Origin of the sequence: Pseudomonas sp. A-R-19 (assembly GCF_019956575.1) — a bacterium.
Classification (GTDB): domain Bacteria; phylum Pseudomonadota; class Gammaproteobacteria; order Pseudomonadales; family Pseudomonadaceae; genus Aquipseudomonas.
This window is the reverse complement of sequence record NZ_JAHBDR010000055.1, coordinates 1-57,671: the sequence shown is the minus strand read 5'-3', so window position 1 is coordinate 57,671 and position 57,671 is coordinate 1. Positions and strand designations below refer to the sequence as shown.

Here is a 57,671-nt window from a genome sequence, read left to right as displayed (position 1 = left end):
CTGGTGCTGGCCATTGCCGCGTCGGTGAATTTCCCGGTGCTGTTCCTTTCGATGTACTGGAAAGGCCTGACCACTCGCGGCGCCGTGCTCGGCAGCCTGTCCGGACTGGTCTCGGCGATTGTGTTGCTGGTGCTGAGCCCGGCGGTGTGGGTCAACGTGATGCATCACGACAAGGCGCTGTTCCCGTACTCCAACCCGGCGCTGTTTTCCATGAGCCTGGCGTTCTTCAGTGCCTGGCTGTTTTCCGTCACCGACACCTCGCCCCGTGCAGCCCTTGAGCGCGGCCGTTATCTGGCGCAGTTCATCCGTTCGATGACCGGCATCGGTGCCTCCGGCGCCAGCAAACACTAATAACGACCGATCAGTTGGCAGGGAATAAAAATAATGAAACCCGCTCGTACTGCACCTTATGAATCACTGTTTTCGCTGGCCGCCGCATTGAGTCTGCCCATGATCGCCCCTTGCGCCATGGCCGACTTCATCGGCGACAGCAAGGCCCGTATCGAAATGCGCAACCACTACATCAACCGCGATTTCCGTCAGGACAACGCCCCGCAATCCAAGGCCGAAGAATGGGCCCAGGGCTTCACTGCGCGCGTCGAATCCGGGTTCACCGACGGCACCTTCGGTTTTGGTCTCGACGCGCTGGGCGAACTGGGGCTCAAGCTCGACTCCAGCCCGGATCGCCGTGGTACCGGGCTGCTGCCGTTTGGCCCGCAGAGCCATGAGCCCGATGACGACTACAGCGAACTGGGCGTGACCGGCAAAGTGCGGGTGTCCAAGAGCGTGTTGAAACTCGGCACCCTGCAACCCTTGTTGCCGGTGGCGACTTACAACGACACACGCCTGCTGGATTCGACCTTTGAAGGTGGCTTGCTGACCAGCCAGGAGATCGACGGCCTGACGGTGAATGCCGGACGCCTGACCAAGGCCAACCTGCGCGACTCGTCCAGCAACGATGACATCGGCTACGCCGCCGCCAGCAGCGATCACTTCGACTTCGGTGGCGGCAGCTACGCGTTCAGTCCGCAACTGAACCTGAGCTACTACTACGGCAAGCTCGACCAGATCTATCGCCAGCAATTCGCCGGACTGGTGCATACGCAACCACTGGGCAACGGCTTCAACCTGCGCAGCGACCTGCGTTATTTCGACAGTCGCGGTGACGGCGCGGAAAAGGCCGGGCGCATCGACAACCGCAACTTCAACAGCATGTTCACCCTGTCCCACGGTGCCCACAAGGTCAGTGCCGCCTACCAGCAACTGTCCGGCGACAGCGCCTTTCCGTTCCTCAACGGCGGCGATCCGTACGTGGTCAACCTGGTGACGTTCAACACCTTTACCCGCGCCGACGAGGATTCCTGGCAGCTGCGTTACGACTATGACTTCGCGGCGCAAGGCATTCCCGGCCTGACCTTCATGACCCGCTACACCGACGGCAGCCACGTCAAGGCAGGCAGCGTCGACAACGGAAGCGAATGGGAGCGCGACACCGATATCAGCTACGTCATCCAGAGCGGCGTGTTGAAGAACGTCAGCCTGCGCTGGCGCAACGTGACCTTCCGTTCCGGCGATGGCTTGACGACCGCCCTCGATGAAAACCGGCTGATCGTCGGTTACACCCTGGCGCTTTGGTAATTCCCTGAATGGCGTGGCTGTGGCCGCGCCAACACCTTTCACAACCAGGAGCATTCGTGATGTCCCACGCCCCTACTCTGCAAAGTTTCATCGCCGGCCGCTGGATCGGCCAACACGGCGCACAAGTGCTGCGCAGCGCCATCGACGGCCATGAAATCGCCCGCACCCATGAGGAGCGCCCGGACTTCGCCGAGGCCATCGAGCATGGTCGTCGCCAGGGTATCAGCGGCCTGATGGCACTGGACTTCCAGCAGCGCGCCCAGCGTCTCAAGGCACTGGCCCTGTACCTGAGCGAGCGCAAGGAACAGCTCTACGCGATTTCCCATCACAGCGGCGCCACCCGTGCCGACAGCTGGATCGATATCGAAGGCGGCAACAGCACCCTGTTCACCTACGCCAGCCTCGGTTCGCGGGAACTGCCGTCGGGCAACGTCGTCCACGAAGGCCCGGCCATGCAGCTGAGCAAAATGGGCACCTTCGCCGGCACCCACATCCTGGTGCCTCGCGGCGGCCTGGCGGTGCACATCAACGCCTTCAACTTCCCGATCTGGGGCATGCTGGAAAAATTCGCGCCGAGCTTCCTCGCCGGCATGCCGTGCATCGTCAAACCAGCCAGTGCCACCAGCTACCTGACCGAAGCCGTGGTGCGCCTGATGGACGAATCGGGACTGCTGCCAGCGGGCAGCCTGCAACTGATCATCGGCGGCACCGGCGACCTGCTCGACCGCCTGCAAGGCCAGGACGTCGTGACCTTCACCGGTTCCGCCGACACCGCGGCCAAGCTGCGGGTCAACCCGAACCTGATCCGCAATTCGGTACCGTTCAACGCCGAAGCCGACTCGCTGAACTGCGCCATTCTCGCTCCGGACGTGACCCCGGATGACGAAGAATTCGAGCTATTCATCAAGGAAGTCGCCCGGGAAATGACCACCAAGGCCGGGCAGAAATGCACCGCCATCCGCCGCGCCATCGTCCCGGCCAAGCACATCGATGCAGTCGCCACGCGCCTGCGTGATCGCCTGGCCAAGGTGGTGGTCGGTGACCCGTCGGTGGAAGGCGTGCGCATGGGCGCACTGGCTTCCCACGACCAGCAGAAAGACGTGGCCGAGCGTCTGGAATCCCTGTTACAGAGCAGCGACATGCTGTTCGGCGCCCGCGACGGTTTCGAACCACGCGGCGAAAATGTCGACAAAGGTGCGTTCTTCGCCCCGACCCTGTTGCAAGCCCGCGACCCGCATGCCGAAGGCGGCGCCCACGACATCGAAGCGTTCGGCCCGGTCAGCACCTTGATGGCCTACGACGATCTGGACGAAGCCCTGGCCCTGGCCGCTCGCGGCAAAGGCAGCCTGGTAGCCAGCCTGGTGACCAAGGATCCGCAAATCGCCGCCAAGGCGATTCCGGTGGCGGCAGCCCTGCACGGACGCCTGCTGGTACTGGATCGCAACTGCGCCGGCGAATCCACCGGTCACGGCTCGCCGCTGCCACAGCTCAAGCACGGTGGCCCGGGTCGTGCCGGTGGCGGTGAGGAACTCGGTGGCCTGCGCGCAGTGAAGCACTACCTGCAACGCGCGGCGGTGCAAGGTTCGCCGACCATGCTGGCGGCGGTCACCGGCGAGTTCGTGCGCGGCGCCAAGGTCATCGAAACCGACGTGCATCCATTCCGTCGCCATTTCCAGGACCTGCAGATCGGCGAATCGCTGCTGACTCACCGCCGCACCGTCACCGAGGCGGACCTGGTGAACTTCGGCTGCCTGTCGGGCGACCACTTCTACATGCACTTCGACGACATCGCTGCCAAGGAATCGCAGTTCGGCAAGCGCATCGCCCACGGTTACTTCGTGCTGTCGGCAGCAGCCGGTCTGTTTGTATCCCCTGGCGTCGGCCCGGTGCTGGCCAACTACGGCCTGGACACCCTGCGCTTCATCAACCCGGTGGGCATCGGCGACACCATCCAGGCGCGCCTGACCTGCAAGCGCAAAATCGACCAGGGCAAGAAGAGCCCGCAGGGCATCCCGCAAGGGGTGGTGGCGTGGGATGTGGAAGTGACCAACCAGCTGGGTGAGCTGGTGGCGAGCTATGACATTTTGACTTTGGTCGTGAAGCGCGAAGACTGATTTTCATCCGGAATCTCTGTGGGCTGTGCTGGCCTCTTCGCGGGCAAGCCCGCTCCCACAGGGTTCTCTGCTGGATAAAAAATCTGCGGCATCCACAAATCACTGTAGGAGCAAGCTTGCTCGCGATGGTCGTGAACGATGGCACGCGTTTTCTGGATGAACGCGGTGCTCTCGGGTTTTTCGCGAGCAGGCTCGCTCCTACAGGGTTATCGGTAACCCTGAAAAGTCAGTGCTTGCGCAACCACTCGATAAACAGCGCAAACAGTTCCGACTGCGAGCCCACTTCCTCAATGTGATGATGCCGGAATCAACATCGTTCCCCACAGTCCAGCCGCAACCGCTCCGCCACTGTAGATGAATTGCGGCCCGGCACCGCGCCGAATCGCCTGCGTCCCGGCAGCGACGGCCAGCCAAGGCGAAGCGCAGCCCGGATAACCCAACATTGCATCAAGGTCCCGCAATCCCGGCTTATTGCTTGACAGGGGATTTTCTACCAACACCTCTGCAATGGCACCCGCTCCTCGCACATCAAGACCTGCCCGCCAAACCTGCTCGATTGATCTCGATTCAAGCGGCACCCATTCATGCGCCTGACGCGTAGCGTAAAGCAGGTCCTCCGAGGTTGGCTTGAGCGCCTGCTCCGGGCGGTGAAGGTAGGCGATCGGCGCTAACGTGGCCTGCGTCAAACGGTTGCCAAACAACAACCCGACCGCGACTTCCGCCGTGCCTTCGAGCCGCTGTGGCGCAAACTGCACGGCCAAAACCAACAACAACTCCCGGTCAGCAATACGCTTGTCCAGCCACTGGTCCAATGCAGTCAGCCCGCGACCATCGACGGGGCTTATGGGTTGGCGAATGCCGGATTCGCGCCATGCCTGTTGCCACACCCGGTGCCATTGCTGCTCTGGCAAACCGGTATCAACATCCAACAACAGGGCCAGTGGTTGATCATCGGGCAATTGCGCCAAAGTTGGCGCCAGGTCGGCGAGTGTCTGCGCCCATATGCAAAGCAAGATGGCTTCCGGATTTTCATCTGCATCGCAAGACAAAGCACTATGGCGAACAGTTGCTCCACTCATCCTCGACGCTTGAGACTTCAGCACCGTCGCGCCACTCAACAGAGCATCCAGTTGTACTTCCGGATCACCCGCAGGTTCTCCTACAGCCGTTTGCACGCTCACGCCCAGCACCTGTTGCGAGCGACGTCCCTGACGCATCTTTCCGTGCAAATCTTTTTCGCGAGCGCCATCCCAGCCATCGGCGACGCCTTGTTGACCGACGTAAATCAGCACGCGTCCGAATCCCAGCACGCACCACACAAGGAAAGGGATGCCCAAGGCCAGGGGCCAGAAATCCGAAGGTCGCTCAGGTAATGATTCGTCACCGAACAACAGCGTCCCTCCGATGCCCAGCAGGCAAAAGAGCAACAACGTGCCAAGCCAAAGTAAAAATCGAGGGCGCTGGGGGCGCGGTGCGAGAGGAGGCATTTTATCCAGTCTGATTGGCATGACTTCACCTAACTCGCCGAAAAATTTATCGACTTACACTGAGCCCATTTCGTAATCATCTTTATCTTTGCTTGGTAGGAAAGCTTGCACCATCCGGCAGTCGAATCCGTCACCAAAACTCTGTCGCCCTCGATTAAATACATCTTGGTTTTACTCTGCTGTATCGGCTCAGAGCCCCCATCAAAAAGAAATGTTTTCTCTAAAATGGTACCGGTGATTTCTTTGTCAGCAACAATGGAGTAAAACAAGGGTGAACCAACTACCGCTTCAACACTTTTTTTGTCTTTGTACGGATATGTATACGCTGATCGTCCTTGTTCATCGACAGAATCCCCACCCAGATCAAAAAAACGTGTCCGCTTTCGATCAAGAAGTAAAGTTTTGCCCTCCAGTCTAATAACACTTACGTCGTAAATATCACTTACCGGATCCCACGCTCTTGGCGTTTCCATGCGATGGATAACGAACAGCATTTCTTCGCCCAGCCCACCAACTTGAAGAAAAAAAGCATCGGCGATTGTTCCCTCCGTACCCGCGTATGGAAATTCATAAACAAGCTTTGGGCTTTCAGATGGAGCAACCGAGTATAGGGATATTTCATCAGGATCACGGGACAACTGCCCCTCGGTTTGCACCTCTGCTTCTGTGTAGACGAAACATGCTTTCACCCCATGTACATCCATATCGCCATAAGCTGCCCGAAGGCCAATAGCGCTGCACCCTTCATCACTTGCTATTGCCGTCGCCCCAAGCAAATAACCAAAAAATATAATTAACTTAATCACTTCCTTTACACCTACTATCAAAGTGAGCATTGAATACTTTAGTAATCTCCCGCTTGTATTTTTGGCGATCAGGCAAACCTGCCAATCCGGTATTTATGGGGCGAGTCACCGCGGTAACGCCGACGTCCCCACTTAGGGACGGATCTTCCGCAATCGCTGCTATACGCCTTACCTTCCAGAACCACAGTGCTGTTTCTATAGCAACGGCAAAATCTTTCTCCAAAAGCTCTGGGTTAGAGTCAATCGGCAGCCCTGTATCTCTGGCGCATTTCTTATAGGTTTCATAATGCGTGAGATGGATCAACCCTCGTCCTCTAAAATCTTTTCCTGGCTGCTCAGCATTGCCATAACAATGCAAGCCGTAAGCTGCATCGTTTCCTATAAGATATTCATCTATCCAATTCAGTTTTTCTTCATCACTTGCGAAGGAAAGCGCTTTTCTAGAAAACCCCGCATTAATTACAGTCGGAGATAATCTATAAAGTTTGACGGCAGTGTATGTTCGCCTAGAGTAGTTCAATGACTCTCGAAAATGTAAAAACCCGCCAGTCTCCTTCTTTGCTTGCGCTAGCAGATGCGTGATTTGCTCACAGCTATCTAATCCGTATTTCTTGAACAGGTTTTTAGATGCTTCAACCATTGCGCTGATGAAAAGCGGGTTCACTTCGCTGCCGCATATTTCGCTCAAAAAACCTTTCGTTAATTCGAGCGCAATGCCGCATATTTTGCAACTCAGCATTCCGTTTACAGTGTTCGAAAAGTGACCAAACATCCCAATCGGATGAAAGTGATATGCGCTCCCCCACGACGGCAACCCCACCTTTTCCGCAACCTCCCTCCACCACCCCATCTGCGCAATCCGCTGCTTCTCCGCCAGCCAATTCAAGTGCGGCGTCGAGCCGCTATGGCCGAGCAATTCATCCAGTGCGTCCCATATCTTCGGCTGCTGAAACCATTCGCTTTCCTTGTACAGGATCATCTGCGAAATCGCCTGCGCATGGGCCGGTCGCTGAAGGGCCGCTTTCAGTTCCGTGGCCGTTAGCGTGCCGTCGGGGTTGCGTCCGATGATTTCGTACAACCGGCGTTTCATCGGGCCCTTGTCGTCTTTTTCGGCAATGGAACGATAGCGCTCGCGTTCCTCCTCGCTTAAGCGGCCCATCGCGCTGAGAAAAGATGCGAGCATGTGCTTGGGTCTGCTGTAGTCGACGATGACGCCGTAGCCGTCCCAAGCCCATGGACTGACCCAAGACGTTACGTCTGGCTCTTCGCACACCCAGCCATCGAGAAGATTGTTGTCGGCGTCGTGAAGCAATTGTTTCAGGTGATACCAGGTGCGAGCGTTGCGCGTCGAAGTCGCGGGCACCTGGATTTTTTGATCTGCCGGCAGTCCATCCAGCAACTTTTTGGGGACCAGCAAATCGGCAGCACTGCGCGGGCTGGATATACTCGACGCCTGCAATAGCGCAGCCGTGTTATTTCTTTCAGGGGGAACGACGGGCGTGCCAATGGGGAGTTTCAGCCAGGTTCTGTCTTTCTCCAGCAGGCGCTCGGCCCACTCCCGACTGGCGTCGATGAACGCCTCGACGTCATCACCACTGAAGGTTTCCAGGTGCAGTTTCTCATCGGGATGATTCACACCTGCGTCCTGATACAGACCGAGGTGGCCGATCAAATCACCTGCCTTGATTGCGACAGGCTGGTCAAGCACCACGATCTGATCTGTCGCTACCGGCTCAATGGCGCCTTCCAGCGAGTCAAAAAGCACGTACTGGTTGATGCGTTCGAGCTTGCGAAACTCGCCAGCGCCACTGACCGTGACTTCCGATTCAACCGGCAACTCGAAAATGACGTTGTCCGCATCGGAAATCACCGGTTCGGACCGGACGTTGACTGCCCCCCTCGACGAACTGATGCGGGTTTCTTTGGCGTTCGGGTGAAAGAGCAACCGGGCGGCGATATAACCGTTGATCGAGCCGTCAGGGCTGAGCAAACGGCTCGGTCCCAGGCTGCTTTCCAACCTGCGGAACTCGCCGGTGCCACTGATAGCCACTTCGGCTCCTCGCGGCAGAAAGTCGATGACCTTGCCATGCCGCTTGTTGTAAACATTCAACCCAAGCTGCTCGGGCTGACCGGGGCGAGCGTCTTTCGCCGTCTGTGAGACGCGAAAAGTCGCACGCTCGGGCCAGAATATCGGGCGAGCGAGGGTGGCATCCTTCTGGTACTGCGCCCAATCCTGCAGATGCATGTAGAGGCTATAAAAAATCAGGCTTGGTGGCGTGTCCTGGCTGCCTTCGATCTTCGGAGGTTGTAGGTGATGGCGAACCAATACGAAGTTGCGCGAAAAGGGTTTCTCGATTGCTCTGTCTTTGTCGAAGTAAGCGGTTGTCGGCGAATCGGTATCGATGCGGTAGGCCACCACTTCGCCGTCGGCCAGGCAAAACACGCTGGATTGCTTCAGGGTACCGACGGTGCCTTTGTCGAAGTGCACACCGCCGTGCCACATGCCGCCGTTTCCAAGGGGGTAGTAGCCGGCCACTGCCTTGGCCAGGTGGGTCAGTTGGCTCAGGGGATCGCGCGTGTCCTTGAATGGATGGCACCAGTTTTCCACGGGGCGCAGTGTAGAGGTGGCGGGCTCTGCGGCCGGCGTTGTGGGAAGAGATCGGGTATCAGGCTCCGGCAAGTTTGAAACCTGCGGCGCATCGGATCGCAAAGTAGTGTCGTACTTGTGAAGTCCGAAAAGTCGATAAAGAACGCTGGCCATATTGCGTGTCGCTCCTTGTTTTACAAAAGGGGTCAACCAGAGAGATGCCCACGTCCCAGGGCATCAGATTTATGCTCGGCCAATTGAGAACAATGGCCGGCCAGCAGCTTTCTGGAAGCTGGAAATCGTTGAAATAGGAAGGGTCCCGAAAGTACGTAGGATGGTTCCGGAATGGCTGTGCGCCTGATCGGTCAGAATGTGTACGGTCTTGTCGACGGGATGTGGCGAGAGGGGTTTTCGGCTTTTATTTGCAGTGCTTTTTACGAGTGAGCAGGTACTTGTTTAAACGACTTCAAAGTTCTTTCACGAAAGCCACACCACCTTGCGTCGTTGCCTACGGTTACCCCAGAATCCGCCGGCTTGTGCGCCCTGAGGCCGCTCGGTAACTTGATTCGCGTCACTGATGGTCAGTGATCGGGTTTAGTAGCCCGGGCAAGGTTAATGCGGTCGCATGAGCATCATCAGTCAGGTATCTGCCTGCACTTGATGGTAGCTGTGCGCATGGCGTCCTCGGGCGCGCCGGTTTTTGCTTACCCTTGCCGGTCTACTAACTTGCGCACAGCTGCCACCCTCTCGTGTAGTAGCGAGATGGTGCGGCCCTATTACAAAGGGAAGCATTTATGATCAAACCAACACCGAATCCGCCGAACGACAATCCGGCAACAAAAGCCGACCGCATCCCCTCCGCAGCCGATATCCAAGCCACTCCGCGCAAACTGTCCTCGATGTTTTTCGTCAATCCTGAACTCGATGCCGAAAGCCTCCTGGCCCATGCCTGCGAATCGCTGGCCTCGGCCAATGTCATGACGATGGATCTGGCGGACCGCACGCAGGGATCAGGTCGCAATGCGCTGTTGGGTATTGCACAGGTCATCATGCTGGGGGAGTTGGCGGTAAACCGGGCGCTGGACCGGGTCGATCCGCCTGAGTAGAAGCGTAAAAGATCGCAGCCTGCGGCAGCTCCTACATGAGTCGTGTACAACCGCCATTTTGCGGGAGTACGCAGGACCTGTAGGAGCGAGCCTGCTCGCGATGGACGTGAATGATGGCACGCGCTTTCTGGATGAACGCGGTGCTCTTGGTTTTTTCGCGAGCAGGCTCGCTCCTACAGTTGATCTGCGTTGTCTGCTAATGCTTGCGCAACCACTCGATAAACAGCGCAAACAGTTCCGACTGCGAGCCCACTTCCAGTTTCAGGTACAGGTTCTTGCGGTGCATGCGCACGGTTTCCGGTGAGATGCTCATCTGGCTGGCCGTGGATTTCACCGAATGCCCGCGCAACACCATGTGCGCCACTTGCCGCTCGCGTTCGGTGAGCAAGTCGCTGCCAAAATGCTCGAACGCCGACTGCACCCGGTGCTTGAGATCATCGCGCAGGCCCTGGTCTTTTTCGCACTGGATCTCGTGACTGCGCAGCATCCCGCGCTGGCTGAATTCGCTGATAAACTCACGCACCAGCGGTTCCACGGCGCGCAACAGATTCAACTGTTCGACGCTGAGGCATTCACCACCGAAACCTTGATAAAGACTGACGGAAATCTTCGTGTCATTGCCGGTATCGACAATGTAGTAGCTGTCTTCCGAACAGCCCGCCTTCAGGTAATAGGTCTTGTAGTAATCACTGTCGAAGAAGTTGTCCGGGGCAATTTCCTCCAGGTGATAGAAGCCTTGCGCCAGCCCCTGCTCCACCGCCAGGCAGAACGGATCAAGCAAATAGCCCCCGGCAAAATAGCGCTCAAGAATCGAGACCTGATACTCCTGGGCAATCCCGCGCTGATGCAGCAACTGGGGCGCGCGGTCCTTGCGTTCCAGGCTGATCATCATCGACTCGACGGACACCAACTGCGCCAACGCTGACGCCAGGTATTGCAGGGCGTCAGGCTCATCGATATGGGCGAATGCCTCGCGCATTCCCCCATGCCATTTGTGCAATGCCCCGAAGGGCATCGCGATCAGCGTATCGTCGTCTGGTTTGTTCATGCCCCGCAGTCTAGCGGGAGTACAGCCCCTTGGTAACAGCCTGTGTGGCGAATTCATTGGCCGCCATACTGACCGCTGGCCTGAAGCTCCGCTGCCACTTCGACAATGCATTCGCGCAGGGTCTCGACGATTTCGTCGACCTGGGCAAACGTCAGGATCAGCGGCGGCGACATCACGTTCAGGTGCATGATCGGCCGTACCAGCAAGCCTCGGGTCTGCGCTCGGGAGTGAATCATCTCGCCAATGTTGATCTCGTCGGCAAACAATTCCTTGGTGCGCTTGTCCGCGACGAATTCAACGCAGGCCATCAGCTTCAGGCAGCGCACATCCCCCACCAGCGGCAAGTCGCGCAGGGTCGCCAGGCGCTCTTCCAGATAGGCGCCCACCGTGTCGACATGGGCCAGCAGGTTTTCCCGCTCGATGATCTCGATGTTCTTCAGCGCCGCCGTGCAGCACACCGGGTGACCGCTGTAGGTAAAGCCGTGGGTGAAACAGCGGCCCTTGCCCGGCTCGGCGATGACTTTCCAGATGCGGTCGGAAAAGATACACGCGCCCAGCGGCAGGTAGGCCGAGGTCAGGCCCTTGGCGGTGGTGATGATGTCCGGCTGCACGTCGAACACATCATAGGAGGCGAAGAACTTGCCCAGGCGCCCGAACGAGGTCACCACTTCGTCGGCGACGAACAGGATGTCGTAGCGCTGGCACACGTCCCACATGCGCTTGAGGTAACCCCGGGGCGGAATGATCACCCCGCCCGAGCCCATGATCGGCTCGGCGAAGAAGCCGGCGACCTTGTCCGCGCCGATCGAGAGGATCTTGTCTTCGAATTCCTTGACCAGGAACTCGAGGAACTGTGCCTCGTCCATGCCATCGGGCGCGCGGTACGGGTTCGGGTTGGAAACGTGGTGGATCAGCGAGTTGGCGTAATCGAACTCCGGCACGCGGTCGGCGGCCTTGTTGCCGATCGACATGGTCAGGGTGGTGGAGCCGTGATAAGCGTTGAACCGGGCGATGACGTGCTTCTTCTCGGGTTTGCCCCGGCAGTTCTGGTAGTACTGGATCAGCCGGTAGGCGGTATCCACGGCGGTGGAGCCGCCGGTGGTGAGGAACACATGGTCGAGGTCGCCGGGGGCCAGGCTGGCGAGTTTTTCGCACAGCTGGATCGCCACGTTGTTGGACATGTCGGAGAACGGATTGGAGTAGGCCAGCTGACGCACCTGATCAGCGATGGCCTCGGCCATTTCCTCGCGGCCCAGGCCGATGTTGGTGCACCACATGCCGCCCACCGCATCAAGGAAGCGGTTGCCCTGGGTGTCGTAGATGTAGGCGCCATCGCCTGCGACGATGTTCAACGAGCCCTGCTCGGCGTGTTCGTCGAACACGTGATAGCCGTGCATATGGTGAGCCTTGTCGGCCTTGACCAGCCGGGACTCGTCCGCTGGGGAAAAAACGCTGCGTGTTGGCGTCGCCATAAATAAACCTCTAACCGAAATTGACTAACGATCGAAACAAATCAGATGCCGCTTTTCACGGTGCTCCAGACCCGGGTGATCGCCCGCATGTCCTTGGCGTCCTGGGTCTTCTGCGGGAACAGGCGCTCGCGGGTCTGTGCATCGGGGTAGATCGCCGGGTTGTCGCGCACATCGGCGTTCAACAACGGCGTGGCCGCCGCGTTGCTGTTGGCGTAATTGATGTAATCGCTCACATCGGCCATCACCTGCGGCTGCATCAGGTATTCGAGGAATTTGTGAGCATTGGCGACGTGTGTCGCATCGGCCGGGATGTACATGTTGTCGAACCAGATCAGCGAGCCTTCCTTGGGAATGAAGTACGCCAGGTCGATCTTCTTCTTGGCTTCGGCGGCGCGGGCCATGGCGGTGGCGTAGTCGCCGGACCAGGTCATGGCCATGCACACGTCGCCGTTGGGCAGGCTGGTCAGGTAGTTGACCGAGTCGAATTTGCGGATGTAGGGCCGCACCGACAGCAGCAATTCCTGGGCGGCTTTCAGGTCCTCCGGTGCGGCGCTTCTCGGGTCGCGTCCCAGGTAGGTCAAGGCCATGGGAATGACTTCGGTCGGGGCGTCGAGCAGGGTCACGCCGCAGTCGGCGAAGCGCGAGACGATTTTCGGGTCGAAGATCATCGCGAGCGAGCCGATCGGCGCGTCCGGCATGCGTTCCTTGATCTTGTCGACGTTGTAGGTGACGCCGTTGCTGCCCCAGGTATACGGCGCCGAGTACTGGGTGCCCGGGTCATAGCCCTGCAGGTCCTCGAGGATCTGCGGATCGAGGTTGGTCCAGCCCGGCAACTGTTTTTTATCCAGCGGCTGGAACACCTTGGCCTTGATCAGCGGTGGCGCCAGGGAGGCATTCAACACGATCAGGTCATAACCGGAATGGCCGGTGAGCAATTTGGCCTGCACCGTTTCATAGGAATCGAAGGTGTCGTAGACCACCTTGATACCGGTGGCCTTTTCGAAATCGGCGATGGTTTTTTCACCGATGTAGTCCGCCCAGTTGTACAGCCGCAGCGTATTGCCATCGTCCACTTGAGCGGCGTAGGCATTCAAGGTCAGCGGTACAACAAACAGACTGGAAATCACCTTAAGCAGTGTCTTGCCCATAGCAAATGCACCTTATAGCGAGTTCGGCTCTGGATGAGCGGATGCCCTCACTATTGGTCGATTCACCCGGCGGGACCATACCCCGAATGGGTGTGTGTCGTTTTTGGCACACCGGCATGGCAAAAAGCGGCAGCGCAGTTGAACCGTTTTGCCATAGATCGGGGTGGGTCCGGCGCTTAAAGTGGCAGCCTGAACCGACCCTGCGGAGCCTGCGATGACAGATTTGATCAAACACGAGCAACGCGACGGCGTGTTGACGCTGACCATCGACCGCCCGGACAAGCTCAACGCGCTGAACAACGCCATGTACACCCGACTGGCCGACCTGCTGCAGGCCGCCGACGAAGACGAGCAGACCGGCGTGATCATCATCACTGGCGGCCCGACCTGCTTCACCAGCGGCAATGACCTGGTGGACTTCCTGCAGAATCCGCCGACTCATCTGGACGCCCCGGCGTTCCACTTGATGAAAGTCGTCACGCGCCTGCAAAAGCCGCTGATCGCGGCAGTCTGCGGGGCGGCCATCGGCATCGGCACCACGCTGCTGTTGCATTGCGATCAGGTGCTGGTCACCCGCAACGCCAAGCTGCGCATGCCGTTCGTCAACATCGGTCTGTGCCCCGAATTCGGCGCCAGCCTGTTGCTGCCACGCCGCCTCGGCCATGCCCGCGCTGCGAGCCTGCTGCTGTTGGGCAACGGCCTGGACGGCAACGAAGCGGTCAATTGGGGCATTGCCAACGAAGCGTTCGACGACGGCGAGCAATGCCTGGCGGCGGCCCTCAAGATCGCCCAGCGCTTCCTGGCCATGCCCCAGCAAGCCTTGCGCCAGTCCCGGCAGCTGATAAAGCAGGCTTCCCTGGCTGAACTGGAAGCCACCCTGCGCGAAGAAAACACGCTGTTCATCCAGCGCCTGAATACCGACGAGGCGAAAACCGCCTTGAACGCCCTGCTCAATCGCAGTACAGATAAGAATCCACCGAAAGGAAACCAGCCATGAACACTCCAGAAATCTACGTCGTCAGCGCCGCCCGTACCGCCATCGGTACCTTCGGCGGTTCGCTCAAGGACGTGCCACTGGCCGACCTCGCGACCACGGCCGTGAAAGCCGCCCTGGAGCGAGCCGCCGTGGACCCGGCGCTCGTTGGCCACCTGGTGATGGGCAACGTGATCCCGACCGAAACCCGTGATGCCTACATCTCCCGCGTCGCTGCAATGAACGCCGGCATTCCGAAGGAAACCCCGGCCTACAACGTCAACCGTCTTTGCGGTTCGGGCCTGCAAGCGATCATCAACGCCGCCCAGACCCTGATGCTTGGCGATGCCGACATCGTCGTCGGTGCCGGTGCCGAATCCATGAGCCGTGGCCCGTACATGATGCCGAGCGCCCGCTGGGGTTCGCGCATGGGCAACGCCCAGGTCATCGACTACATGCTCGGTATCCTGCATGACCCGTTCCATGGCATCCACATGGGTATCACCGCCGAAAACGTCGCCGCGCGCAACGGCATCACCCGCGAAATGCAGGACGCCCTGGCCCTGGAAGACCAGAAACGCGCGGCCCATGCGATTGCCAACGGCTACTTCAGCGAGCAGATCGCGACCGTGGAAATCCAGGATCGCAAAGGCGTCAAACTGTTCAGCGTCGACGAACATCCGCGCGCCACTTCCCTGGAACAGCTGGCAGCCATGAAGCCTGCGTTCAAGAAGGACGGCTCGGTCACCGCCGGCAACGCCTCGGGCCTCAACGACGGCGCCGCCGCACTGGTCATGGCCAGCGGCAATGCGGTCCAGGCCAATAACCTGAAACCCCTCGCCCGCCTGGTCAGCTACGCCCACGCCGGCGTCGAACCGGAGTTCATGGGCCTGGGCCCGATCCCGGCCACCCGCCTGGCGCTCAAGCGCGCCGGCCTGACCGTCGCCGACCTGGACGTGATCGAAGCCAACATCGCCTTCGCCGCCCAGGCCTGCGCCGTCAGTCAGGAACTTGATCTTGATCCGGCCAAGGTCAACCCGAACGGTTCGGGCATCGCCCTGGGTCATCCGGTGGGCGCCACCGGCGCAATCATCGCCACCAAGGCCATCCACGAACTGCATCGCACCGGTGGCCGTTACGCGCTGGTGACCATGTGCATCGGTGGTGGCCAGGGGATTGCGGCGATTTTCGAGCGGGTCTAACTCCCGAACATTTGCTGAACACCTGTGGCGAGGGAGCTTGCTCCCGCTGGACTGCGCAGCAGGCCCCCGCTTTTTTAAGAGTCGGGGCCGCTGCGCGGCCCAACGGGAGCAAGCTCCCTCGCCACATTTGACCGCGTAACGCCCGCCGGAGAAGCAACCGGCGCTTGATGGATTCCCCCGGCAACTGGTCGCAATCGATCAATACCGCCCCCGCCCCGCACCCTAGATTACCCCTCAGAACACGAAGCCGTTTCGCGCGGCCAGTCACTGAGGAGATCGCCCCCATGCACAGTTTCCACAACCGCAAGCAGCAGAGCCCGATCGATGGCTGGGACCATCAGGACCCGGAAGAGGCCTTCACCCTGCCCTCGCGTTACTTCTATGACGAAACCCTGTTCAAGGCCGAGCGCGATAACATTTTCATGCACGCCTGGCACGTCGCCGGGCACGTCAGTGAGTTCGCCGAGCCGGGTCAGTACGTGGTCACTGACCTGTTCGACCAGAGCGTGGTGGTGGCGAAAAACCGTCAGGGCCAAATCCACGCCTTCCACAACGTTTGCCAGCATCGCGGCAATCGCCTGCTCGAAGAACGGCGCGGCACCACCGGCGGCGTGGTGCGTTGCGCCTATCACTCGTGGTGCTACGAAATGGACGGCAGCCTGCGCAGCGCACCCCGCTGCGAGAAGATGAAAAACTTCGAGTTGCAGCAGTTCAACATCCCGCAGGTGCGCACCGAAGAAATGGGCGGCTTCATTTACTTCAACCTCGACCCGAACGCGCCGTCCCTGCGGGATTTGTTCCCCGGTGCCGACGAGGAAATGCGCCGGGTGTTTCCGGACCTGGTCGACATGCGCCTGATCGAGGAGCAGGACGTGATCGTGCCGGCCAACTGGAAGGTGATCATGGACAACTCCATCGAGGGTTATCACTTCAAGCTGTCGGGGCCGTGCCATATCGACCTGGCGAAGCTGATCGATTTCAAAGGCTATCAGTTGAGCAAACGCGACAACTGGTGGACCTACATCGCCCCGGCCAACCTCTCAGTGACCGAAGCCTACGGCGTGCCCCTGCGCAAGGACCTCAACCCCGACGAGTGCTTCTTCAACATCGGCATGTGGCCGAACAACACCTTCTATACCTTCCCGTTCTCGGAGTTCCTGGGCTCGTTCATCATGATCCCGCTGGACGCCGAACGCTCGCTGCTGCGCTTCGGCTACTACTCCAGCAATGCCGAGACGGCCGAGGTGAGCAAGTCCTGCATGAAGTGGATGAACGACGATCTGGGGCCGGAAGACATCGCGCTGAACATCTCGGTGCAGAAAGGCCTGCGCTCCCTCGGTTACGACCAGGGGCGCTACATGATCGATGCCCAGCGCAGCAATGAAAGCGAGCACCTGGTGCATCACTTTCATCGGTTGGTGTTTAACGGGATTCATGGCTCAACGTCGATCTGACTGGATAAATGCAGTCCCTGTGGGAGCGGGCTTGCTCGCGAAGAGGGAGTGTCAGTCGACATTTTTATTGCCTGATACACCGCCTTCGCGAGCAAGCCCGCTCCCACAGGGGGTATGTGTTCTGACCTTTCATTGATGGAGCGTCCCAAGCCATGACCGACCATGCATTTGACTACCTGATCGTGGGCGCCGGGTCCGCCGGCTGTGTGCTGGCCAACCGTCTGGGCGCGGACCCGGCGGTGCGGATTCTGCTGCTGGAAGCCGGGCCGGCGGACCAGAGCTGGACCATCGACATGCCCTCCGCCGTGGGCCTGGTGGTCGGCGGCACACGCTACAACTGGAGCTACAGCTCGGAACCGGAACCGTATCTGGACGGGCGCAGGATCGGCACGCCGCGCGGCCGCACGCTTGGCGGCTCGTCGTCGATCAATGGCATGGTCTATATCCGTGGCCATGCCCGGGACTACGACGGCTGGGCCGCTCAGGGCTGCGCCGGCTGGGGTTATCAGGACGTGTTGCCGTACTTCAAACGCGCCCAGACCCATGCCGATGGCGCGGATGAATATCGGGGGGCGAGCGGGCATCTGCACGTCACCCCCGGCGATACGACGACGCCATTATGTGCGGCGTTTCTGGCGGCCGGCGCGCAGGCCGGGTACGGCCTGAGCGATGATTTGAACGGTTATCGCCAGGAAGCCTTCGGCCCGGTTGATCGCACCACCCGCGCCGGTCGGCGCTGGAGCACCTCCCGTGGTTATCTGCGTGAAGCGCTGGAACGCGGCAATGTGCAGGTGCGCACTGAAGCCCTGGCACTGCGCATTCTGTTCGACGGCAAACGCGCCGCCGGCATCGAGTACGAGCACAACGGCGAGGTCCACCAGGCCTTCGCCCGCCGCGAAGTGTTGCTGACCGCCGGGGCCATCAACTCGCCGCAATTGCTGCTGTTGTCCGGCATTGGCCCGGCGGCGGAACTGCGGGACCTGGGCATCGAGGTCAAACACGACCTGCCCGGCGTCGGCCGGCGGCTCAACGACCATCCGGACACGGTGGTGCAATACCTGTGCAAGCAGCCCGTGTCGCTCTACCCGTGGACCACCGCGCCGGGCAAGTGGTGGATCGGCGCACGCTGGTTTGCCACCCACGACGGATTGGCTGCGAGCAATCACTTCGAAGCCGGGGCGTTTATCCGTTCCCGGGCCGGGGTCGAGTTTCCCGATCTGCAACTGACCTTCATGCCCCTGGCGGTCAAACCCGGCAGCGTCGACCTGGTGCCGGGTCATGCGTTCCAGATCCACATTGACCTGATGCGCCCCACCAGCCTGGGCAGCGTCACGCTCAACAGTGCCGACCCCAGGCAGCCGCCGCGCATCCTGTTCAATTACCTGAAAACCGAGCAGGATCGAGCCGACATGCGCGCCGGTGCGCGGCTGGTGCGCGAGATCATTGCGCAACCGGCCATGGCCGCTTACCGGGGTGAAGAGCTGGTGCCCGGCCCGCTGGCGCAAAGTGATGAAGCGCTGGACGCCTGGGCCAGGCAAGTCACGGAAACCGGCTACCATGCCAGCGGCACCTGCAAGATGGGACCGGTGGGCGACACCGAAGCCGTGGTCGATCCGCAACTGCGGGTGCATGGCCTCGACGGATTGCGGGTGGTGGACGCCTCGACCATGCCGGTGATCGTCAGCGGCAACACCAATGCGCCAACGGTGATGATCGCGGAAAAGGCCAGCGACCTGATTCGCGGCTTGCCGCCACTGCCGCCCGTCGATGTCCCGGTATGGATTCATCCACAATGGCAAACGCAGCAACGATAGAGATCACTCATGAGTAATCAGTCGTCCAATGGCACCGATGCACGTTTCACCTGGCGGCGTGGCGAGGTCGCGCCGCTGCGGGTTGCGGTGCTGATGCTGCCGTCGTTTTCCAACTTCGGTCTGGCGGCCGTGCTGGAACCGCTGGCCATCGCCAATTGGCTGACTCAACGCCCCTTGTTCGAGTGGTCGCTGTTGTCCCTGGATGGTCAGCCGGTACAGGCCAGCAATGGCCTGACCACGGTCGCCAATGACGGTTTGAAGGCCGATCAGGATTTCGATGTGTGCGTGGTGCTCGCCAGTTTCGATGTGCACAAACACAGCCGCAACCTCGCGCTCAAAAGCTGGCTGCGCAAACAGGCGCTGTTCGGCGCGGTGCTGATGGGCGTGGAAACCGGCACCGAACTGCTGGCCGCCGCCGGCGTGCTCGACGGCTACGAAGCCGCCGTGCATTGGGACAACCTGCAGGGGTTTCAGGAAAGTTATCCACGGGTCCACGCCAAACCGCAGCTCTACACCCTGGAACGCCAGCGCATGACCTGCGCTGGCGCCACCACGACCCTGGACATGCTGCTGGGCTGGATCGGCCAACGCCTGGACAGCGAACTGGCCCGGGAAATCGGCATGCACCTGTTGATGGGCCAGGTGCGCGCACCGGCCGACAATCAACTGGACGGCGGCCTGACCAACACCGGGCTGTACGGCAACAAGATCCGCCGCGCCATCGGCTTGATGGAGCAGGCCCTGGAAGAACCGCTGGATTGCGAAGCGATTGCCGCCCAGGTCGGCCTGTCACGGCGGCAACTGGAGCGACAATTCAAGCATCAGACCGGCCTGTCGCCGCTCAAGTACTACATCACCCTGCGCCTGGCCAAGGCTCACAGTTTGCTGCAACAGACACGCCTGAGCGTCGCCCAGGTGGCGGCCTGCTCGGGCTTCGGCTCGCTGGAGCACTTCTCCCGCACCTATCGCGCCCGCTTCGGCTGCCCGCCCAGCGAAGACCGCAACCAGGTCTGGACCGCACCGGTGATGCGCCAGCCACTGCGCAAGGAGCACCGGCCAGCCGAGGCCGACTGACTCTTTTGCTCTTCGTAGGAGCCGGCTTGCCGGCGATGGCGTCATCAAATGTGCCATCGCCAGCAAGCCGGGCTCCTACAGACTCCGATACTCAGGCTCTTCCTCGTCGAGAATGCCCATCAGCGCATCGAAATGCTTGTCGGCAAAGCCCGGATAGTCGAGCCATTGCCGACAGGTCTTGCGCGCTATTTCATCACTGGCGATACGCAGCTCACGGCCGGTGGATAGCGCGGTGATGTAGGTCTCGCAGGCGCGTTCGAAGTAGTACAGGTCATCGAACGCCTGGGCGATGCTCGGCGCCGCCACCAGCACCCCATGGTTGCCCATCAACAGAATCGGCTTATCCCCCAGCAGGTGGCTGACCCGCTCCGCCTCGTCTCCCAGGCCCATGCCGTCGAAGCCTTCGTCGATCACCACCCGTTCGAAAAAACGCATGCAGTTCTGCTCGATCGGCGGCAGCCGTGAATCCGCCAGACAGGCCAGGGCCGTCGCGTATTTCGAGTGGGTATGCAGGATGCAGCGGGCGTGTGGCTGGTTGCGGTGCAAGGCACTGTGCAAGGCCCAGGCGGTGATGTCCGGCGCGTCCGGGCGATCGAGGCTGGCGGGGTCATCGGCGTTGACCAGCAGCAAGTCGCTGGCCTTGATCCGCGAGAAGTGCCTGCCGTAAGGGTTGATCAGGAACTCCCGACCGTCCCCCGACACTGCGACGCTGAAGTGATTGGCGATGGACTCGTGCAGGTTCAGCCGCGCCGCCCAGCGGAACGCACAGGCCAGGCGGATACGCAGTTGCTCGACAGGTTGATTCATCCCGTGCTCCACAGCGGTTGATCGATTGCCTGCCAGTGTATGGGCGCAACGGGCGTGCACTTGACGGGAAACGACAGGGATTGCCGTTATCCACCAGCGTTGCGATTGCGCGAAAGCGGCATGGTTTTGCCGCGATTGATCAAGGGCCCCGCGATGCTCACGACCATAGTGAGTGCCGTCAACGCGTTAAAGCAGGTTGTGCTCCACCTCTAACAAGAAAAAGACCGCTTCACAAACCGCTGCCGACGTTTACCCTCGAGGAGTTGATCCATGAAAGCCTTGTTCTTGCTTGCGTCGCCCTTGTTTGCATGTCTGTATCTGCCGTTGCCGGCCCAGGCAGTGGAACCGGAATCCTGCGCCACGGTGCATTTCTCCGATGTCGGCTGGACCGATATCAGCGTCACCACCGCCGTCGCCAGCGAAGTGCTGGAATCCCTCGGCTACAAGACCAAGACCACCTTGCTGTCGATCCCCGTGACCTACCGCGCCTTGTCTTCAGGCAAAGAACTGGACGTGTTCCTCGGCAACTGGATGCCCACCACCGAAAACGACATCAAGCCCTTCCGTGACGCCGGCACCGTGGAGACCGTGCGCGCCAACCTGCATGGCGCCAAATACACCCTGGCAGTGCCCGACTATGTCTACGACGCAGGGCTGCGCGATTTCGCCGACATCGCCAGGTTCAAGGACAAACTCAACGGCCACCTGTACGGCATTGAACCTGGCAACGACGGTAACCGCCTGATCCAGAGCATGATCGACAAGGACGCCTTCGGCCTGAAGGATTTCAAGATGGTGGAATCCAGCGAAGCCGGCATGCTCTCGCAACTCAAACGCGCCACGCGCAAGAATGAATGGATGGTGTTTCTCGGCTGGGAACCGCACCCGATGAACACCCGCAACAAGATGAAGTACCTCAGTGGCGGCGATGACTACTTCGGGCCGAACTACGGCCAGGCCACGGTCTACACCAACGTACGCAAGGGCTACCTCCAGGAATGCAGCAACGTCGGCCAACTGCTGCAGAACATGGAGTTCAGCCTGGCGATGGAGAACCAGTTGATGGACGCGGTGCTGAACCAGAACCAGAAACCGCGGGCGGCGGCCAAGGCGTGGTTGAAGGCCCATCCCGAGGTATTGCAGGCGTGGCTGGTTGGAGTCAGCAGTCGCGACGGGAAAGATGGATTGGCGGTGGCCGGAGCCAGCCTGGCCGGACAATGACATTTGAAGTCTGTCGCCTGACAGGCCATCCGGGAAAACCGGCGAAGCAGAATGTCAGGCGACGGCTTCACCGGCCCTGGATGACCAAGTCTTTTGTGGCTTGATCCACGCCAATATCCAGGCCACTACCGCACATACCATCAAGGTCCCGCCCAATGCCTGCCCCCAGGCCGCCAGCATCAGTCCGCCACCGATCAACAGGTAATACAGCAAACCAAACAGCGCGCCGGCCGTACCCAGTCGATCACCGTAGTTGACCAAGGCCGAGCCGAGGATGTTCGGGATCGCCATGCCAAAGGCCAGTACCACCAACAACATCGCCAGCACGAACAGAGCGCTGTCCTCCATCAGCCAGACGAAACCGGCACCCACCAACATCAGCAATCCCGACACCCGGATCAGTTGCGCGCCACTCGACCCTCGTTGCAGCAGCCGTTTATTGAGCGCGGCCCCAAGGCCGGAACCCAGGGCCAGGATGACGCCACTGTAGCCAAACATCTGCGCACTCAGCCCCAGCCGCTCAAACATGAAGGGACCCAGGCTGTAGTAGCTGAACAGGCCGATGTTGAAGACTGCCACCAATAATGTCGAACGCCAGATATCGCGATCCCGGAGCATTTGCCACAGCGTCTCGAACAGCGCGGGCGAAGCCACAGGCTGTGGTCGGGTTTCCGGTAAAACCCGCAGGCACCACATCCACAGTCCAACCGATAGCACCAGAAGCCCTCCCGGCACGCCTGGAAAACCGAAGCCTTGTACCAGGCTTGCTCCGGCGAACAGCCCGATGGCCGGGCTGGCGGCCAGTGCGATGCCCATGAGCGAAAACACCTGGGCCAGTGCCCCCCCCTTGAAGCGGTCGCGCAACAAGGTTTGCGTAACGACCGAGCCCACCGCTGCGCCAAACGCGGCCAGGCCTTGGGCCGCCAACAGCGCATCGAAGGTGCTGACACTGAGCGCCATCAACGAAGCCGCGGCGTACAGGGCGAACCCGGCAAGCATCGTCGGGCGACGCCCGATCAGGTCGCACATCCGGCCCCACACCACCACGCCGAACGCGAATGCCAGGAAATAGATGGAAAGCATTTGCGCCGCCGCCTGCGGCCCGACGGCAAAGGCCCGTCCGATGTCCGCCAGCGCCGGGCTGTAAATCGATTGCGCCAACTGCGGGAACATCAGCAGCGCGACGGCCAATACCACGATTTTCTTGTCATTCACCACGACTTCACTCTTAAAGGAAACTGTCGTGCAGATTAAGAAATCGTGACTGTCGTACTATCAGAACCCTGCCAATTTATCGCTGAAATCGGACAACCCATGGCCTGGCTCGACGCCCACGCACATTTCGATCCCGACAGCTTCACCGCACCGGTCATCGGCATCGCCGCAACCCTCGGTGATCACGATTCGGGCCTGCATCAACATCAACGCGGGCAACTGCTGTTTACCCGCCAGGGCTGTACGCGCATTACCCTGGCGCAGCAGCTGTGCCTGTTGCCACCCTCGCGCGCGGCGTGGATTCCTTGCGGTGTGGCCCATCGCGCCGTGATGCAACAGAGCGTCGATTACCGCTCCATCTACCTGAGCCCCGAGCTATGCGCAGACCTGCCGCAACAGGTCTGCGTGATCGAAGTCAGCCCGTTGCTGCGGGCTGTACTGGAGTCGATAGCCCACGCCAGCTTCGACACCGCCTGGCGGCAGGGAAAATACGTCCATCTGCTGGGGCTGTGCCTGAGCGAAATTCGCGACGCGACCCGCCAGCCCATGCTGCTGCCGCTGCCGTCGGACAAACGCCTGGCACCGCTGCTCGCGACCGTCGACAAGCTGCCGCCGAAACTTCAGGCACTGCAGGCACGCCTGGGCGCCAGCGGCCGCACCATTGGCCGGATCTTCCAGCGTGAGACCGGCATGAGTTATCAGCAATGGCGGCAACAGTGGCGGCTGATGCGCGCCATCGAACTGCTCGCGACCGGACGAAACATCGGCTACAGCGCTTTTGAACTGGGCTTTGCCAGTGACAGTGCCTTCATCGCCTTCTTCAAGGACATGACCGGCATCACCCCCGGCGACTGGCTGAAATAGGACCTGACGACCGGCAGCAAAAAGCATTTGCCACAAAATATTACATACGTCATATTACACCCGTCATAATTAAACAGCGCCCCTGACAGGTATCCCTCCATGACCAGCATGTCCACCGTAGAACCCGACCTGGACGCCCCGGTGAAACCGGCAAAACGTCCCCTGCTCAAACGCCTGCTGCTGCCGACAATGGGCATCGCAGCGTTGGTATTGGCCGGGATGTATGGCGCGCATTGGTGGACTGCCGGCCGTTTCATCGAAGAAACCGACGACGCCTACATCGGTGGCGATGTCACAGTGATCGGGTCGAAAGTGGCGGGTTACATAGACGAAGTGCTAGTGACCGACAACCAGAAGGTCAAGGCCGGTGACGTGTTGATTCGTCTCGATTCGCGCGACTATCGGGCCAACCTGGCCAAGGCCGAAGGCGCAGTGGCCGCCCAGGAGGCCCTGTTGGCCAACCTTGATGCGACCGAACAGCTGCAACAGGCCGTCATCGGCCAGGCCCGCGCCGGCATCGACGCCGCCGGTGCCGAAACCGCCCGCTCCCGGGACGACGATAGCCGCTACAAAAAACTGGTGAGCACCAACGCCGTCTCGGTGGAAAGCGCGCAGCGCGCCAATGCCACGTTCAAGACGGCCCAGGCCCAAAGCAATCGCGCCCAGGCTGAATTGCTGGCCGCGCAACGCCAGCTGAATGTGATCGACACCCAGAAACAACAGGCCCGCGCCGCCCTGATCCAGGCCAGGGCCGAGCGCGACCTGGCGCAATTGAATGTCGGTTATACCGAATTGAAGGCACCGGTTGACGGGGTGATCGGCAATCGCCGGGCCCGGGTCGGCGCCTATGCCCAGGCCGGCTCGCAATTGCTCTCGGTGGTGCCGGCCAGTGGTCTGTGGGTCGATGCCAACTTCAAGGAAGACCAACTGGCCCGCATGGTGCCGGGGCAACGGGTGGTGATTCATGCGGACGTGCTGTCGGGTCAGGAATTCCACGGTCACCTCGACAGCCTGGCCCCCGCCAGCGGCTCGCAGTTCAGTGTGTTGCCGCCGGAAAACGCCACCGGCAACTTCACCAAGATCGTGCAGCGGGTGCCGGTGCGGATTCACCTCGACCCGGCCGACAGCGTGCTCGGCCACCTGCGTCCCGGGTTGTCGGTGACCGCTGAAGTCGACACGCGCAAGGAGCCTGAAGCGCCAGCTGTTGCGAGCGCGCCATGAGCCGCGCCCTCGCCGCTCCGGCGCAGCCGTTCAATGCCGCGAACATGGCCACGGCGACCAAGGTCTTCGCCTTTGCCAGCATGTGCATCGGCATGTTCATTGCGCTGCTGGATATCCAGATCGTCTCGGCTTCGTTGCGTGACATCGGCGGCGGACTCTCCGCCGGTACCGACGAAACCGCGTGGGTGCAAACCAGTTACCTGATCGCCGAAATCATCGTGATCCCGCTGTCGGGCTGGCTGTCGCGGGTGTTCTCGACGCGATGGTTGTTTTGCGCATCGGCGGTGGGTTTCACCCTGACCAGCCTGCTGTGCGGCGTGGCCTGGAACATCCAGAGCATGATCGCCTTCCGCGCCCTGCAAGGGTTTCTGGGCGGATCGATGATTCCGTTGGTGTTCACCACGGCCTTCATATTCTTCACCGGCAAGCAACGGGTGATCGCCGCCGCGACCATCGGCGCGGTGGCCTCGTTGGCCCCGACCCTGGGGCCGGTGATCGGTGGCTGGATCACCGACATTTCGTCCTGGCACTGGCTGTTCTACATCAACCTGGTCCCCGGCATCTTTGTCGCCGTGGCCGTGCCGATGCTGGTGAAAATCGACCAGCCGGAACTGTCGCTGCTCAAAGGCGCGGACTACTTGAGCATGGTGTTTCTGGCGCTGTTCCTCGGCTGCCTGGAATACACCCTGGAAGAAGGCCCGCGCTGGAACTGGTTCAGCGACCGCACCATCCTGACCACTGCGTGGATCAGCGGCCTGGCCGGCCTGGCGTTCATCGGCCGAACCTTGCACGTGGCCAATCCGATTGTCGATTTGCGCGCCTTGAAGGACCGCAACTTTGCCCTCGGCTGTTTCTTCTCGTTCGTCACCGGCATCGGCCTGTTCGCCACCATTTACCTGACGCCGCTGTTCCTCGGCCGGGTACGTGGCTACGGCGCGCTGGACATTGGTCTGGCGGTTTTCTCCACCGGGGTGTTCCAGATCATGGCGATTCCGCTGTATGCCTTTCTGGCCAACCGCGTCGACCTGCGCTGGATCATGATGACCGGCCTCGGGCTGTTCGCCTTGTCGATGTGGGATTTCAGCCCGATCACCCATGACTGGGGGGCCCAGGAATTGATGCTGCCGCAAGCCCTGCGCGGGATTGCCCAGCAACTGGCGGTGCCGCCGACCGTGACCTTGACCCTTGGTGGCCTGGCGCCCGCAAGGCTCAAACATGCGTCGGGGTTGTTCAATCTGATGCGTAACCTGGGCGGCGCCATCGGCATCGCCGCATGCGCGACGATTCTCAACGACCGCACCAACCTGCATTTCACCCGGCTGGCAGAGAACCTCAACAGCACCAACGAGGCCCTCAACCAATGGCTGTCCCAGGTCGGCAACAACTTCGCCGCCCTCGGCCAGAGCGGTGACGCCGGGGTCACCGCCAGCCTGCATCAACTATGGTTGCTGACCTACCGCGAAGCCCAGACACAAACCTACGGCGACGCGTTTCTGATGATCGGGGTGTGCTTCGTCATCGCCACGGCGATGGTGCCCTTGATGCGCAAGGTACAACCACCGGCCGCACCGAGTGCGGATGCGCATTGAGGATCCTTGTCAGGAATCGACCGTTTCCCTTGGCCAGTAACTTGCCAGATTCAAGGAATCTGGAGAAAACCTGATTTGAGCGTGCTGTACATGCCCCACCGGAGTCTCGGCCTGGCTATAATTATCTTTAATTCGGCAACGTGTGGGTTCTCTATGCATAACACTCACCACCATATTGGAGAAAAGTGGGAAATGAACACTTTCTGCTGTCACCGGAGCATTACCTCGAAGTTCTCGAACATAAACAGGCTCACCTGTCGCCGACGTCAGCACAACTGATAAATATACCGAGGAAAAGTACTCATGAGCAGCGGAGTTAGCAAAAAACGTTATTTCTACCAAACGCGCATATAAATTTATGCGTATCCGCCCTATATCACGGCCGCCATTCCCCCGTAAGAACCAAGTAAAATCCAAACCAGAAACAACCACATCAATTTTAGGCCTGACAAACTCTACCGTGCGATGCTTCTCGAAAAGAAAAACGCGATCAGCCCCACCAAAAGTATTAATTGCGCGCCGCATATCTTGCTTCAATGGAAAGTCATCATTCAGCCTCAGGTGCGGATTCTTTTCAAACTCCTTTGCACATTTATCAATTTCAGCCATCAAATTAAGACCTACCTGAGTGCCGAGACTTAAATTCACCAGCCCTCGTTCAGTCACTTTCAGCCTATTCACTTGTGCATTCGAATCAATCACTGCCGATACCGTCGCATTAGACACCTCTATACGCGATGGCTCCTTATGCATTATCTCAATAGTAAATTCTTTAGAGATTAAAACCGTCCCAGAGAACAATTCGGTCTTATCACCCATCATCTCTCGACGAAAAACAATACTACCCTGGGCATTCATCACCACTACTTCCGCATATACCTGCCCCGAATAATAACTGTGTGGACTTTGACTCACAATATCGACCAACAGGCGCCCCTGTGAAACCTCCACAGCAAGCTTGCAAAAAACGCCATCCAATCCGCTTAGATTGATAGTTTGATCCGCCAGACCGCTCGCAGACTTTCTGACATACAAGCAATCTACTTCATTAACTCCGTCTTTAACCACCACATAGACACTGAGATTCTGATACTCCCCATCCCCCACAGAGGGCATTTGTAATGCATACGTCCCCAGGGGTAATTTATCTACTACAATCACTGCGCTTTGGATCTTTACAACTCTAGCCGCCCCAGTCCCGTCCCGTAACAAAAGAAATTTTCCTCGCAACCCAGCCAATAACGCCTCATCAAACTTAATCGTGACACTGCTGGTTAAACCGCTAATTTTCAAATCAGCGCTACTGACAAGTGCCAAGGGACTTCTCAACCCAAGTTGAGCTTGGATTTGTTTCAAACTACTTTGCTGAACGAGTGCAAAAAGAGGGTATACCGGAACGGCATTGCTAAAAGAATTTTTCATTGCCTGCGTTGACGTCAATGACGCACCCGCAAATAACATGAATGCAGAAACATCTATATTAGCTACATCGATGGTGACATGACTCAGAAAATCCATCGTCGGATAGTTTTCAGCATAAAACTCCGACTCATTGCTGATGCGACGATAGCGCTGGTGAAATTCGATAATGCTCTGATCACTGGCACGTTGAAACATTAGCACCAGGAAAAATAATGTGAGCTGCACATCCTGGCCAACCGTCCCACTGTCGAATGCTGCCATAGCTCTTGTATAAAGCTGCTCCTCACCACCGCTGTATAACCATCCTTTCAGAAAAACCTCATCGCCCAACACCTTACTCTGGTAACTTGCAGCAAACACATTATTCCAGACCTCTCCAAGATTGATAGTACTGTGACTCATGAATGAGCCCTCATACCCATGGCCTATTTCATGAATACTTCCCCAATTGGTCCCCTTAGTGTCCAGCCAAAAGGCCGCAACGGAATCATTCGACTCGGCTATCCACCCTCCGCCATAGTAGGCAACACCACCTCCTGATTTGTCAGCCTTCATGAAGTAACGATTAGGAATATTTTTATCGGTGGGCACAGTCGGGGAAAATGAAAGACCGGCAAGATAATTGAAGTGCTCAAAAACACCATCATAGTACGCAGCCAGGCTTTGCAAGCCAGATGTTTCATGCAGCCTGCGAAGGACTTCTTTATCCTTAGCGGGAATTAAAATCATTGCATAATCAGAAATATACAATGCATAGGGCGCTACCAAGCGGTCCCACTCATTAAAAAAGTTCTCTGCATTCAAACCTGCCTGCCAGGTTGGTAAACTTGCCCCGCCGCTTACAAACTCCACCTCAATATTAACCTGCTGGCCAGCGGTATCGGTATAAGGAGTCGTCAAAAATATGGCAGAGGCATGCGCGGCGACAACTACGCTCCACTGAGTGGTCACGACGTGATGGCTCTCTTTTGCGCTGTCATCATTCAGCAAATTCAGAGTAATCCCCATGCTCGCTTCTGGGAAAGATTGCCGAAAACGTATTGCCTTGCCTGCCGGGACAATTAAAGAAGTTGATTTTCTGTCATGAAAAACTCCTTTGCTGAGTCCCGCGTCATGCAACCAATCAGGTCGCTCAAGACTGTAAATTTGCTGCGTGTATCTCCTAGTCTCTTCGTTAGCCATTTCAACTTCTCCCATAGAAAAGCGCTGGATTTCGAAAAGACCTTAGGATCAAGACAATATTTATATAACTGTCATAAATTACAGTTCGTTAGACCGTAAATCCATAACCCCGCCATTACGCAGAGAAAAATTGACTGAGAAGAGCTAATCCGCAAACAGAAACGCCTCCAAAGTGGAGGCGTCCGCTATAAATAAGCAAGTTGGGTGACTCAAAAACCAACGGTCCTTAGCATACCCATCCCCGCCCGATGACAAAAATGTCAGGCCTGAGGCATTTTGCGGAAGCCGATGGCCAGGCGATTCCAGGCGTTGATGGTGGTGATGGCAACCGTCAGGTCGACCATTTCCTTGGCATCGAACTGCGCGGTGGCCAGTTCATAGTCTTCGTCCGGGGCGTGGGTCTGGCTGATCAGGGTCAGGGATTCGGTCCAGGCCAGTGCGGCGCGTTCACGTTCGGTAAAGAACGGCGTTTCGCGCCAGGCCGACAACGTGGCCAGACGCCGCTCGGATTCACCGCCCTTGCGCGCGTCGGCACTGTGCATGTCCAGGCAGAAGGCGCAGCCGTTGATTTGCGAGGTGCGCAGCTTGACCAGTTCGATCAGGTTTTTTTCCAGTGGCAGTTTCGAAACGGCTGTTTCAAAGGCGATCATCGCCTTGAGGGCATCTGGGGAAGCGGTGTAGAAATCGATACGGGTTTTCATGGCGTGCTCCAGGGCAAGTGGGTGTGGCACTACGTTAGTCCCACGACCGGTCTACACAAATAGCCAATCTTGCAGAAGTCGAGGAGGCCATTGGCTGTGCTTTCCTGGTTATCGGTGGAGGCGCGGGTGTGGGGTTCACCATTCATTTCTGGTGAACTCACTGCCGCCTTCGCGAGCAAGCCCGCTCCCACATTTGAGCGCATTCCCCCTGTGGAAGCGAGGTTGCTCCGCGCAGTGGCCATTCACACCCGATTGCGCAACCACTGCAAAAAGCCCTTTTTCGCCTCCGGCACTGGCAGGTCCTGTGTCAGGGTTTTCGCTTTGTGCAGCCGGTAATCGAGCAAGGTTTTCATCGCTTCATTGATGTCGTGACGGGCATCCAGGCACGGTTTCAGGTACGCCTTTTCAATCCGGTACAAAGAGCAAAAGGTCTTCGCGGCAAATTTTGCAGGCACCGAACTGTCAGTAAGAATGCCGGCCTCACCGATCACTTCACCCGGCCCCATGCGCCCGGATTCGAAAGGCACGCCGTGGCGGGTCAGCGTCACCGTGACCACTCCGGACTCGATGATGAACAGGTGATCACTGACCTCTCCCGCCTCCAGGATCGTTTCCCCGGCGCGGAACGATTGCAGGGTCATGTTCTGGCTGAAGGTGTCTTTCTCTTCCTGGCGCAAGGTGGAGAAAATCGGCGAACTGTCGAGCAGCGCCCGAGGCCGCGACAGATTGCCCGGCGGATTGGGCTCCACACTCGACAGCAGGTTGACGCCGGACGCCTGCAAGTGCCGGTAGGCCAGGTCGTACAGCTGATTGCGCACCGAGCGTTTCTCATCCATCGACGCGACAAAGCCGCTGATTTCGTAGACCGCTCCGGTATTGCTGGCCGTTTTCAGGCCGACGCTTGGCGACGGTGTATCCAGCAGCGCACGGCAACCTTGCATGGCCCGCTCCAACGCATCGATTACCGTGTTCGGCCTCGCGTGGGGGCTCACTTCCAGGGATACGGAAATCCCGAACATGTCGTTCGGCCGGCTGAAATTGATGATCTTGGCCTTGGCCGCCAGCGAGTTGGGGATCACCGCCATGCAGCCCTGGGAGGTCTGCAGGCGCGTGGCGCGCCAGTCGATGTCGGTGACCTTGCCCTCCATGCCGTCGATGGAGATGTAGTCATCGAGTTGATAGGGTTTGGTGGTGTTGAGGACGATCCCGGAGAACACGTCACTGAGGGTACTTTGCAAGGCCAGACCGACAATGATCGCCAACGCACCGGACGTCGCCAGCACGCCTTTGACCGGTAGATCGAGTACATACGCCAGGGCGGCAATCACCGCGATCAGGAAAATCACCGCACCGAGCAAATCCTGGAGCAAGCGTCCGGTATGCCCGACCCGTTGCATCATCACCGCGCCGATCAGCACGGTCAGGGTCCGCGCGCCGAACAACCACCAGCCAATCTGCAAGCCGGTGGCGGCCAGATGCAACGGCACGTTGTCGGCCCAGGGCGGCGGTTCCATCGGGTTCAGGCCTTCGTTGAACAGCAGGAGGCTGAACAACGAAAAAATCACCACCCGCACCATCAGCCGCCAGGCGCTGCCAACGGCGCTGAGCAAGTACCACAAACCAAGATCGATCAGGATCAGCGCCATTGCGCAGATCAACGGGTGTTCAGTGAGCAATGACAGCATCAAGCAACTCCAGCCAGGGCCAAGAACGCGAAGATCGCATGGATTGGCCATAGTGTAGGAGCAATTGATTTGGCGGGATGAACCCCCTCCCAAAAACACCACAAAACCAATGTGGGAGCGGGCTTGCTCGCGAATGCAGAGTGTCAGGCAACGTATATGTTGTTTGACACACCGCCTTCGCGAGCAAGCCCGCTCCCACAGGGGGGATGCGTGATGCCGAAGTTATTTGCTGTTGGTCAGCGTGCTGTAGCTGGTCATCAGGTTGCGGTAATCCGGAATATGGTTGGAGAACAGCGTGCCCAACCCTTCGATATCGTTGCGCCAGTCGCGGTGCAGCTCACAGGCCAGGCCGAACCAGGTCATCAATTGCGCACCCTGGGCGGTCATGCGGCTCCACGCCGATTCGCGGGTCAACTCATTGAAGGTGCCGGACGCATCGGTGACCACGAACACATCAAAGCCTTCGGCCAGCGCCGAGAGGGCCGGGAACGCCACGCACACCTCAGTCACCACACCGGCGATGATCAGTTGTTTCTTGCCGGTGGCCTTGATCGCCTTGACGAAATCTTCGTTGTCCCAGGCGTTGATCTGGCCCGGGCGGGCGATGTACGGCGCGTCCGGGAACTGCGCCTTGAGCTCGGGCACCAGCGGGCCGTTGGGACCGGTTTCGAAACTGGTGGTGAGGATGGTCGGCAGCTTGAAGTACTTGGCCAGGTCAGCCAGGGCCAGCACGTTGTTCTTGAATCGATCCGGATCGATGTCGCGTACCAGTGACAGCAGGCCGGTCTGATGATCCACCAACAGAACGGCGGCGTTGTCCTTGTCCAGACGCTTGTAGGAAGTAGTCATTGCAGTAGTCCTCGCAGGTTATCGATGCCGAGAGAAAATCGGCGTGGGGTCACCGGTCAGCGCTGGGAGTCCAGCACCTCGTGTTCGTTCGCCACTTGCTGGGCCTTGAGGTAACTCTCGATCAGCAATTGATAATGTGGCATGGCCTGGGCGTAGACAGCGGCCCACTGCTCGGCATCCGGGCGGTTCCACGAGCCTTGCAGCTCAGAGAGCGTAGCCATGATGTCGATCGGCACCACTCCGGCCTGGGCCAGGCGGGCGACGGTCAGATCAGTGGCCAGTTTCGAGTGGTTGCCGGAGGCGTCGACCACCGCAAACACCTTGTAGCCTTCATGCACGGCGGCGATGGACGGGAACGCCAGGCACACGCTGGTCAGGGTGCCGGCGATCACCAGGGTTTTCTTGCCGGTGGCCTTGACCGCCGCGTGAAACTCCGGGTTGTCCCAGGCGTTGATTTCACCTTTGCGCGCCACGTATTGCGCATGGGGTGCGGCTTCGTGGATTTCCGGGATCAACGGCCCGTTCGGTCCTTGCGGAACCGAGGCAGTGGTAATCACCGGCATTTTCAGCAGGGTCGCGGCCTTGGCCAGGGCAATGGCGTTGGCGCGCAGTTGGGGCACGTCCATGTCCTTGACGATCTGGAACAGTCCGCTCTGGTGATCGATCAACAGCATGGCGCTGTCGTTGGGGTCGATGGTCGGTTTCTGGCCGTTGAAGTTGGCCGCGTAGACAGTGTTCATGAGCGTTTCCTCTTGCTTTTGGGCAACAGCCATCCCTGGCCTGAAAACCGGCCTACTCATCCTGTGCAGAGTCGGGTGTTTAAGCGCTGCGAGTTAAGCGTGCATCCGGCCGAAGTGCCCGGACTGGAAGTCGGCGAAGGCCTGGTGGATTTCCTGCTCGGTGTTCATCACGAACGGCCCGTGACCGACGATCGGCTCGTCGATCGGCTCGCCGCTGAGCAACAGCACCACCGCGTCTTCGCTGGCTTCGAGAGTCATGCGATCGCCCTTGCGATCGAACAGGGCCAGTTGCCCCTGGCGCACCGATTCCAGGCCATTGACCTGAACCGCGCCGCGCAAGACCACCAGCGCGGTGTTGCGCCCTTCATGCAGATCCAGGGTGAGCAACTTGCCGGCATTCAAACGAATGTCCCACACGTCGACCGGGGTAAAGGTGCGCGCCGCGCCCTTGTGACCGTCGAACTCACCGGCGATCAGGCGCAGGCTGCCGGCGTTGTCCTTCAAGGCGATGCTCGGGATGTCACCGTCGAGAATCGTCTGGTAGCCGGGGTCGGCCATCTTGTCCCTGGCCGGCAGGTTGACCCACAGCTGCACCATCTCCAGGGTGCCGCCGCTCTTGGCGAAGCCCTCGGAGTGAAACTCTTCATGCAGGATCCCCGAGGCCGCGGTCATCCATTGCACATCGCCGGGGCCGATCTTGCCGCCACTGCCGGTGGAGTCCCGGTGCTCCAGTTCGCCCTTGTAAACGATAGTCACGGTTTCGAAGCCACGATGAGGATGCTGACCAACGCCACGTCGCTCGCTGGTCGGGGTGAATTCAGCGGGGCCGGCGTGATCCAGCAGCAGGAACGGGCTGATGTGTTTGCCCAGGTTGTCGTAGGAAAACAGCGTGCGAACCGGAAAGCCGTCGCCAACCCAATGGGTCCGTGGACTGGTGTAGATACCGATGATGTTTTTCATGGTGTCTCCTGATGAGGTGAGTGAAGCCATGGACAAAGCTTAAAACCGTGACCTTTGCTGCGCTAGACTGCAAAAATCAGCTTTAGCGTTCTATCTGGAGAACGATGGTGGAAGACCTCAACACCCTCTACTACTTCACCCAAGTGGTGGAACATCACGGTTTCGCCGCGGCCGGCCGGGCGCTGGACATGCCCAAGTCCAAGCTCAGCCGACGCATTGCCGAACTTGAAGAACGCCTCGGCGTGCGCCTGCTGCACCGCAGCAGCCGGCATTGTTCATTGACGGAAATCGGCCAGGCCTACTACCAGCGCTGCCTGGCCATGCGCGTGGAAGCGGAAAGCGCCGCCGAACTGATCGAGCGCAACCGCTCCGAGCCCCAGGGCATGGTGCGCGTCAGTTGCCCGACAGCGCTGCTCAATTCCTGGGTCGGGCCGATGCTGACCCGCTACATGCTCAAGTACCCGCTGGTGGAATTGTTCATCGAGAGCACCAATCGCCGGGTCGACCTGATTCACGAAGGTTTCGACGTTGCCCTGCGGGTACGTTTTCCGCCGCTGGAAAACACCGACATGGTCATGAAGGTGCTGGGCAATAGCACCCAGAGCGTGGTTGGTAGCCCAAGCTTTTTATCGCGTCTGTCGACACCGGCCTCCCCGGCCGACCTCAGTGGTTTGCCGAGCCTGCACTGGGGCGCGGCACAGCGCGAATATCATTGGGAACTGTTCGGTGCCGATGGCAGCACGGCAATGATCCGGCATGCGCCGCGCATGGTCACCGATGACCTGCTGGCCCTGCGCCACGCGGCGGTCGCCGGGATCGGCATCGTGCACCTGCCCAGTGTGGTGGTGCGTGATGAGATTGCTGCCGGGCAACTGGTGGAACTGGTGCCGGGTTGGGTACCGAAGAGCGGCGTGATTCATGCGATCTTCCCTTCGCGCCGGGGCTTGCTGCCGTCGGTGCGCACGTTGATCGATTTTCTCGGGGAGGAATTCAGTCGTAGTGATATTGCCTGAAGGCAGCTGCAAGCTTTGAGCGGCTAGTTGATGGGTAAGGCTTCATACCGAGTCGCGGCCTTCGCGAGCAAGCCCGCTCCCACATTTGGAATGCATTCCCCTGTGGGAGCGGGCTTGCTCGCGAAGGCGCCAGATCAGACACTCTCACGAAACCGGACTGCTACCGATTCATGACTTTCGGTAAACATTGCTTTGCCGCTCCAGCGGTTTTTCTCACGGATACAGGCGCGGATACTGCCGCCCATTCCTACTGCAACCCCTGGAGTCATCAATGTCTATTCCCGCCTTCGGTCTGGGTACGTTTCGCTTGCAAGGCCAGGTGGTCATCGACTCGGTGAGCACCGCCCTGGCGCTCGGCTACCGGGTGATCGATACCGCGCAAATCTACGAGAACGAAGCCGACGTCGGCGAAGCCATCGCAGCCAGCGGCATCGCCCGGGAAGAACTGTTCATCACCAGCAAGATCTGGGTCGCCAACCTGGCGGGTGACCGTCTGATCGAGAGCCTGAAGGAAAGCCTGCGCAGACTGCAAATCGATTACCTGGACCTGACCCTGATCCACTGGCCGTCGCCGGACGATCAAGTGCCCGTCGCGCAATTCATGGGCGCTCTGCTCGAAGCCAAGCGCCTGGGCCTGACCCGACAGATCGGCGTGTCCAACTTCACCATCGACCTGATGCAGCAAGCGATTGCAGCCATCGGTGCCGAGCACATCGCCACGAACCAGATCGAACTGCACCCGTACCTGCAAAACCGCAACGTCGTCGCGTTCGCGCAGAGCCAGGGTATCGGCATCACGTCGTACATGACCCTGGCTTACGGTGAAGTCCTCAAGGACCCGCTCATCCAGCAAATCGCCGAACGTCTGCAAGTGACCCCGGCTCAGGTCACCCTAGCCTGGGCCATGCAATCGGGTTACGCGGTGATCCCGTCTTCCACTCGCCGGGGCAACCTCGAAAGCAACTTGAAGGCTCGCGAGCTGACCTTGAGTGAGAGCGACATGGCCTTGATCGCAACGCTGGATCGCGGCCACCGCTTGACCAGCCCAAAAGGCATCGCACCGAACTGGGATTGAGCCTCAATCCTGCCCCAGACGCTGTTCCAAACGGGTCATGGCTTGCTGCAACTGGTCGACGGCATCGTCGATCAGTGCCGCGCGGCCGTCATTGCACGCCTGCTCCAGTTGTTCGCAACACTCGACCAGGGCAAGTGCTCGCACCATCAGCGCGCCACCCTTGATCCGGTGTGCCAGCGCCTGCAATTCCGGGCGATTGCCGCTGGCGTGCAACGCCAGCAAATGCACGCGGTCCTCGCGGTTGGTCAACGCCAGATCGAGCATCAGTTGATCGATCAGCTCACGGTCCGAATCCGCATAGCGTTCCAGCTCGCTCAAATCAAACTCGGCGAAGCCAGGATCGTCGATTGCCACCAAAGGAGCGCTGGAGAACCGCTGGGCCAGCCAGGCCTGCAAATCCACCAGGCGAATGGGTTTGAACAGGCAATCGTCCATGCCCGCCGCCCGACACCGGGCTTTCTCCTCGGCCTGCGCGTTGGCGGTAAAACCCAGAATCAGCATCGGTGACAGTCCCTGCAGCCGCTCCTGCTCACGCATCGCGCCCGCCAGTTCGTAACCACTGAGCACCGGCATGTTGCAGTCGGTAATGACCAGGTCGAACCCGTGCCCGCGCCACTGTTCCAGCCCCTGCGCGCCGTCTTCAGCCATCACCACATGGTGGCCCAGGTAACTCAGCTGCCGTGAGAGCAACAGGCGATTGGCCGGATAATCGTCGACCACCAGAATCGACAACGCCCGGGTGGTGAGCTGCGCCGAGTCCTGGAGCATCTCTCCCTCGGGCAACGCTTGCAGGGCCGGCAGCACCAGGCTGATGTCCACCCGCGTCCCGCGTCCAAGCTCACTGTTGAGTTGCAACTGGCCGCCCATCGTTTCGCACAGGGTTCGACTGATCACCAGGCCCAGGCCGGAGCCTTGCCGGGCGGTCTGCTGACTGTTACCCGCCTGCACGAACGGGCTGAACAGGCGTTGCTGGTCGAAAGCGCTGATACCGATGCCGCTGTCTTCAATCTGTACGCTGACAGCGAGGTGCGCCGGGGCTTGAGGCCGTGCTCGCAATGCCAGGCTCACCTGACCTTCACGGGTGAACTTGATCGCATTGCTCAGCAGATTGGACAGCACCTGTTTGAAGCGCGTGGGATCGAGCATCACGTCGCAGTCACTGTGTTCGTCCAGCTCGACCCGCCATTGCAGATTCTTCTGCATCGCCAGCCCCTCGAAAACCCGGCAGACCGATGTCACCAGCGCGTGCAGGTTGACCCGTTCCGGCGCCAGCGACAAATGCCCGGACTCGATCCGCGCGACGTCCAGAATGTCGCCGATCAAATCCAGCAGTTGCTGCCCGGCATTGGACGCCACCTCGATGGCGGCGCGGTCGGTCTCCCCTTCATCGGCCCGTTTCAGCGCCAGTTCGAGCATGCCGATCAACGCGTTCATCGGCGTGCGGATTTCATGGCTCATGGTGGCCAGGAACGTCGTCTTGGCCCGGTTGGCGTCGTCCGCCGCATCCTTGGCTTCCTGCAATTGCCCGAGCAAAAGCTGACGCTGGCGAATCTGCCGGCGCTGCCAGACGATCCCGGCCAACGCGAGCAACAGCAAGACACCCGCCACCGCGAACGCCTGCACGATCGCCTGCCGGTGTCGCAGCCAGTAACTCTGCTCGACCATCGAGTCATAGCGCCAGGGTTGGGTCAGTTCGTCAATTTCCTCGGGAGGGATACTCAACAGCGCCTTGTCCAGAATCGAATGCAGTTCAGTCGCCTCGCGACTGGTTGCCAGGGTGCTTCGGGCAGGATCGGTGCCCACGGTACTGGTCACTTGCAGACGATCGCGATACTGCCGGGAAATCAGGTAACGGGCGCTGATCAACGAGTTGATGCTGCCATGGACCTTGCCCTGGGCGACCATCTCCATGGCGTCCGTCGACAGTGGTGCATCCACCGGTTGGATCAGCGGATAGTGCTGGCGAATGTACTCACCGGCAATGTTGCCCTGGGTCAGCGCCAGGGTTTTTCCCGCCATGTCATCCAGCGTCCTGGGGCTGTCCGCGGCCGTACGGGTCACCAGCACCGAAGGACTGCTCAGAAACGCGCGGGTGAACAACAGTTCATCTTCACGCTGGGAACTGAGGCCGATACCGGCCAGCACATCGACTTGCCCGCTCTTGACGCTGGCTATCATTTCGGCGATCGACTTCATGCTCTGGATGTCAAACTGCAGCCCGGTGCGCAAACTGATTTTCGCCAGCAAATCGACGCCAATACCGCGAAAATGGCCTTCGCTGTCGATAAATGAAATCGGCGGGATGTTATCGTTGATCGCGACCTTTACCCGTGGGTGGCGTTCGAGCCAGAGTTGTTCGGCCACGCTCAACTGCAATGACTGGGTGCCCGGGATAGACACCCCGTTGGCCCCCCAGCGACGCAGGATGTTCTGTTGTTTGTTGGTGGTGATGGCCGCCAGCGCCTTGTTGACGATGCGCAATAGCGAAACGTTGTCGCGGGTCATCGCAAAGGCAAAACGCCCGGACTCCATGGGCGAGAAGTCCGTCAGTTGCACGTTGTTCAGGTAGTTCTTGCTGATCAGATAGTGAGCATTGATCGCATCGCCCAGATAGACATCGGCCTGGCCGAACGCCACGGCTCCCATCGCCGCCAGTGTCGAGGGAAACAGCTGGACCTGCGCCTTGGAGTAGAACTGTTGCACGCTGTATTCGGGCAAGTAGTGATACAGCATCACCAGCCGCTTGCCGGCCAGTGTCGGGTCGACCACCGGAGGGAAATCGGTCCGCGTGACCAGCACCGGTTGATCGACCGCATACGCGCTGGACATCTGTAGTTGTGGATCTTCGGCTTCAAACCGATTGGCCGTCCCCAGCAGGTCTGCCCGCCCGTCCTTGATGGCCTGCACCGCATCGGCCCGCGACGGAAAACAATGAACCTCAATTACAACGTTCAACAATTGTTCGAGCAATCCGGCGTAATCGGCTGTCAGGCCTTCGAACACCTTGCCCGCCGTGTTGAACTCGAAGGGCGGATAGTCCGGCGCAGAGACAGCCAGCACCAATCGGCGCTTTTGCTGCAGCCAGCGCGACTCGGTGTCCGACAACCTGACGCTCAAACCCTCGGCGCTCGAACGCCCCAGCAGGGTCAACGACTGTTGCGCGCAGACCGTCGATGCCCAAAAAAACAGGCCCATCAGCAGCCAACCGGACAATCGTCGGAGCGCGTTCATTCAGATCAAATGATTGCGCAAGGCGAAATCCCTCAAGTGCACCGATGAGCTCACATTGAGCTTGACGATGAGCCGGGTCTTGTAGGTACTGACGGTCTTGTAGCTCAGATGCATGATCTCGGCGATTTCCAGGTTTTTCGAACCCCGGGCCAGGTACTGCAGAATGGTCAGCTCACGATTGGAGAGGCTGTCGATCAACTGCTTTTCACTGCGTTGAAAATCCCCCATCGACACGGAACTCGAGGGGATCTGGGCGAAATAGGTGTAGCCGGCCATCACCGAATTCACGGCCGCCTTCAAGTCATCCAGTTCCTTGCTCTTGGAAACATAGGCTGCAGCCCCGGCACGCATGCAGCGGTCCTGATAAAACTGGGCCTCCAGCGAAGTGAACACCACCACGCGACATCGCGTGTTTTCGGCCTTGATGCGATTCATCACCTCCAGCCCCGCCACCCCCGGAAGACCCAGATCAAGCAGCAGGACATCCGGTTGATGCTCCCGGAGCAACGACAGGACTTCATCGCCACGGGCGGCCTCGTAAATCTGCGTGAATCCTTCGCCCCTGAGTACAAGTTTGATCATGGAGCGAACCACCGGATGATCTTCCACAATCAGTGCTGACTTCATGACTACTCCCGTGCAAAACAACACGATCGGGCAAAAAATGCCCTCCAGGTACCGCAGCGATTGGGCACAACGCTGCGCATAGACTTTTGCATGGAAGGCTGCAAGGAACTACCTGACAGAAATGACAGTTCCGACAAACGGTAACCGAGGATCAACGACGCTCATCAACTGCGTAATTGACGCAAGGTCAGGCAGAGCGGCCTGGCTGAACTGGACTTTGCCCACGACTGGCTGCGACTGCGTCTGCTGTTCATTGAAGATAAGCGCGTGATGGACCTGCGGGTTGTTGGCAAAATAATTGAACAGGTCCAGCGCTCCCCGGGCCATCGACTCATTGACGAGCACCAGGTCCAGTGGCTCGCAACCGTACTCCACCAGGGGAAGGAGCTCGTCGAGGCTCTGCACCGGCGCCACCCGGAAATAGCCGAGCTGATTGAACAGCCGCTCGATCCGCAGGCGGTTGAAGTGCTGTGCATCAGCGATCAGGATGCGCAAGGATTTGTTCGGCAAGGTGACCTCCAAAAGGATGTCGGTTTCAAGAGGTCGCAAAGCCTACGGAAGCCCCTCCCAGGTTTATGTAGGACAATTCCTAAATAAATGCCGGTTAGTCTGACTCTTGCCCGGGAAACCTTGACCTTTACTCCGAAGTACTCGGACTCCAGAACGCCTGCACCACCAAGGTCGACGTCGAAATCCGTGCCACCAGCGCATCCAGCTCATCACCATCGACCGAGGTAGTCGCCAAGGTGGCTTCGATTTCAATTTCATCCGTGCCGAAGGCGTGCACATCGACATCGCTGGCCGGATAGTTGCAGCGCGCAAGCTCGGCTTCGAGCAGGGCCAGCACGGTTTTCTGCTGCGTACGCCGGGTAATGACATAGACGATGTTGGTGACTTCCGCCGAAATCACATCCAGCGGCTGACGGTTGATGTTGTTGACGATTGGCCGCAGCAAGGTGTTGGCCGCGAGCACGAACAGCGTGCCGAGCAAGGCCTCGGCCAGCAGGTCGGCACCGGCGCAGGCACCGACTGCCGCCGAGGTCCAGAGCGTGGCGGCCGTATTGAGGCCGCGTACATTGCCCTCTTCGCGCATGATCACCCCGGCACCGAGAAAGCCGATGCCGGAAACCACGTAGGCTACGACCCGCACGGCGCCTTCGGCACCAGCGAGACGGTTGGCCATGTCGACGAAAATTGCCGCACCCACCGCCACCAGCACATTGGTGCGCAGGCCGGCGGTGCGCTGCCGGTACTGGCGCTCGAAACCGATCAGGCCACCGAGGATGAAGGCCGCGCTGAGGCTGACCAGGGTATCGAGCAGGGAACTCAGGTTGAGGTTGTCGATGGCTTGCATATAAAACTCCTTGAAAAACACACGATCCCCTTGTGGGAGCGGGCTTGCTCGCGAAAGCGCTGGGTCAGTCGATGATGATGGTGACGGATACATCGCATTCGCGAGCAAGCCCGCTCCCACAGGTTTTGCGGCCTTATTGCCAGCCAAACCGGCGAATGTAGAACCCCTTCACCGCCTGGGTCAGCGCCATGTACGCCAGCAGGATCACCGGCAGGAACACGAAATACAGCGATGGCAACGCCTGCAATTTGAAGTAGTGCGCCAGCGGTCCCATCGGCAGGAAAATCCCCACGGCCATGATCAGCCCCGTCATCACCAGCAACGGCATGGCCGCGCGGCTTTGCAGGAAGGGGATCTTCGGCGTGCGGATCATGTGCACGATCAGCGTCTGGGTCAGCAGCCCGACCACGAACCAGCCGGACTGGAACAGGGTCTGGTGATCCGGCGTATTGGCATCGAACACGTACCACATCAAGGCGAACGTGGTGATGTCGAAGATCGAACTGATCGGCCCGAAAAACAGCATGAAGCGCCCGACGTCGCCCGGCTGCCAGCGCTGCGGTTGCTTGAGCATTTCCTCGTCGACGTTATCGAACGGAATGGCGATCTGCGAAATGTCGTAGAGCAGGTTCTGCACCAGCAGGTGCATCGGCAGCATCGGCAGGAACGGGATAAACGCACTGGCCACCAGCACCGAGAAGACGTTGCCGAAGTTCGAACTGGCGGTCATCTTGATGTACTTGAGCATGTTGGCGAAGGTGCGGCGCCCTTCCAGCACGCCCTCCTCCAGCACCATTAGGCTCTTTTCCAGGAGGATGATGTCGGCCGCTTCCTTGGCGATGTCCACGGCGCTGTCCACGGAAATACCGATGTCGGCGGTGCGCAGGGCCGGGGCGTCGTTGATGCCGTCGCCCATGAAACCGACCACATGGCCGTTGCCCTTGAGCAGGCGGACGATGCGCTCCTTGTGGGATGGCGTCAGTTTGGCGAAGACGTTGGTGGTCTCCACGGCTTTCGCCAGCTCGGCATCGCTCATGCGTTCGATGTCGTTGCCCATCAGCAGGCCTTGCTGTTCCAGGCCGACTTCGCGGCAGATCTTCGCCGTCACCCGTTCGTTGTCGCCGGTCAGCACTTTCACCGCCACGCCATGGGCGGCCAGAGCCTTGAGGGCTGGCGCGGTGCTTTCTTTCGGCGGATCGAGGAACGCCACGTAGCCGATCAGCGTCAGTGCCTGTTCATCGGCCAGGCTGTAGGTGTCGCGTCCTTCGATCATCGGCCGTGCCGCTACCGCGACCACCCGCAAGCCTTCGGCGTTGAACGCGGCCGTGACCTGGCGGATTCGCGCCAGCAGTTCTTCGGTCAGGGCTTCATCGACTTCACCGTGACGTACCCGTGAGCAGACCGCGAGCACCTCTTCCACCGCGCCCTTGCAGATCAGCAGGTGCGGTTGATCGTGCCCGGCGACCACCACCGACATGCGCCGGCGAGTGAAGTCGAACGGGATCTCGTCGACCTTGCGGAATGCCGTGCCGACTTTCAATTCACGGTGGATTTCGACGTGTTCGAGCACCGCCACATCCAGCAGGTTTTTCAGGCCGGTCTGGTAGTAGCTGTTGAGGTAGGCCATTTCCAGCACGTCGTCGGAATCATTGCCCCAGACATCAACGTTGCGCGCCAGGAAGATCTTGTCCTGGGTCAGGGTGCCGGTCTTGTCGGTGCACAGCACGTCCATGGCGCCGAAGTTCTGGATGGCGTCGAGACGCTTGACGATGACTTTTTTGCGCGACAGGAACACCGCGCCCTTGGCCAGGGTCGAGGTGACGATCATCGGCAGCATTTCCGGGGTCAGGCCCACGGCAATCGACAACGCAAACAGCAGCGCCTCGGTCCAGTCGCCCTTGGTGAAACCGTTGATGAACAACACCAGCGGCGCCATCACGAACATGAAGCGGATCAGCAACCAGCTGACTTTGTTGACCCCGGTCTGGAACGAAGTCGGCGCCCGGTCAGTGGCGCCGACGCGCTGGGCCAGGGCACCGAAATAGGTGCTGTTGCCAGTGGTGAGAATCACCGCCATGGCCGTGCCGGACACCACATTGGTGCCCATGAACAGGATGTTGTCCAGGTCCAGCGGATTGAGCGTGTCGCGGTCCTGCTGGCGGGGGAATTTTTCCACCGGCATCGATTCACCGGTCATGGCTGCCTGGCTGACGAACAGGTCCTTGGCGCTGAGCACCCGGCAATCGGCGGGAATCATGTCCCCGGCCGACAGCACGATCAGGTCGCCTGGTACCAGTTGCTTGATCGGCAATTCGATCCGCTGCGCGCTGTGGTCCTCCACGTCCCGGCGCATCACCGTGGCGGTGTTGCTGACCATGGCCTTGAGGGCATCGGCAGCCTGGTTGGATTTGGTTTCCTGCCAGAAACGCAGCAAGGTCGACAGCACCACCATGGAGAAAATCACGATGGCGGCTTTCATGTCTTCGGTCAGCCAGGAGATCACCGCCAGCAACGTCAGCAGCAGGTTGAACGGATTCTTGTAGCAGTGCCACAGGTGCGTCCACCAGGGCAGCGGTTGTTCGTGCTCGACTTCATTGAGACCGAATTGCTCGCGCAGGGCATCGGCTTCGAACTCGCTCAAGCCGTCGGTGTGACTGCCCAGGGTGTTGAGCAATTGACCGGTGTCGCTGCCGGCAGCGGCCACCAGGGTTTGCGCCAGGGTGGGTGGGACTTCACGGCTGACCGTGGTGTCGGTGAGGGTTTCCAGCAACGCCAGGCGACGGAAGTGCCGGGCGATGTGGCGGTTACGCAGGAAACCCGCGAAGAATTCCTTGAGGGTAAGTTTCATGGCTGGTGCCCCTTTGGTCAGCCGGGAAACCGTCGAGCAGGCAGGTCCACGCCGCTGCCGCCGGAACAACCGGCAAAGCAAGGCCTGGCGCGCCGGTCACGAATGACAGGCGTGTCGATAGAGCGGCGGCCACGACAAAAAGTCGAAACCACGCACTGTTCAGCGTCGATGAGAGGGACGTCGGGACACGGCCGGGACTGGCCATGATCGGGATGCCGCTGCTCGCTTTTCGGCGAGACAACGGCACAGGAGACTGCGCGTTATCTTGCCGAGAAAATGCCGGTTACCGAGACCGGCCGACAACTGTCACTCGAACAAGTACCCACTGTGGGTCTCCGTAATGGATGAAAACGCGCGAAGCTTACGCCCCGATGTTTGCAGAGTAAACCCGTTACAAAATCTTGCCGGGGCAATCTCGGGGTTCTTCAGGAAGGGTTCAGGATTGCGAAAAACTGTGGCGAGGGGGCTTGCCCCCGTTGGGGTGCGAAGCGCCCCCAAAACCCGGTTAACTCGGTTTTTCAGACAGACCGCATTCGACGGATTTGCGACTGCTGCGCAGCCGAACGGGGGCAAGCCCCCTCGCCACAAGTTCACCTACGTCAGCTGGCCGTCGCCAACAACAAATCCACCACCGACCGCCCATGCCCGCGATGCTTGCCGTGCTCATACAAGGAGCCGGCAATTTCATCGGCACGGATCGGCAGGATCGACAGCAAGGTGTCGCTCAGCCCGTGGCTGGCCTGGCAGAAGCCCTGCATGTAGAGACCGGCCTTGCAGCGTTCATCGGTGATCAGTTTGTAATTGCGATCGACCTCGAAATCACCCAGGTATTCTTCCAGCGGTGCCAGCAGTTTGCGGTGCATCTGCCGCTCGTAGCCGGTGGCCAGGACCACGGCATCGTAGTGACGAACCGAGACTTCACCGGTGGCGTTGTTGCGCAACACCAGTTCGATGCCGCGCTCGCTGGCCGTGGCTTTTTCGATAGTGGTCAAGGTATGGAACGCATGCCGGGCGATGCCCGAGACTTTCTGCCGGTAGAAGATGCCGTAGATGCGCTCGATCAGGTCGATGTCCACCACCGAATAGTTGGTGTTGTGGTACTCGTTCACCAGTCGCTCGCGCTCGCTGTCGGGCTGCTGGAACACCAGGTCAGTGAACTCCGGCGAAAACACTTCGTTGACGAAGGGGCTGTCATCGGCCGGCTTGAGTGCCGAGCCGCGCAGGATCATGTCCACCTGCACCGACGGGAAGCTGTCGTTCAGATCGATGAAGGCCTCCGCCGCGCTCTGTCCGCCACCGATGATCGCAATGCTCATCGGCTGGTTGTTCACGCACGGCTGCTTGGCCATCTGCGCCAGGTACTGGGAATGGTGGAACACCCGGCCGTCATCCTTGAGCGCCTTGAACACCTCGGGAATACGTGGCGTGCCACCGGCGCTGACCACCACCGAACGGGTGGTGCGCACATGCTGGTGCCCGCTCGTATCGCGGGAAATCACCCGCAGCGCCTCGACCTGATGGTTGTGCAGCACCGGCTCGATGGTCAGCACTTCTTCGCCGTAACGGCTTTGCGCGGTGAACTGCCCGGCGACCCAGCGCAGGTAGTCGTTGTACTCCATGCGGCACGGATAGAAGGTGCCCAGGTTGATGAAGTCCACCAGGCGCCCGTGGGCCTTGAGATAATTGACGAACGAGTAAGGGCTGGTCGGATTGCGCAGGGTCACCAGGTCCTTGAGGAAGGAAATCTGCAACTCGCTCTGGGTCACCAGGGTGTTGCCGTGCCAGCGGTAGTCGGCCTGCTTGTCGAGAAACAGCACATCCAGATTGCCCTGGCTCGCCCCGCGCTCTTGCAGCGCGATGGCCAGTGCCAGGTTCGACGGGCCGAATCCGACGCCGATCAGGTCGTGAACGAGGGGCGATGCAATTGCCTGTGTCATTTCCAGTGTCCTCTGGATGTTCCCCGCAAAAGCGGGGCATTGAACCTAAGTGACCTGACAGGCCGTGGGCCGCACAACAGGTCGTCTGTTGAGTAGGAACGAGGACAATGAAAAAAAATTTAGCCGTGCGGGCTCAGTGGGCATCCCACTGTCGCATTCGTATACGGCAATGCTTCATGGCATTAACAATGTGCTTTTCGACCAGGGCCTTGGAAATACCCAGTTGCCCGGCGATTTCCGAATGGGACAGCCCCTCGATCTTGCGCAGCAGAAAGCTCTCGCGGCACAGCCGTGGCAGTTCCGCCAGGGCACGCTGGAGCATGTCCAGGCGCTGGCCGTGATCGAGGGCCTTGTGCGGCGAAGGCGTGAAACAGCTTTCTTCGCTATCGAGTACGTCCAGCGGCTCGGCGCGCCGCAAGGCATTGCGCCGGTGGTCATCGACGACCAGGTTCAGAGCGGTGCGATAAAGGAATGCCCGGGGCTGCTCGATCGGCGTCTCGCTGGAACGCTCCAGGACCCGCAGGTAAGCGTCATGCACCACATCTTCGGCCACCTGACGGTTGCCCAGCCTGGCGTTCAGGAAACACACCAGCTCACGATAGTAGTTTTCCAACATGACTCCCGTCCGCACGGGGGTGCGGTTTCTGTCCTTGAGCCCTTTGTGCCAGCGTTGAAATAAACGGTGGCACGATAGTGGCAATTCGTATCGCGTAATTTATAGTAATTCTCATATAGATTTAAAGTACCGCGTCGCCTTGCCCGATAAATAGTCGTGAACTATGTGGGAGCGAGCTTGCTCGCGATGGGCGTGAACGATGATGCGTACTTTCTAATTTAACGCGTCGTCCTTGCGGCCATCGCGAGCAAGCTCGCTCCTACAGTGGTTTGTGTTGTCGGCTAAATTCTCTGCTCCGTTCAACGTCTACAGGACAGCTTCCCGTCTCTGCGCCGCTCAACGACGGGCCGATATCCTTTGGCCGGAACCCTGCATGAAACGTCCCCGACAGACCCGACGCGCCCTGCTCGCAGCACTTTGCCTGATCCCTGTAGTTGCCGTCGCCGCCTGGCAGTTCATCCCGCCGGGCCGCGACCAGTTCGCCACCGTCCAGGTCAGCCGCGCCGACATCGAAAGCAGCGTCACGGCATTGGGCACCCTGCAACCGCGGCGCTATGTCGACGTCGGCGCCCAGGCCTCCGGGCAGATCCACAAGATCCACGTGGAAGTCGGTGACGTGGTCAAGGAAGGCCAGTTGCTGGTGGAGATCGATCCGTCCACGCAACAGGCCAAACTCGATGCCGGGCGGTTCTCCATCGAAAACCTCAAGGCGCAGCTGCAGGAACAACGGGCGCAACACGAACTGGCCCGGCAGAAATACCAGCGCCAACAGAACCTCGCCGCTGGCGGTGCCACCCGTGATGAAGACGTGCAGACCGCCCAGGCTGAATTGCGCGTGACCCAGGCGCGCATCGACATGTTCCAGGCACAGATCCGCCAGGCCGAAGCCAGCCTGCGCAGCGATCAGGCGGAGCTCGGCTACACGCGGATTTATGCCCCCATGGCCGGCACCGTGGTCGCGCTGGATGCCCGTGAAGGCCAGACCCTCAACGCCCAGCAGCAGACGCCGCTGATCCTGCGCATCGCCAAGCTGTCGCCCATGACCGTATGGGCCGAGGTCTCGGAGGCCGACATCGGCCACGTCAAACCCGGCATGCACGCCTGGTTCACCACCCTGAGCGGCGGCACCCGGCGCTGGACCAGCACCGTGCGGCAGATCCTTCCCGTCCCGCCCAAACCGCTGGACCAGACCAGCCAGGGCGGTGGCAGCCCCGCCAGCACCAGCAAAAGCGGGAGTGCCCGCGTGGTGCTGTACACCGTGTTGCTGGACGTCGACAACGCCGACAACGCGCTGATGGCGGAAATGACCACCCAGGTGTTTTTCGTCGCCAACCAGGCGCAGAACGTGCTCACCGCGCCGATCGCCGCCCTCCAGGCGGGCGCGCAGCCAGACCTGCAGACCGCACAAGTCGTCGCCAGCAATGGCCGCATCGAACAGCGCAACGTGCGCACCGGCATCAGTGACCGCCTGCGGGTGCAGATCCTCGATGGCCTGCAAGAAGGCGATCACCTGTTGATCGGCCCGGTCGACGGGAGTGACGGCTGAATGCTGACGCCCCTGATCGACCTTTCGGACATCCGCAAAGCCTACGGCGGTGGCGACGCGCCTGAAGTTCACGTGTTGCGCGGCATCGACCTGTCGATCCATGCCGGTGAGTTCGTGGCGATTGTCGGCGCTTCCGGTTCCGGCAAATCGACGCTGATGAACATCCTCGGCTGCCTCGACCGCCCGACCTCGGGCGAATACTGCTTCGCCGGGGAAAACGTCGCCGCCCTGGACAGTGACGAGCTGGCCTGGCTGCGTCGCGAAGCCTTCGGTTTCGTGTTCCAGGGCTATCACCTGATTCCGTCGGGTTCGGCCCAGGAGAACGTCGAGATGCCGGCCATCTATGCCGGCACCCCCGCCGCCGAACGCCACGCCCGCGCCGCTGCCCTGCTCGACCGCCTCGGCCTGGCTTCGCGCACCGGCAACCGTCCGCATCAGCTCTCCGGCGGGCAACAGCAGCGGGTATCGATTGCCCGCGCGCTAATGAACGGCGGCCACATCATTCTCGCCGACGAGCCCACCGGCGCCCTCGACAGCCACAGCGGCGCCGAGGTCATGGCCTTGCTCGACGAACTGGCGAGCCAGGGTCACGTGGTGATCCTCATCACCCATGACCGCGAAGTGGCGGCCCGGGCCAAACGCATCATCGAGATCCGCGACGGCCTGATCATCAGCGACAGCGCCCACGACAACCCCGCCGCGCAAAATTCCGCCACCCCGGGTGCGCTGCAGGCCGTCGATCTGCGCAAGCGCCTGAGCGAAGGCGCCGAAGCCACTGGCGCCTGGAAAGGCGAACTGGTCGATGCCGTGCACGCAGCGTGGCGGGTGATGTGGATCAACAAGTTCCGCACCGCGCTGACCCTGCTCGGCATCATCATCGGTGTGGCCTCGGTGGTGGTGATGCTGGCCGTGGGCGAAGGCAGCAAGCGCCAGGTGATGGCGCAGATGGGCGCGTTCGGTTCCAACATCATTTACCTCAGCGGCTCGGCGCCCAACCCGCGCACGCCGATGGGCATCGTCACCCTGGATGATGTGGCGGCCATCGCCAGCCTGCCGCAAGTGACGCGGATCATGCCGGTGATTGGCCAGGAAGCCGGGGTGCGCTTTGGCAACCTCGACCATTTGAGTTATGTCGGCGGCAATGACACCAATTTCCCGACGATCTTCAACTGGCCAGTGGTCGAAGGCAGCTACTTCACCCACGCCGACGAACAAAACGCTGCGGCGGTCGCGGTGATCGGGCACAAGGTGCGGACCAAGCTGCTCAAGGACGTGGCCAACCCGATCGGCCAGTACATCCTGATCGAAAACGTGCCTTTCCAGGTGGTCGGCGTGCTCGCCGAAAAAGGCGCCAGCTCCGGCGACTCCGACAGCGACGACCGCATCACCATCCCCTACTCCGCCGCGAGCGTGCGCCTGTTCGGCACGCACAATCCGGAGTACATCGCCATCGCCGCCGCGGACGCGCGCAAGGTCAAGGAAACCGAAAAAGCCATCGAGCAACTGATGCTGCGCCTGCACGACGGCAAGCACGATTTCGAACTGACCAACAACGCGGCGATGATCCAGGCCGAGGCCCGCACGCAAAACACCCTGTCGCTGATGCTCGGCTCGATTGCGGCGATTTCGCTGCTGGTGGGCGGGATCGGCGTGATGAACATCATGCTCATGACCGTGCGCGAACGGACCCGCGAGATCGGCATCCGCATGGCCACCGGCGCCCGCCAGCGCGACATCCTGCGCCAGTTCCTCACCGAAGCGGTGATGCTCTCGGTGGTGGGCGGCCTCACCGGTATCGCCCTGGCGCTGATCGTCGGAGGCGTGCTGATTTTCAGCGAAGTGGCTGTCGCGTTCTCCCTGATAGCGGTGCTGGGCGCCTTCGGCTGCGCCCTGGTCACCGGTGTTGTTTTCGGCTACATGCCGGCCCGTAAAGCTGCCCGGCTCGACCCGGTCACGGCCCTTACCAGTGAATGATCGATTTATGAAGCCGTCACTCAGTTTGCTCACCCTGTGCCTGTTGCTCGGCGCCTGCGGCACTCCGGTGCAGCGCCCCGACAGCGGCATCCGGCCGCCGGCCGCCTGGCAATCGCCGCACACCGCAGGCGCCGCCCATGACAATCAGCAGTGGTGGAACCGCTTCGGCAGCCCGCAACTGGGTCGCCTGATCGAACAGGCACGGCTTGGCAGTTACGATCTGGCCGCGGCCATCGCGAGAGTGCGCCAGGCCCAGGCCGATACGGTGATTGCCGGCGGTTCGCAACTGCCGGAGGTCAAGGCCGGGGTCAACGCCAATCGCCAGAAACTGCTGCGCGGCAACGGCTACAGTCAGCTCGATGCCGACAGCGATAACGACGCCGTCGACTACTTCACGGCGAACCTTACCGCCAGCTACGAAATTGATTTCTGGGGTGGCCAGCGAGCCGGCCGCGACAGCGCGCAATTCAGCCTGAAAGCCAGCGAGTTCGATCAGGCCACCGTGGAATTGACCTTGCTCAGTGGCGTGGCCAACGGCTATGCGCAAACCTTGTCGTTGCAGGAGCAGAGCCGCATCGCCGAGTTGAACCTGGCCAACGCCCGGAGCGTGTTGAAACTGGTGCAGACCCGTTTCGATTCGGGCTCGGCCACGGCCCTTGAACTGGCCCAGCAAAAAAGCCTGGTGGCAGCGCAGCAACGCCAGCTGCCGCTGGTGCAGCAACAGGCCGAGGATGCGCGAATCAGCCTCGCCGCCCTGCTCGGCCGACCGGTTCAGGCGCTGTCGCTGGGTCAGGAACGCTTCGATCAACTGACCTGGCCCGCCATCGACGCCGGCGTGCCCAGCCAGTTGCTCAGCCGCCGCCCGGACATTGCCCGGGCCGAGGCGCAACTGGCCGCCGCCCAAGCCGACGTCACCGTCGCCCGTGCCGCGATGCTGCCGACCGTGACCCTCACCGCCGAAATCGGCTCCGGCGCCGACCGGGCCGACGATATTCTGCGCAGCCCCTTCTACAACCTCACCGCCGGACTGCTCGCGCCGGTGTTCAACAACGGCCGCCTCGGTGCCCAGCGCGACAAGGCCACGGCGCGCCAGGAAGAACTGCTGGAGACCTATCGCGGCGCGATCATCAATGGCTTCGCCGACGTCGAAAAAGCCCTCAACAGCATTCGCGGGCTGGATCAACAGCGCGGCTGGCAGAGTGAAGAACTGAGCCAGGCACAGACTGCGTTCAACATCGCGCAAAGCCGCTACCAGGCTGGGGCGGAGGATCTGCTGACAGTGCTGGAGACGCAGCGCACGCTGTATGCGGCGCAGGATTTGAATGTGCAACTGAGGTTGTCGCGCATGCAGGCGAGTATTGCGTTGTACAAGGCGTTGGGTGGGGGGTGGCAGGTTTTATAGATCTGGCATCTGTGAGGGCGCCATCGCGAGCTCGCTCCCACAGGGATCTTCAGCGGACATAAAACCTGCGTACAACCAGGATCAAATGTGGGAGCGGGCTTGCTCGCGAAGGGGCCAGTACATTCAACATCTATGTCGTCTGCCACACCGCCTTCGCGAGCAAGCCCGCTCCCACAGTGGATCTTCAGTGAACACAAAATCTGTGTACGGCCAAGATCAAGCCTGGCTCTGTTTAGCCTTCAGATTACGCGCATACCACGGCCGCTGCGGCACCTTGCGGAACAGGTCCTTCAGCTTCTTCTCGTCCTCACCAAAGGTGATGCGCAGCGCCAGCTTCATGGTTTCCGGGTCCATTTCCACTGACTTGCCCGCCTGCAACCCCGGCGTGGTGCTGCAGCCATGAGTGCCCGGACCGAGCCACGGGTCATCGATTTCCACCCAGCGCCCCGGCGCGAACCACTGCACGCCATTGACCTCCCGCCGACTGACCTGCCCCGGATGGAAGCGCTCGTGGGCGCGGAACCAGTCCTCGAGGCGATCATCGATCCAGCCGTGGAAATGCCAGAACATCGGGTTCACATGGGAGGAAAACGGGTCGCCGAGGAAGTCGTTTTCCGCGGCGAACCAGCGTGCGGAAAAATCCGATGGATCGCGGGCGAATGGCACTGGCTGACCGTTGGACGGATCGCGCGGCACCGAAGCCCAGCGCATGTGCAGCCAGTCGTGCAGGCCCAGTTCAACCTCCGAGCCGAATTGACCGAGGGTCAGCTTCGACAGGTAACGCGGGTCGCGGTACTGCGATTCCCAGACCTGGAAATTACTGTGATAGGTCTCGCTGGTCTTGATGTCGCTGACCCATTGCGTGTACTCGTCATCGTCCTCGGCCAGCCAGGTCGGCGGCAGCGCCGTGCCGTCGTGATTGTCGAAGTAACGCGCAAAACCGGGCCGGTCCCGCGCCAGTTCCGGCTGCGGCAACGGGAAGTGTGTCCAGGACGGCAAATCCTGCATCGACCGCGCCGTGCCGAGCATGTGCCGGTGCATGAAGAAAAAGTCCACGCCCGAACCGTTGCGATCCTTGCGCTCGCCCCGGGCATCGCGCTCCTGGTCCCGAGGGCCGGGTTGCCAGCCGAGCCCGCGCAAGGCGCCGCGCTGGTCTTCGGACAGCTTGTGCCACTTGTCCCGGGTGGCATGCCAGAGCTGGTGAAACAATCGGTGCTGCGGTGATACCAGCCAGGCGAGCAGGGTCGGATTGAGGCCGGCGCGCTCGCGGGCTTCGGGGAATACCCGTTTGACCGCGATGAAGCGATTGTCCTGGGCCGTCAGCATCAGCGGGCGATTGAGGTCCAACACGCGCCCACTGAGACTGCCGCTGCCGGCGTTACCGAAACCGGCCCAGACCTCGTCCAGGCTCATGTCGAATTCGTATTCGCAACAGCCGCTGGCGCCCAGCAATCGCCAACTCAGCTGCTTCGGGTTGGCCCCGGACAAATCGCCGAGCACCCGGTAACGAGGCTCTTCGGCAGAGCGCAAACGCTCGGCGGTGTCGAGGAAACCCACGACGCCGCGACCTTTGTGTCCGATGTCGATAAATACTTCCAGGCCTTCTCGCGGTAAGCCTTCGATACCGCCGTCACGACCGTCGAAACGAATCTGCCAGACCCCGCGCAAGGTATCGGCCAAGCGCTGACCGGCAACATCGGCCACGTCGAACGAGGCTTCGCCGGGGGTGATCGTCGGGTCCGGCCTGGTCAGTTCGCGATGCCCGTAATACACCGCCGGCACGGCGGCACCGGTGAGCGCCAGGCCCGCGAGGAACCATCGTCGAGAAATCGTCATTGCCCTACCTGTGTCAGCCATGGAGCAGGCTTTGTCCAAGCTAGAACGTTTGTTACCCGCATAAATTTAAAAGCTTCGCGAGCAAGCCCGCTCCCACATTGGAATGCGGTCACCTGTGGGAGCGGGCTTGCTCGCGAAGAGGCCGGTACAAACACCTAAATTATTCGATCAGCCATACGTTCCCCCCAGATAGCAAAGGCCCCCGCGCCTGATCCTCGACGGCGAACCTGACTGAGACGGCAATGACAAAACCACGTTCGAAAAAGGCTCTTTTCATCGGCCTGCCGCTGGCCCTGGCGATCAGCGCGGGCGCAGGCTTCGCGGCCTGGGATTACTGGTTCAAGGACAACCCCGGCTACCCGGTCAAGGTGATGAAACAGGCCGATCAACTGCAGGAGCGCATCCTCTCGTTCGACAGCCACATCACCGTGCCAATGGACTTCGGCACCGCCGGCAACGAAGTCGACAAGGACGGCGAAGGCCAGTTCGACCTGATCAAGACCGCGCGCGGGCGCCTGTCCGGGGCGGCGCTGACGATCTTCGGCTGGCCGGAAATCTGGAACGGCCCCAACGCGCCCCACCGCCCTACCGAAGGGTTCGTCGACGAGGCTCGCCTTGAGCAGGAAACCCGCTACAAGATCATCAGCGCCATGGTCCGTGACTTCCCTAACCAGGTGGCCATCGCCTATACCGCCGACGACTTCCGTCGCCTGCACGGCGAAGGCAAGTTCGCGATCTTCATCAGCATGCTCAACGCCTACCCGCTGGGCAATGACCTCAACGCCCTGAATACGTGGGCCGCGCGCGGCATGCGCATGTTCGGCTTCAGCTACGTGGGCAACAACGCCTGGGCCGACTCGTCGCGGCCGCTGCCATTTTTCAACGACTCGCGCGACGCCCTCGGCGGGCTGTCGGACATTGGCAAGCAAGCGGTGCAGCGCCTCAACGACCTGGGCGTGATCATCGATGTGTCGCAGATGTCGACCAAGGCCCTGGAGCAAGTCGCACAACTGAGCCGCACGCCGATGGTCGCCTCGCACTCGGCACCGCGTGCCCTGGTGGATATCCCACGCAACCTCAGCGATGCGGAAATGCAGCTGATCAAGAACAGCGGCGGCGTGGTGCAGATTGTCGCGTTCCCGACCTACATCCGCCCGCTGAGCCAGGCCACCCTGGACAAGCTCAACGCCCTGCGCGCGCGCTTCGACCTGCAACCGCTGCAAGGCCTGGAGATGGCCTTGATGCCGGGCGACCCGGTGATCACCGTCTGGCCCGAGCAACGCTTCGGCGAGTACGCCAGCCAGCTCTATTCGATCCTCGACGAAGAACCCAAGGCCTCCCTCAAGGACTACGGCGACGCGATCGATTACGCCGTGAAGAAAATCGGCATCGACCACGTCGGCATCAGTTCCGACTTCAACGACGGTGGCGGCCTCGACGGTTGGAAAGACGTCAGCGAGGCCCGCAACGTGACCGCCGAACTCATCAGCCGTGGCTACAGCGAGGCCGATATCGCCAAGCTCTGGGGCGGCAACTTCCTGCGGGTCTGGGACCAGGTGCAGAAGTCCTCCCGACCTGTGGTCCAGAACTGATTTTTTCCTTTTGCCAAAGCGAACCGAACCATGACCAACCGTCGTTCATTCCTCAAGCAAGCCGGCATTCTGGCGGCCGGCATTCCCCTGGCCTCGGCCGTCAGCTTGCCCGCACGGGCCGCAAGCCCGGCGCCGTTGCCCAGGGACAAATGGGACCAGTTGCGCCAACTGTTCACCCAGGACCCGAATTACCTGCACTTCGCCAACTTCCTCGTGACCTCGCACCCGCTGCCTGTGCGCGAGGCCATCGAAATGCATCGCCTGAACCTTGATCGCAACCCGGGCCTGGCCATGGACTGGCATCGCGGCGAAACCGAACGCCGCGAAGAAGACGTGCGCGTGTGGGCTGGCCGTTACCTGAAGGCCAAGCCGTCGCAGATCGCCCTCACCGGCAGCACCACCGAAGGCCTGGCGATGATCTACGCCGGCATCCACGTGCGCCCGGACCAGGAAATCCTCACCAGCGAACACGAGCACTACGCCGCCAACAGCGTGTTCGAATACCGCACCCAGAAGGACGGCACCCAGGTTCGCAAGATCAAATTGTTCGAAGACCCCTACAAGGTTTCGACCGCCGAAGTGCTGGCCTCGATCGAACGCAACATCCGCCCCGAAACCCGCGTACTGGGCATGACCTGGGTGCATTCCGGCAGCGGTGTGAAGTTGCCCATTGGCGAAATCGGCAAACTGGTGGAAGAGAAAAACCGTGGTCGCGCCGACAAGGACCGCATCCTCTACGTCATCGATGGCGTACACGGCTTCGGTGTGGAGAACGTCGACTTCCCGGACATGCACTGCGACTTTTTCATTGCCGGCACTCACAAATGGATGTTCGGCCCACGGGGCACCGGGATCATCTGTGCCCGTTCCGACGAGCTCAAGGACGTGACCCCGACCATCCCGACCTTCTCCGAAGCCACCCAATTTTCCACGGTGATGACCTATGGCGGCTACCACTCCTTCGAACACCGCTGGGCGCTGACCGAAGCCTTCAAATTGCACCTGGACCTGGGCAAGGCCGAGGTCGCGACACGCATCCATGACATCAACAGCTACCTGAAGAAGCGTTTGCAGCAGCACCCGTCGGTGGAGCTGGTCACGCCGCTGTCACCGGAGTATTCCGCCGGTTTCACCTTTTTCCGCATCAAGGACCGGGACTGCGAGGAAGTCGCCAATTACCTGATGGATCAGCGCGTGGTGTGTGACGCCGTGGACCGCGATGTCGGGCCGATCATTCGTGTATCGCCGGGGCTGCTCAATACCGAGGCGCACATCGACCGGTTGATGGAACTGATGGCGAGCAAGCTCTGACCCACCGATTTAAATGGACGAAAATTTTTTATGAAAAACACCCTGAAAAACCTCGGCGCCCTGATGCTGCTGGGGTTGCTCGGCAGCGCCGTGCCCGGCCTCGCCCAGGCCTACACGGCACCGCTGCCGGGCAAGGTCTTCAAGGATTGCCGTAATTGCCCGGAAATGGTGGTACTGCCCGCCGGCACCTTCACCATGGGCACCCCGGAAGACGAAGTCGGCCGCGAGCCCGATGAAGGCCCGATGCATGAAGTGACATTCGACAAGCCGTTTGCCATGAGCCGTTACCAGATCACCGCCGGCGAATGGAACCAATACATGCAGGAAACCGGTATTACCCTGCCCGATGGCGACACCCGCCCCGGCCGGGCATGCACCAACGGCAAACCGAGTTATCCCCAGGGCCCGCGCCAGCCGGCGGTGTGCATGAACTTTGCCGAAGTCAGCGCCTACGTCGCCTGGCTGTCACTGAAAACCGGCCAGCACTACCACATCGTCAGCGAGGCCCAACGCGAATACGCCGCCCGTGGCGGCTCGACGGGACCGTTCCCCTTCCCGTTCGACCCCGGCACCGAGTACAGCATCGCCACCCACGCCAACACCTACGGCCCGACCGATGGCTACAGCTACAGCTCGCCGGCCGGCAGCTATCCACCCAACGCCTTCGGCATGTACGACATGCATGGCAACGTCTATGAATGGATTGCCGACTGCTACCACCCGGACTACGTCGGCGCACCTACCGATGGCAGCGCCTGGACCGAACCGAACTGCGACACCCTGCGCATCCGTGGCAACGACTGGGGCGAAGCGCCGGTGTTTTCCCGCTCGGGCAACCGCAATGACATCGACCCGCAGACCCGTGGCGACTGGATCGGTTTCCGTGTCGTACGCGACCTGACACCCAACCTCTGACTCCATCCCCAACCC

The 57,671-nt window shown here is 60.3% G+C and carries 43 protein-coding genes (1 of these 43 running past the window's edge); 21 read left to right on the top strand and 22 right to left on the bottom strand.

What is annotated here, in order from left to right:
- The 3 genes in view from KGA88_RS15090 to paaZ are tightly spaced (at most 59 nt apart) and all read left to right on the top strand, a layout consistent with a single transcriptional unit that may run on beyond the window.
- A protein-coding gene (locus tag KGA88_RS15090) for a cation acetate symporter (protein WP_223592212.1) crosses the window boundary here: on the top strand, window positions 1-351 show its 3' portion. The gene continues 1,296 nt to the left of window position 1, outside the view; only the last 351 of its 1,647 coding nucleotides appear in the window; its start codon lies off the left edge, out of view; the stop codon is at window positions 349-351.
- Between the two features lie 33 nt (window positions 352-384).
- The gene (locus KGA88_RS15085; RefSeq protein ID WP_223592209.1) at window positions 385-1,638 is read left to right on the top strand and encodes an OprD family porin; all 1,254 of its coding nucleotides are present in this window, start codon (window positions 385-387) and stop codon (window positions 1,636-1,638) included.
- A gap of 59 nt (window positions 1,639-1,697) precedes the next feature.
- Window positions 1,698-3,752 carry a phenylacetic acid degradation bifunctional protein PaaZ gene (paaZ, locus tag KGA88_RS15080; protein ID WP_223592207.1) on the top strand — a complete coding sequence of 685 codons (2,055 nt, stop codon included), beginning with the start codon at window positions 1,698-1,700 and terminating at the stop codon, window positions 3,750-3,752.
- Window positions 3,753-4,039: 287 nt separating this feature from the next.
- Here paaZ and KGA88_RS15075 read toward each other — a convergent pair whose 3' ends face one another.
- Genes KGA88_RS15075 through KGA88_RS15065 form a run of 3 tightly spaced genes read right to left on the bottom strand, consistent with a single transcriptional unit; the run spans window position 4,040 to window position 8,806 of the window.
- Window positions 4,040-5,260 (bottom strand): hypothetical protein, encoded by a 1,221-nt coding sequence (locus tag KGA88_RS15075; RefSeq protein WP_223592200.1) that lies wholly within the window; start codon window positions 5,258-5,260, stop codon window positions 4,040-4,042.
- A gap of 8 nt (window positions 5,261-5,268) precedes the next feature.
- On the bottom strand, window positions 5,269-6,045 hold the full coding sequence (locus KGA88_RS15070) for a hypothetical protein (RefSeq protein ID WP_223592198.1): 777 nt from the start codon (window positions 6,043-6,045) through the stop codon (window positions 5,269-5,271).
- The gene (locus KGA88_RS15065) at window positions 6,038-8,806 is read right to left on the bottom strand and encodes a glycoside hydrolase family 19 protein (protein WP_223592196.1); all 2,769 of its coding nucleotides are present in this window, start codon (window positions 8,804-8,806) and stop codon (window positions 6,038-6,040) included. The genes KGA88_RS15070 and KGA88_RS15065 overlap by 8 nt, the downstream gene beginning before the upstream one ends.
- A 620-nt stretch (window positions 8,807-9,426) precedes the next feature.
- Here KGA88_RS15065 and KGA88_RS15060 point away from each other — a divergent pair.
- The gene (locus KGA88_RS15060) at window positions 9,427-9,738 is read left to right on the top strand and encodes a DUF6124 family protein (RefSeq protein WP_223592193.1); all 312 of its coding nucleotides are present in this window, start codon (window positions 9,427-9,429) and stop codon (window positions 9,736-9,738) included.
- A gap of 196 nt (window positions 9,739-9,934) precedes the next feature.
- Here the strand turns inward: KGA88_RS15060 and KGA88_RS15055 are convergent, their stop codons facing one another.
- The 3 genes from KGA88_RS15055 to KGA88_RS15045 are packed head-to-tail and all read right to left on the bottom strand — an operon-like array spanning window position 9,935 to window position 13,406.
- On the bottom strand, window positions 9,935-10,843 hold the full coding sequence (locus tag KGA88_RS15055) for a helix-turn-helix domain-containing protein (protein WP_223592190.1): 909 nt from the start codon (window positions 10,841-10,843) through the stop codon (window positions 9,935-9,937).
- Window positions 10,840-12,258, bottom strand: a complete 1,419-nt coding sequence (locus KGA88_RS15050) for an aminotransferase (RefSeq protein WP_223592181.1) — start codon at window positions 12,256-12,258, stop codon at window positions 10,840-10,842. Before KGA88_RS15050 ends, KGA88_RS15055 begins: the two co-directional genes overlap by 4 nt.
- Before the next feature lie 41 nt (window positions 12,259-12,299).
- On the bottom strand, window positions 12,300-13,406 hold the full coding sequence (locus KGA88_RS15045; protein WP_110660305.1) for a polyamine ABC transporter substrate-binding protein: 1,107 nt from the start codon (window positions 13,404-13,406) through the stop codon (window positions 12,300-12,302).
- Window positions 13,407-13,620: 214 nt separating this feature from the next.
- Between KGA88_RS15045 and KGA88_RS15040 the strand changes: the two genes are divergently transcribed.
- The 5 genes from KGA88_RS15040 (at window position 13,621) to KGA88_RS15020 (ending at window position 19,923) form a co-directional block, all read left to right on the top strand.
- Window positions 13,621-14,403 (top strand): enoyl-CoA hydratase-related protein, encoded by a 783-nt coding sequence (locus tag KGA88_RS15040; RefSeq protein WP_223592179.1) that lies wholly within the window; start codon window positions 13,621-13,623, stop codon window positions 14,401-14,403.
- Window positions 14,400-15,581 carry an acetyl-CoA C-acyltransferase family protein gene (locus tag KGA88_RS15035; RefSeq protein WP_223592177.1) on the top strand — a complete coding sequence of 394 codons (1,182 nt, stop codon included), beginning with the start codon at window positions 14,400-14,402 and terminating at the stop codon, window positions 15,579-15,581. Before KGA88_RS15040 ends, KGA88_RS15035 begins: the two co-directional genes overlap by 4 nt.
- Before the next feature lie 284 nt (window positions 15,582-15,865).
- Complete coding sequence (locus KGA88_RS15030; RefSeq protein ID WP_110660337.1) at window positions 15,866-17,035, top strand: aromatic ring-hydroxylating oxygenase subunit alpha; 1,170 nt, start codon at window positions 15,866-15,868, stop codon at window positions 17,033-17,035.
- 152 nt (window positions 17,036-17,187) lie between these two features.
- Complete coding sequence (locus KGA88_RS15025) at window positions 17,188-18,849, top strand: choline dehydrogenase (RefSeq protein WP_223592175.1); 1,662 nt, start codon at window positions 17,188-17,190, stop codon at window positions 18,847-18,849.
- Window positions 18,850-18,858: 9 nt separating this feature from the next.
- Window positions 18,859-19,923, top strand: coding sequence for a GlxA family transcriptional regulator (locus tag KGA88_RS15020; RefSeq protein WP_223592173.1), 1,065 nt, complete (start codon window positions 18,859-18,861; stop codon window positions 19,921-19,923).
- Window positions 19,924-19,998: 75 nt separating this feature from the next.
- On the opposite strand, the gene KGA88_RS15015 is transcribed toward KGA88_RS15020, so the two are convergent.
- A complete protein-coding gene (locus tag KGA88_RS15015; RefSeq protein ID WP_223592171.1) occupies window positions 19,999-20,730 on the bottom strand; it encodes a class II aldolase and adducin N-terminal domain-containing protein in 732 nt (243 codons plus the stop codon).
- 270 nt (window positions 20,731-21,000) lie between these two features.
- Between KGA88_RS15015 and KGA88_RS15010 the strand changes: the two genes are divergently transcribed.
- A complete protein-coding gene (locus tag KGA88_RS15010; RefSeq protein ID WP_223592161.1) occupies window positions 21,001-21,951 on the top strand; it encodes a choline ABC transporter substrate-binding protein in 951 nt (316 codons plus the stop codon).
- A gap of 54 nt (window positions 21,952-22,005) precedes the next feature.
- On the opposite strand, the gene KGA88_RS15005 is transcribed toward KGA88_RS15010, so the two are convergent.
- On the bottom strand, window positions 22,006-23,166 hold the full coding sequence (locus KGA88_RS15005; protein ID WP_223592159.1) for an MFS transporter: 1,161 nt from the start codon (window positions 23,164-23,166) through the stop codon (window positions 22,006-22,008).
- A gap of 99 nt (window positions 23,167-23,265) precedes the next feature.
- Between KGA88_RS15005 and KGA88_RS15000 the strand changes: the two genes are divergently transcribed.
- The 3 genes from KGA88_RS15000 (at window position 23,266) to KGA88_RS14990 (ending at window position 26,840) form a co-directional block, all read left to right on the top strand.
- Window positions 23,266-24,030: an AraC family transcriptional regulator gene (locus tag KGA88_RS15000; RefSeq protein ID WP_223592149.1), complete on the top strand. Its 765-nt coding sequence runs from the start codon at window positions 23,266-23,268 to the stop codon at window positions 24,028-24,030.
- 99 nt (window positions 24,031-24,129) lie between these two features.
- Entirely contained in the window at window positions 24,130-25,251 is a 1,122-nt protein-coding gene (locus KGA88_RS14995) for an HlyD family secretion protein (RefSeq protein WP_223592146.1), read from the top strand.
- The gene (locus KGA88_RS14990; RefSeq protein WP_223592143.1) at window positions 25,248-26,840 is read left to right on the top strand and encodes a DHA2 family efflux MFS transporter permease subunit; all 1,593 of its coding nucleotides are present in this window, start codon (window positions 25,248-25,250) and stop codon (window positions 26,838-26,840) included. The genes KGA88_RS14995 and KGA88_RS14990 overlap by 4 nt, the downstream gene beginning before the upstream one ends.
- 9 nt (window positions 26,841-26,849) lie before the next feature.
- Here the strand turns inward: KGA88_RS14990 and KGA88_RS14985 are convergent, their stop codons facing one another.
- The 6 genes from KGA88_RS14985 to KGA88_RS14960 form a co-directional block, all read right to left on the bottom strand.
- Window positions 26,850-29,444 carry a putative mucin/carbohydrate-binding domain-containing protein gene (locus KGA88_RS14985; protein ID WP_223592135.1) on the bottom strand — a complete coding sequence of 865 codons (2,595 nt, stop codon included), beginning with the start codon at window positions 29,442-29,444 and terminating at the stop codon, window positions 26,850-26,852.
- Window positions 29,445-29,704: 260 nt separating this feature from the next.
- Window positions 29,705-30,145, bottom strand: coding sequence for a carboxymuconolactone decarboxylase family protein (locus KGA88_RS14980; RefSeq protein WP_223592133.1), 441 nt, complete (start codon window positions 30,143-30,145; stop codon window positions 29,705-29,707).
- 242 nt (window positions 30,146-30,387) lie between these two features.
- On the bottom strand, window positions 30,388-31,830 hold the full coding sequence (locus KGA88_RS14975) for a mechanosensitive ion channel domain-containing protein (protein ID WP_110661476.1): 1,443 nt from the start codon (window positions 31,828-31,830) through the stop codon (window positions 30,388-30,390).
- 222 nt (window positions 31,831-32,052) lie between these two features.
- Window positions 32,053-32,679, bottom strand: a complete 627-nt coding sequence (gene ycaC, locus KGA88_RS14970) for an isochorismate family cysteine hydrolase YcaC (RefSeq protein ID WP_007977984.1) — start codon at window positions 32,677-32,679, stop codon at window positions 32,053-32,055.
- 56 nt (window positions 32,680-32,735) lie between these two features.
- A complete protein-coding gene (locus tag KGA88_RS14965) occupies window positions 32,736-33,419 on the bottom strand; it encodes an isochorismatase family protein (protein ID WP_110660420.1) in 684 nt (227 codons plus the stop codon).
- A 93-nt stretch (window positions 33,420-33,512) separates the two neighbouring features.
- Complete coding sequence (locus KGA88_RS14960; RefSeq protein ID WP_223592131.1) at window positions 33,513-34,379, bottom strand: pirin family protein; 867 nt, start codon at window positions 34,377-34,379, stop codon at window positions 33,513-33,515.
- 104 nt (window positions 34,380-34,483) lie between these two features.
- On the opposite strand from KGA88_RS14960, the gene KGA88_RS14955 reads away from it, so the two are divergent.
- The gene (locus KGA88_RS14955; RefSeq protein ID WP_223592129.1) at window positions 34,484-35,392 is read left to right on the top strand and encodes a LysR family transcriptional regulator; all 909 of its coding nucleotides are present in this window, start codon (window positions 34,484-34,486) and stop codon (window positions 35,390-35,392) included.
- A 271-nt stretch (window positions 35,393-35,663) separates the two neighbouring features.
- Window positions 35,664-36,467 carry a 2,5-didehydrogluconate reductase DkgB gene (dkgB, locus tag KGA88_RS14950; protein ID WP_110660416.1) on the top strand — a complete coding sequence of 268 codons (804 nt, stop codon included), beginning with the start codon at window positions 35,664-35,666 and terminating at the stop codon, window positions 36,465-36,467.
- A 3-nt stretch (window positions 36,468-36,470) separates the two neighbouring features.
- On the opposite strand, the gene KGA88_RS14945 is transcribed toward dkgB, so the two are convergent.
- From KGA88_RS14945 to KGA88_RS14915, 7 genes are all read right to left on the bottom strand, one after another.
- Window positions 36,471-39,698 (bottom strand): transporter substrate-binding domain-containing protein, encoded by a 3,228-nt coding sequence (locus KGA88_RS14945; RefSeq protein ID WP_223592127.1) that lies wholly within the window; start codon window positions 39,696-39,698, stop codon window positions 36,471-36,473.
- Entirely contained in the window at window positions 39,699-40,325 is a 627-nt protein-coding gene (locus tag KGA88_RS14940; RefSeq protein WP_223592125.1) for a response regulator transcription factor, read from the bottom strand.
- Between the two features lie 108 nt (window positions 40,326-40,433).
- Window positions 40,434-40,835, bottom strand: a complete 402-nt coding sequence (locus tag KGA88_RS14935) for a chemotaxis protein CheY (RefSeq protein WP_223592122.1) — start codon at window positions 40,833-40,835, stop codon at window positions 40,434-40,436.
- A 127-nt stretch (window positions 40,836-40,962) separates the two neighbouring features.
- Entirely contained in the window at window positions 40,963-41,679 is a 717-nt protein-coding gene (locus tag KGA88_RS14930) for an MgtC/SapB family protein (protein ID WP_223592120.1), read from the bottom strand.
- Between the two features lie 133 nt (window positions 41,680-41,812).
- Window positions 41,813-44,527, bottom strand: coding sequence for a magnesium-translocating P-type ATPase (mgtA, locus tag KGA88_RS14925; protein WP_223592111.1), 2,715 nt, complete (start codon window positions 44,525-44,527; stop codon window positions 41,813-41,815).
- 599 nt (window positions 44,528-45,126) lie between these two features.
- Window positions 45,127-46,464, bottom strand: coding sequence for a lysine N(6)-hydroxylase/L-ornithine N(5)-oxygenase family protein (locus KGA88_RS14920; protein WP_223592109.1), 1,338 nt, complete (start codon window positions 46,462-46,464; stop codon window positions 45,127-45,129).
- Window positions 46,465-46,597: 133 nt separating this feature from the next.
- Window positions 46,598-47,080, bottom strand: a complete 483-nt coding sequence (locus tag KGA88_RS14915; protein WP_110662640.1) for a sigma-70 family RNA polymerase sigma factor — start codon at window positions 47,078-47,080, stop codon at window positions 46,598-46,600.
- A 373-nt stretch (window positions 47,081-47,453) separates the two neighbouring features.
- Between KGA88_RS14915 and KGA88_RS14910 the strand changes: the two genes are divergently transcribed.
- The 3 genes from KGA88_RS14910 to KGA88_RS14900 are packed head-to-tail and all read left to right on the top strand — an operon-like array spanning window position 47,454 to window position 52,002.
- Entirely contained in the window at window positions 47,454-48,626 is a 1,173-nt protein-coding gene (locus KGA88_RS14910; protein ID WP_223592107.1) for an efflux RND transporter periplasmic adaptor subunit, read from the top strand.
- Window positions 48,627-50,600: a MacB family efflux pump subunit gene (locus KGA88_RS14905; RefSeq protein ID WP_223592105.1), complete on the top strand. Its 1,974-nt coding sequence runs from the start codon at window positions 48,627-48,629 to the stop codon at window positions 50,598-50,600.
- Between the two features lie 7 nt (window positions 50,601-50,607).
- Window positions 50,608-52,002, top strand: coding sequence for an efflux transporter outer membrane subunit (locus KGA88_RS14900; RefSeq protein WP_223592103.1), 1,395 nt, complete (start codon window positions 50,608-50,610; stop codon window positions 52,000-52,002).
- 216 nt (window positions 52,003-52,218) lie between these two features.
- Here the strand turns inward: KGA88_RS14900 and KGA88_RS14895 are convergent, their stop codons facing one another.
- Window positions 52,219-53,838, bottom strand: a complete 1,620-nt coding sequence (locus tag KGA88_RS14895; protein WP_223592101.1) for a PvdJ/PvdD/PvdP-like protein — start codon at window positions 53,836-53,838, stop codon at window positions 52,219-52,221.
- Window positions 53,839-54,080: 242 nt separating this feature from the next.
- On the opposite strand from KGA88_RS14895, the gene pvdM reads away from it, so the two are divergent.
- The 3 genes from pvdM to KGA88_RS14880 are packed head-to-tail and all read left to right on the top strand — an operon-like array spanning window position 54,081 to window position 57,656.
- On the top strand, window positions 54,081-55,430 hold the full coding sequence (gene pvdM / locus KGA88_RS14890) for a pyoverdine-tailoring dipeptidase-like protein PvdM (RefSeq protein ID WP_223592099.1): 1,350 nt from the start codon (window positions 54,081-54,083) through the stop codon (window positions 55,428-55,430).
- Between the two features lie 30 nt (window positions 55,431-55,460).
- Entirely contained in the window at window positions 55,461-56,741 is a 1,281-nt protein-coding gene (locus KGA88_RS14885) for an aminotransferase class V-fold PLP-dependent enzyme (RefSeq protein ID WP_110660309.1), read from the top strand.
- A 30-nt stretch (window positions 56,742-56,771) separates the two neighbouring features.
- Window positions 56,772-57,656: a formylglycine-generating enzyme family protein gene (locus KGA88_RS14880; RefSeq protein ID WP_223592097.1), complete on the top strand. Its 885-nt coding sequence runs from the start codon at window positions 56,772-56,774 to the stop codon at window positions 57,654-57,656.
- The last annotated feature ends 15 nt before the right edge of the window (window positions 57,657-57,671 follow it).

Bases quoted from the DNA above. Each gene is read 5' to 3' on its own strand.
- KGA88_RS15085 (WP_223592209.1), top strand. From the start codon at position 385: ATGAAACCCGCTCGTACTGCACCTTATGAATCACTGTTTTCGCTGGCC.
- paaZ (WP_223592207.1), top strand. From the start codon at position 1,698: ATGTCCCACGCCCCTACTCTGCAAAGTTTCATCGCCGGCCGCTGGATC.
- KGA88_RS15075 (WP_223592200.1), bottom strand. From the start codon at position 5,260: ATGCCAATCAGACTGGATAAAATGCCTCCTCTCGCACCGCGCCCCCAG.
- KGA88_RS15065 (WP_223592196.1), bottom strand. From the start codon at position 8,806: ATGGCCAGCGTTCTTTATCGACTTTTCGGACTTCACAAGTACGACACT.
- KGA88_RS15060 (WP_223592193.1), top strand. From the start codon at position 9,427: ATGATCAAACCAACACCGAATCCGCCGAACGACAATCCGGCAACAAAA.
- KGA88_RS15055 (WP_223592190.1), bottom strand. From the start codon at position 10,843: ATGAATTCGCCACACAGGCTGTTACCAAGGGGCTGTACTCCCGCTAGA.
- KGA88_RS15050 (WP_223592181.1), bottom strand. From the start codon at position 12,258: ATGGCGACGCCAACACGCAGCGTTTTTTCCCCAGCGGACGAGTCCCGG.
- KGA88_RS15045 (WP_110660305.1), bottom strand. From the start codon at position 13,406: ATGGGCAAGACACTGCTTAAGGTGATTTCCAGTCTGTTTGTTGTACCG.
- KGA88_RS15040 (WP_223592179.1), top strand. From the start codon at position 13,621: ATGACAGATTTGATCAAACACGAGCAACGCGACGGCGTGTTGACGCTG.
- KGA88_RS15035 (WP_223592177.1), top strand. From the start codon at position 14,400: ATGAACACTCCAGAAATCTACGTCGTCAGCGCCGCCCGTACCGCCATC.
- KGA88_RS15030 (WP_110660337.1), top strand. From the start codon at position 15,866: ATGCACAGTTTCCACAACCGCAAGCAGCAGAGCCCGATCGATGGCTGG.
- KGA88_RS15025 (WP_223592175.1), top strand. From the start codon at position 17,188: ATGACCGACCATGCATTTGACTACCTGATCGTGGGCGCCGGGTCCGCC.
- KGA88_RS15020 (WP_223592173.1), top strand. From the start codon at position 18,859: ATGAGTAATCAGTCGTCCAATGGCACCGATGCACGTTTCACCTGGCGG.
- KGA88_RS15015 (WP_223592171.1), bottom strand. From the start codon at position 20,730: ATGAATCAACCTGTCGAGCAACTGCGTATCCGCCTGGCCTGTGCGTTC.
- KGA88_RS15010 (WP_223592161.1), top strand. From the start codon at position 21,001: ATGAAAGCCTTGTTCTTGCTTGCGTCGCCCTTGTTTGCATGTCTGTAT.
- KGA88_RS15000 (WP_223592149.1), top strand. From the start codon at position 23,266: ATGGCCTGGCTCGACGCCCACGCACATTTCGATCCCGACAGCTTCACC.
- KGA88_RS14995 (WP_223592146.1), top strand. From the start codon at position 24,130: ATGACCAGCATGTCCACCGTAGAACCCGACCTGGACGCCCCGGTGAAA.
- KGA88_RS14990 (WP_223592143.1), top strand. From the start codon at position 25,248: ATGAGCCGCGCCCTCGCCGCTCCGGCGCAGCCGTTCAATGCCGCGAAC.
- KGA88_RS14985 (WP_223592135.1), bottom strand. From the start codon at position 29,444: ATGGCTAACGAAGAGACTAGGAGATACACGCAGCAAATTTACAGTCTT.
- KGA88_RS14980 (WP_223592133.1), bottom strand. From the start codon at position 30,145: ATGAAAACCCGTATCGATTTCTACACCGCTTCCCCAGATGCCCTCAAG.
- KGA88_RS14975 (WP_110661476.1), bottom strand. From the start codon at position 31,830: ATGCTGTCATTGCTCACTGAACACCCGTTGATCTGCGCAATGGCGCTG.
- ycaC (WP_007977984.1), bottom strand. From the start codon at position 32,679: ATGACTACTTCCTACAAGCGTCTGGACAAGGACAACGCCGCCGTTCTG.
- KGA88_RS14965 (WP_110660420.1), bottom strand. From the start codon at position 33,419: ATGAACACTGTCTACGCGGCCAACTTCAACGGCCAGAAACCGACCATC.
- KGA88_RS14960 (WP_223592131.1), bottom strand. From the start codon at position 34,379: ATGAAAAACATCATCGGTATCTACACCAGTCCACGGACCCATTGGGTT.
- KGA88_RS14955 (WP_223592129.1), top strand. From the start codon at position 34,484: ATGGTGGAAGACCTCAACACCCTCTACTACTTCACCCAAGTGGTGGAA.
- dkgB (WP_110660416.1), top strand. From the start codon at position 35,664: ATGTCTATTCCCGCCTTCGGTCTGGGTACGTTTCGCTTGCAAGGCCAG.
- KGA88_RS14945 (WP_223592127.1), bottom strand. From the start codon at position 39,698: ATGAACGCGCTCCGACGATTGTCCGGTTGGCTGCTGATGGGCCTGTTT.
- KGA88_RS14940 (WP_223592125.1), bottom strand. From the start codon at position 40,325: ATGAAGTCAGCACTGATTGTGGAAGATCATCCGGTGGTTCGCTCCATG.
- KGA88_RS14930 (WP_223592120.1), bottom strand. From the start codon at position 41,679: ATGCAAGCCATCGACAACCTCAACCTGAGTTCCCTGCTCGATACCCTG.
- mgtA (WP_223592111.1), bottom strand. From the start codon at position 44,527: ATGAAACTTACCCTCAAGGAATTCTTCGCGGGTTTCCTGCGTAACCGC.
- KGA88_RS14920 (WP_223592109.1), bottom strand. From the start codon at position 46,464: ATGACACAGGCAATTGCATCGCCCCTCGTTCACGACCTGATCGGCGTC.
- KGA88_RS14915 (WP_110662640.1), bottom strand. From the start codon at position 47,080: ATGTTGGAAAACTACTATCGTGAGCTGGTGTGTTTCCTGAACGCCAGG.
- KGA88_RS14910 (WP_223592107.1), top strand. From the start codon at position 47,454: ATGAAACGTCCCCGACAGACCCGACGCGCCCTGCTCGCAGCACTTTGC.
- KGA88_RS14905 (WP_223592105.1), top strand. From the start codon at position 48,627: ATGCTGACGCCCCTGATCGACCTTTCGGACATCCGCAAAGCCTACGGC.
- KGA88_RS14900 (WP_223592103.1), top strand. From the start codon at position 50,608: ATGAAGCCGTCACTCAGTTTGCTCACCCTGTGCCTGTTGCTCGGCGCC.
- KGA88_RS14895 (WP_223592101.1), bottom strand. From the start codon at position 53,838: ATGACGATTTCTCGACGATGGTTCCTCGCGGGCCTGGCGCTCACCGGT.
- pvdM (WP_223592099.1), top strand. From the start codon at position 54,081: ATGACAAAACCACGTTCGAAAAAGGCTCTTTTCATCGGCCTGCCGCTG.
- KGA88_RS14885 (WP_110660309.1), top strand. From the start codon at position 55,461: ATGACCAACCGTCGTTCATTCCTCAAGCAAGCCGGCATTCTGGCGGCC.
- KGA88_RS14880 (WP_223592097.1), top strand. From the start codon at position 56,772: ATGAAAAACACCCTGAAAAACCTCGGCGCCCTGATGCTGCTGGGGTTG.